53 protein-coding genes and 1 pseudogene (1 of these 54 running past the window's edge) are annotated in these 57671 nt (G+C 46.8%); 27 read left to right on the forward strand and 27 right to left on the reverse strand.

Annotation, left to right across the window (positions count from 1 at the left end; genetic code table 11):
- Nucleotides 1–575: 575 nt before the first annotated feature.
- The 5 genes and pseudogenes from IQ257_RS31375 to IQ257_RS05740 all read right to left on the reverse strand — a co-directional run.
- Nucleotides 576–1196: pseudogene (locus tag IQ257_RS31375) on the reverse strand (phycobilisome rod-core linker polypeptide); the annotation flags it as partial.
- A gap of 23 nt (nt 1197–1219) precedes the next feature.
- Nucleotides 1220–1858, reverse strand: coding sequence for a HEAT repeat domain-containing protein (locus IQ257_RS05725; protein WP_193874042.1), 639 nt, complete (start codon nt 1856–1858; stop codon nt 1220–1222).
- Nucleotides 1859–1874: 16 nt separating this feature from the next.
- Nucleotides 1875–2648, reverse strand: coding sequence for a HEAT repeat domain-containing protein (locus tag IQ257_RS05730; RefSeq protein ID WP_193874043.1), 774 nt, complete (start codon nt 2646–2648; stop codon nt 1875–1877).
- Nucleotides 2649–2747: 99 nt separating this feature from the next.
- A complete protein-coding gene (locus IQ257_RS05735) occupies nt 2748–3236 on the reverse strand; it encodes a phycocyanin subunit alpha (RefSeq protein WP_193874044.1) in 489 nt (162 codons plus the stop codon).
- 103 nt (nt 3237–3339) lie between these two features.
- Complete coding sequence (locus IQ257_RS05740; protein ID WP_193874045.1) at nt 3340–3858, reverse strand: phycocyanin subunit beta; 519 nt, start codon at nt 3856–3858, stop codon at nt 3340–3342.
- A gap of 1135 nt (nt 3859–4993) precedes the next feature.
- Between IQ257_RS05740 and IQ257_RS05745 the strand changes: the two genes are divergently transcribed.
- The 5 genes from IQ257_RS05745 to IQ257_RS05765 all read left to right on the forward strand — a co-directional run bounded on the left by IQ257_RS05745 (nt 4994) and on the right by IQ257_RS05765 (nt 8410).
- On the forward strand, nt 4994–5512 hold the full coding sequence (locus IQ257_RS05745; RefSeq protein WP_193874046.1) for a phycocyanin subunit beta: 519 nt from the start codon (nt 4994–4996) through the stop codon (nt 5510–5512).
- Nucleotides 5513–5595: 83 nt separating this feature from the next.
- A complete protein-coding gene (gene cpcA, locus IQ257_RS05750; RefSeq protein WP_193874047.1) occupies nt 5596–6084 on the forward strand; it encodes a phycocyanin subunit alpha in 489 nt (162 codons plus the stop codon).
- A gap of 105 nt (nt 6085–6189) precedes the next feature.
- On the forward strand, nt 6190–7008 hold the full coding sequence (locus tag IQ257_RS05755; RefSeq protein ID WP_193874048.1) for a phycobilisome linker polypeptide: 819 nt from the start codon (nt 6190–6192) through the stop codon (nt 7006–7008).
- 39 nt (nt 7009–7047) lie between these two features.
- Nucleotides 7048–7920, forward strand: coding sequence for a phycobilisome rod-core linker polypeptide (locus IQ257_RS05760; protein WP_193874049.1), 873 nt, complete (start codon nt 7048–7050; stop codon nt 7918–7920).
- A 250-nt stretch (nt 7921–8170) separates the two neighbouring features.
- Nucleotides 8171–8410: a phycobilisome linker polypeptide gene (locus IQ257_RS05765; protein ID WP_193874050.1), complete on the forward strand. Its 240-nt coding sequence runs from the start codon at nt 8171–8173 to the stop codon at nt 8408–8410.
- Between the two features lie 132 nt (nt 8411–8542).
- Here IQ257_RS05765 and IQ257_RS05770 read toward each other — a convergent pair whose 3' ends face one another.
- Nucleotides 8543–9304, reverse strand: a complete 762-nt coding sequence (locus IQ257_RS05770) for a hypothetical protein (protein WP_193932963.1) — start codon at nt 9302–9304, stop codon at nt 8543–8545.
- Between the two features lie 81 nt (nt 9305–9385).
- On the reverse strand, nt 9386–10282 hold the full coding sequence (locus IQ257_RS05775) for an alpha/beta fold hydrolase (protein WP_193874052.1): 897 nt from the start codon (nt 10280–10282) through the stop codon (nt 9386–9388).
- Nucleotides 10283–10456: 174 nt separating this feature from the next.
- Between IQ257_RS05775 and speB the strand changes: the two genes are divergently transcribed.
- From speB to IQ257_RS05805, 6 genes are all read left to right on the forward strand, one after another.
- Complete coding sequence (gene speB, locus IQ257_RS05780; protein WP_193874053.1) at nt 10457–11365, forward strand: agmatinase; 909 nt, start codon at nt 10457–10459, stop codon at nt 11363–11365.
- 78 nt (nt 11366–11443) lie between these two features.
- A complete protein-coding gene (locus IQ257_RS05785; protein WP_193874054.1) occupies nt 11444–11998 on the forward strand; it encodes a thioredoxin family protein in 555 nt (184 codons plus the stop codon).
- A gap of 68 nt (nt 11999–12066) precedes the next feature.
- Nucleotides 12067–12795, forward strand: coding sequence for a UMP kinase (gene pyrH / locus IQ257_RS05790; protein ID WP_228060456.1), 729 nt, complete (start codon nt 12067–12069; stop codon nt 12793–12795).
- The gene (gene frr / locus IQ257_RS05795; protein ID WP_193874055.1) at nt 12782–13330 is read left to right on the forward strand and encodes a ribosome recycling factor; all 549 of its coding nucleotides are present in this window, start codon (nt 12782–12784) and stop codon (nt 13328–13330) included. The genes pyrH and frr overlap by 14 nt, the downstream gene beginning before the upstream one ends.
- 24 nt (nt 13331–13354) lie before the next feature.
- A complete protein-coding gene (locus IQ257_RS05800) occupies nt 13355–14488 on the forward strand; it encodes a geranylgeranyl reductase family protein (RefSeq protein ID WP_193874056.1) in 1134 nt (377 codons plus the stop codon).
- Nucleotides 14489–14592: 104 nt separating this feature from the next.
- Nucleotides 14593–15210 (forward strand): hypothetical protein, encoded by a 618-nt coding sequence (locus IQ257_RS05805; RefSeq protein WP_228060452.1) that lies wholly within the window; start codon nt 14593–14595, stop codon nt 15208–15210.
- 52 nt (nt 15211–15262) lie between these two features.
- Here the strand turns inward: IQ257_RS05805 and IQ257_RS05810 are convergent, their stop codons facing one another.
- Nucleotides 15263–16519 (reverse strand): general stress protein, encoded by a 1257-nt coding sequence (locus IQ257_RS05810; RefSeq protein WP_228060453.1) that lies wholly within the window; start codon nt 16517–16519, stop codon nt 15263–15265.
- 396 nt (nt 16520–16915) lie between these two features.
- Between IQ257_RS05810 and IQ257_RS05815 the strand changes: the two genes are divergently transcribed.
- Nucleotides 16916–18553 carry a sensor histidine kinase gene (locus IQ257_RS05815; RefSeq protein WP_193874058.1) on the forward strand — a complete coding sequence of 546 codons (1638 nt, stop codon included), beginning with the start codon at nt 16916–16918 and terminating at the stop codon, nt 18551–18553.
- Between the two features lie 160 nt (nt 18554–18713).
- On the opposite strand, the gene IQ257_RS05820 is transcribed toward IQ257_RS05815, so the two are convergent.
- The 7 genes from IQ257_RS05820 to truB all read right to left on the reverse strand — a co-directional run bounded on the left by IQ257_RS05820 (nt 18714) and on the right by truB (nt 27032).
- The gene (locus IQ257_RS05820) at nt 18714–20135 is read right to left on the reverse strand and encodes a DICT sensory domain-containing protein (protein ID WP_193874059.1); all 1422 of its coding nucleotides are present in this window, start codon (nt 20133–20135) and stop codon (nt 18714–18716) included.
- A 130-nt stretch (nt 20136–20265) separates the two neighbouring features.
- Nucleotides 20266–20526, reverse strand: coding sequence for a hypothetical protein (locus IQ257_RS05825; protein ID WP_193874060.1), 261 nt, complete (start codon nt 20524–20526; stop codon nt 20266–20268).
- 154 nt (nt 20527–20680) lie between these two features.
- Nucleotides 20681–21787, reverse strand: a complete 1107-nt coding sequence (locus IQ257_RS05830) for a hybrid sensor histidine kinase/response regulator (protein WP_193874061.1) — start codon at nt 21785–21787, stop codon at nt 20681–20683.
- 26 nt (nt 21788–21813) lie between these two features.
- Entirely contained in the window at nt 21814–23559 is a 1746-nt protein-coding gene (locus IQ257_RS05835; protein ID WP_193874062.1) for a GGDEF domain-containing response regulator, read from the reverse strand.
- Nucleotides 23534–25402 (reverse strand): ATP-binding protein, encoded by a 1869-nt coding sequence (locus IQ257_RS05840; protein ID WP_193874063.1) that lies wholly within the window; start codon nt 25400–25402, stop codon nt 23534–23536. Before IQ257_RS05840 ends, IQ257_RS05835 begins: the two co-directional genes overlap by 26 nt.
- A 95-nt stretch (nt 25403–25497) precedes the next feature.
- Nucleotides 25498–25866: a response regulator transcription factor gene (locus IQ257_RS05845; RefSeq protein ID WP_193874064.1), complete on the reverse strand. Its 369-nt coding sequence runs from the start codon at nt 25864–25866 to the stop codon at nt 25498–25500.
- Nucleotides 25867–26138: 272 nt separating this feature from the next.
- Complete coding sequence (truB, locus tag IQ257_RS05850) at nt 26139–27032, reverse strand: tRNA pseudouridine(55) synthase TruB (protein WP_193874065.1); 894 nt, start codon at nt 27030–27032, stop codon at nt 26139–26141.
- A 547-nt stretch (nt 27033–27579) separates the two neighbouring features.
- On the opposite strand from truB, the gene IQ257_RS05855 reads away from it, so the two are divergent.
- The 6 genes from IQ257_RS05855 (at nt 27580) to IQ257_RS05875 (ending at nt 31397) form a co-directional block, all read left to right on the forward strand.
- A complete protein-coding gene (locus IQ257_RS05855) occupies nt 27580–28320 on the forward strand; it encodes a serine/threonine protein kinase (protein WP_228060460.1) in 741 nt (246 codons plus the stop codon).
- A 21-nt stretch (nt 28321–28341) separates the two neighbouring features.
- Nucleotides 28342–28548, forward strand: a complete 207-nt coding sequence (locus IQ257_RS29815) for a hypothetical protein (RefSeq protein ID WP_228060454.1) — start codon at nt 28342–28344, stop codon at nt 28546–28548.
- A gap of 28 nt (nt 28549–28576) precedes the next feature.
- Nucleotides 28577–29692: a serine/threonine protein kinase gene (locus tag IQ257_RS05860; protein ID WP_193874066.1), complete on the forward strand. Its 1116-nt coding sequence runs from the start codon at nt 28577–28579 to the stop codon at nt 29690–29692.
- A 39-nt stretch (nt 29693–29731) separates the two neighbouring features.
- Nucleotides 29732–29977 carry a hypothetical protein gene (locus tag IQ257_RS05865; RefSeq protein WP_193874067.1) on the forward strand — a complete coding sequence of 82 codons (246 nt, stop codon included), beginning with the start codon at nt 29732–29734 and terminating at the stop codon, nt 29975–29977.
- 82 nt (nt 29978–30059) lie between these two features.
- Nucleotides 30060–30833, forward strand: coding sequence for a pentapeptide repeat-containing protein (locus IQ257_RS05870; protein WP_193874068.1), 774 nt, complete (start codon nt 30060–30062; stop codon nt 30831–30833).
- Nucleotides 30834–30926: 93 nt separating this feature from the next.
- Nucleotides 30927–31397 carry a SufE family protein gene (locus tag IQ257_RS05875; protein ID WP_193874069.1) on the forward strand — a complete coding sequence of 157 codons (471 nt, stop codon included), beginning with the start codon at nt 30927–30929 and terminating at the stop codon, nt 31395–31397.
- A gap of 122 nt (nt 31398–31519) precedes the next feature.
- On the opposite strand, the gene IQ257_RS05880 is transcribed toward IQ257_RS05875, so the two are convergent.
- A complete protein-coding gene (locus IQ257_RS05880; protein ID WP_193874070.1) occupies nt 31520–33064 on the reverse strand; it encodes an NAD(P)H-hydrate dehydratase in 1545 nt (514 codons plus the stop codon).
- A 267-nt stretch (nt 33065–33331) separates the two neighbouring features.
- Between IQ257_RS05880 and IQ257_RS05885 the strand changes: the two genes are divergently transcribed.
- Together IQ257_RS05885 and IQ257_RS05890 are read left to right on the forward strand one after the other, a co-directional pair.
- Nucleotides 33332–34372, forward strand: a complete 1041-nt coding sequence (locus IQ257_RS05885) for a permease (RefSeq protein ID WP_193874071.1) — start codon at nt 33332–33334, stop codon at nt 34370–34372.
- Nucleotides 34373–34421: 49 nt separating this feature from the next.
- A complete protein-coding gene (locus IQ257_RS05890; protein ID WP_193874072.1) occupies nt 34422–35216 on the forward strand; it encodes a TIGR03943 family putative permease subunit in 795 nt (264 codons plus the stop codon).
- A gap of 64 nt (nt 35217–35280) precedes the next feature.
- Here IQ257_RS05890 and IQ257_RS05895 read toward each other — a convergent pair whose 3' ends face one another.
- The 3 genes from IQ257_RS05895 to IQ257_RS05905 form a co-directional block, all read right to left on the reverse strand.
- Nucleotides 35281–35655, reverse strand: a complete 375-nt coding sequence (locus IQ257_RS05895; RefSeq protein WP_193874073.1) for a response regulator — start codon at nt 35653–35655, stop codon at nt 35281–35283.
- A 94-nt stretch (nt 35656–35749) separates the two neighbouring features.
- On the reverse strand, nt 35750–37654 hold the full coding sequence (locus IQ257_RS05900; RefSeq protein WP_193874074.1) for a response regulator: 1905 nt from the start codon (nt 37652–37654) through the stop codon (nt 35750–35752).
- 104 nt (nt 37655–37758) lie between these two features.
- Nucleotides 37759–39078 (reverse strand): dihydroorotase, encoded by a 1320-nt coding sequence (locus IQ257_RS05905; RefSeq protein WP_193932964.1) that lies wholly within the window; start codon nt 39076–39078, stop codon nt 37759–37761.
- 161 nt (nt 39079–39239) lie between these two features.
- Here IQ257_RS05905 and lepB point away from each other — a divergent pair, with 161 nt between their 5' ends.
- Nucleotides 39240–39842: a signal peptidase I gene (lepB, locus tag IQ257_RS05910; RefSeq protein WP_193876794.1), complete on the forward strand. Its 603-nt coding sequence runs from the start codon at nt 39240–39242 to the stop codon at nt 39840–39842.
- 62 nt (nt 39843–39904) lie between these two features.
- On the opposite strand, the gene IQ257_RS05915 is transcribed toward lepB, so the two are convergent.
- Nucleotides 39905–41188: a dihydroorotase gene (locus tag IQ257_RS05915; protein WP_193876797.1), complete on the reverse strand. Its 1284-nt coding sequence runs from the start codon at nt 41186–41188 to the stop codon at nt 39905–39907.
- 323 nt (nt 41189–41511) lie between these two features.
- Here IQ257_RS05915 and IQ257_RS05920 point away from each other — a divergent pair, with 323 nt between their 5' ends.
- The 3 genes from IQ257_RS05920 (at nt 41512) to IQ257_RS05930 (ending at nt 47103) form a co-directional block, all read left to right on the forward strand.
- The gene (locus tag IQ257_RS05920) at nt 41512–43365 is read left to right on the forward strand and encodes a pentapeptide repeat-containing protein (RefSeq protein WP_193876799.1); all 1854 of its coding nucleotides are present in this window, start codon (nt 41512–41514) and stop codon (nt 43363–43365) included.
- Nucleotides 43366–44097: 732 nt separating this feature from the next.
- Nucleotides 44098–45249, forward strand: coding sequence for a FecR family protein (locus IQ257_RS05925; protein WP_193932965.1), 1152 nt, complete (start codon nt 44098–44100; stop codon nt 45247–45249).
- Between the two features lie 6 nt (nt 45250–45255).
- Nucleotides 45256–47103 carry a CHASE2 domain-containing protein gene (locus tag IQ257_RS05930; protein WP_193876803.1) on the forward strand — a complete coding sequence of 616 codons (1848 nt, stop codon included), beginning with the start codon at nt 45256–45258 and terminating at the stop codon, nt 47101–47103.
- Nucleotides 47104–47209: 106 nt separating this feature from the next.
- Here IQ257_RS05930 and IQ257_RS05935 read toward each other — a convergent pair whose 3' ends face one another.
- Nucleotides 47210–48025, reverse strand: coding sequence for a hypothetical protein (locus tag IQ257_RS05935; protein ID WP_193876805.1), 816 nt, complete (start codon nt 48023–48025; stop codon nt 47210–47212).
- Nucleotides 48026–48430: 405 nt separating this feature from the next.
- Here IQ257_RS05935 and IQ257_RS05940 point away from each other — a divergent pair, with 405 nt between their 5' ends.
- The 3 genes from IQ257_RS05940 to IQ257_RS05950 all read left to right on the forward strand — a co-directional run bounded on the left by IQ257_RS05940 (nt 48431) and on the right by IQ257_RS05950 (nt 51156).
- Nucleotides 48431–48985: a hypothetical protein gene (locus IQ257_RS05940; RefSeq protein ID WP_193876807.1), complete on the forward strand. Its 555-nt coding sequence runs from the start codon at nt 48431–48433 to the stop codon at nt 48983–48985.
- A gap of 19 nt (nt 48986–49004) precedes the next feature.
- Nucleotides 49005–49460, forward strand: coding sequence for a D-aminoacyl-tRNA deacylase (dtd, locus tag IQ257_RS05945; RefSeq protein WP_193876809.1), 456 nt, complete (start codon nt 49005–49007; stop codon nt 49458–49460).
- Nucleotides 49461–49650: 190 nt separating this feature from the next.
- Nucleotides 49651–51156: an NB-ARC domain-containing protein gene (locus IQ257_RS05950; protein WP_193876811.1), complete on the forward strand. Its 1506-nt coding sequence runs from the start codon at nt 49651–49653 to the stop codon at nt 51154–51156.
- A 127-nt stretch (nt 51157–51283) separates the two neighbouring features.
- Here the strand turns inward: IQ257_RS05950 and IQ257_RS05955 are convergent, their stop codons facing one another.
- The 6 genes from IQ257_RS05955 to IQ257_RS05980 all read right to left on the reverse strand — a co-directional run.
- Nucleotides 51284–54091, reverse strand: coding sequence for a VIT domain-containing protein (locus IQ257_RS05955; RefSeq protein ID WP_193876813.1), 2808 nt, complete (start codon nt 54089–54091; stop codon nt 51284–51286).
- A gap of 44 nt (nt 54092–54135) precedes the next feature.
- Nucleotides 54136–54336 carry a hypothetical protein gene (locus IQ257_RS05960; protein ID WP_193876835.1) on the reverse strand — a complete coding sequence of 67 codons (201 nt, stop codon included), beginning with the start codon at nt 54334–54336 and terminating at the stop codon, nt 54136–54138.
- Between the two features lie 845 nt (nt 54337–55181).
- The gene (locus IQ257_RS05965) at nt 55182–55574 is read right to left on the reverse strand and encodes a hypothetical protein (protein ID WP_193876815.1); all 393 of its coding nucleotides are present in this window, start codon (nt 55572–55574) and stop codon (nt 55182–55184) included.
- Nucleotides 55575–55823: 249 nt separating this feature from the next.
- Nucleotides 55824–56195, reverse strand: a complete 372-nt coding sequence (locus tag IQ257_RS05970; protein ID WP_193876817.1) for a hypothetical protein — start codon at nt 56193–56195, stop codon at nt 55824–55826.
- Nucleotides 56196–56270: 75 nt separating this feature from the next.
- Nucleotides 56271–56537 (reverse strand): hypothetical protein, encoded by a 267-nt coding sequence (locus IQ257_RS05975; protein WP_193876819.1) that lies wholly within the window; start codon nt 56535–56537, stop codon nt 56271–56273.
- Between the two features lie 268 nt (nt 56538–56805).
- Nucleotides 56806–57671, reverse strand: partial view of an ATP-binding protein gene (locus IQ257_RS05980; RefSeq protein WP_193876821.1) — the 3' portion only. It continues 226 nt past the right edge of the window; 866 of the gene's 1092 nt are visible here — the last part of the coding sequence; its start codon lies off the right edge, out of view; it ends in the stop codon at nt 56806–56808.

Below are 57671 nucleotides of genomic sequence, written 5' to 3' on the forward strand. Positions count from 1 at the left end.
GCTAGGGGGCTAGGGGGCTAGGGAGCTAGGGAGCTAAGGAAAAGAGTAACACCTCAAAAATCTCCTTGTCTCCTTGTCTCCTTGTCTTCTTGTCTCCTTGTCTCCTTATCTCTTCCCCTTGAAACTGATGTCTAACCAGAAAATGTGCGGCTGCGCCACTTATTGAGCCGAGCTTCTCCAATTGCCGCTAAACTTCGCGCTTGGGCGATTTGCTGTTGCAGTGCTGCAATTGTCTCAGTTTGTTTCTGAGCCAACTGCTGCCACTCTATATAACTAACTGACTGTCCTGGAGTCGCAGGGTTCTGGGCGGGAGTTCCCAAAGCCATACTACTCTCAGGAGTTGTGGGAGGACTATAAGACTGCCACTTATTCGTCCAAGCCTCTCCTAAAGCAGCAGTAGGTCGCAACTGAGCTAACTGTTGCTGTAACTTTTTAATTAATTCTGCCTGTTCTTGACACTGACGCTCCAATGTTGGATCGATTCGAGTATAGCTTGGGGCTGTACTCTTGGTGCGCTGCACTGCCGCCGCTACCAACTTTTGAATCCGATCAGGATCTTCCCGTCTGAGAGTAACCGAAGTGCTTACTGGAATAGACGATGGCAGGTTCTGGGCGATTTCTCGGGTGAGTTTAGCGAGGTTGCTGCTGGTTTGGGCGCGATCGCTATTGGCATAGCCCCGGTACAGTTGGAATATTCGGTTGTAACCAACGGTTTTTTGACCTAATTGAGAGGTAAATCCGCGATAGTAGGGAACTATGTTATAGCCAAAATTATCCTCATACTCATTTGAGTCAATATAGGAGTTAATTTCCGCCGCATATCCTTTTTTGGCGTATAAATCGACGTGATCAGCAATCTCCGACTCATCGTAAGGAGCACGTCCTAATAAATGCTTGTAATTGAGTTCGATAAACCGAATCTGCTGACTTGAGTAGAAAAACTTTTGACGGTAGAGTTCTGACAGCGCAATCGCCCGCACAAAATCCTGAACGGTAAGATCGCCTTGACGCAGCAGCGATTCGGCACTGGTTAAGCGATCGCTTTTCATGATGTAATCATTTCCTAGCACCTGACGGTAAGCCGCTCGGATTACCATTTGCAGGTCTTCTTCCGTCCAGTTAGACCTCAGTTCTATCCTAGGGGCAGTTTCAAAGGGTTCAATTCCCAACCGTTCTGCGACTGTCAAATTCGTCATATTTGAAATTCTCAAAAAATTTATCAAACTCTCAATTGCGCGATCGCACGTTCCAGCCGAACCCTGACAACCTGATCAGACTCTTTCTTTAGTGCCTGTTCTAAGGTAGGGATAACTTCAGGGCTAGCCATGTCTTCCAGGGAGACTACTGCTGCATACCGAAGCCCCCAATCTTCAGGATTCAGTAATGCCCATGTTAGTTTATCCACTGCCTGACGGATAATTTCTGGGTCATTCGCCAAACGTCCAATGTGTCCCAGCCCCCTTGCTGCCACTCGCCGAACATTCCCCTGGCAATGGTTGGCAACTGATACCCCAACCACCTCCGCCAATAGTTCAACAGCTCTGGCGTCACCGATTCGAGCTAAGGCTTGAATGATATAGGCTTGCACTCCCTGATCCGAAACCGTCTCGAATGCCGTAATTAAGGGTTCCACCGTAGCTGGCGCAAGTTGTACCAACCCATTGACTGCTGCTACGGCGACAGAGGGATGGTGATGGCTTAATGCTTCAATTAAAACTGCGATCGCTTCCTCGCTAATCTCTGTTGTATCCGCCACCAACGCCTCAATCGCTGCTACTGCCTCAGCCATGGTAGCCGCACGACGGAATTGATCTATTAATAGATAGCTTGTGCGATCGCTAATAGGAATCGTGTTCATGCTCAAGCTGTGATTTTTATAGCTGAATTAACAAATTATCAATTTCTCCAAGCAGAAACTGAGATTTGTGCTGTTTTGTTTGCTCAGTTTCCCCATCACTATCCAATACGGCTTCTAAAATTCGCTTTAAGTTCAGGAGTTTTAAACTATTCGGAACAGTCGCCTGAATAATTGCTTGTGCGGCTTGCAAGTGACCAATTGCCCCCAGGTCAAACATCGCTGCCCAGCGCAAATACATATTGCGGTGATCCAGATTTCTCACAATTCGCTCAATATACTGTGGCTCTTTAGTCAACAAGTATAAATACTGAGCCGCCGCACATTGTACCCGCTCCGATTGATGCTGGAGAAATGGCTCAATTTTGGGACGGGCTTCCCAAACCTCTAGCGTTCCCAAGGCTTCAATCAGAGCTTCATAGGGTTGCTCTTGACCAGAGTGCAGCAGATTGAGCAATGGTGTTACCGCACGGCGATCGCCAATCGCTGACAAGGCTTGAATGACTGCTTCGCACAAGTTTGAGTCGGGACACTCTAGCGCCTCGATTAAAGCGGGTACAGCTTGGGGATTTTTCAACTGTCCCAAAGCCCGTGCAGCTTGTCGCCGCAGGGGATAGCCACCAGCTTCTGTGCGATAACTCTCGTCTTTGAGTGCTTCACACAGCACTGCCCAAGAATCCTGGATTTGGTGTTTTCCTAGCCACCATGCCGCATAATAGCGTAGCTGATTATCGTCTCCCCGCAAGGCAGCGATCGCAGCATCAGCAGAACAGATCGGTTGGGGAGGAATCATAATTCATAATTCATTACTAATTCGGGTCTGACAGATAGACAACAACTCATCCACCAGGAAAGTACTGCCTACCTACCAGACCCGACAGGGGTAGTGATACTAACTCAATGCATTAATGGAATAGTTGAGGTAGATATTAGCTTCACCTGCTACATCACCGGAAAGACCATGGTTGTCGCGGACGAACTCTAATGCTGCTACATACCAGCTTGGAGACAAACCGAGAGCCGCGTTAAATTCTTTAACGCCTGCAACCACGTATTCATCCAGAGGACCTGTGCCACCCACTACGCAGCAGTAGCTGATGACGCGCAGGTAGTTGCTGATATCCCGCACGCATTTAGACTTGCCTTCTTGGGTAGAGGCATATTGAGGTCCTTGCATTTGGGTGGTGTAGGGGAATTTCTGATAGACGTGATTGGCAGCCGCCTCAGCCCAACCTGGACCATTGTCAGCAAAAGCTTTAGCCGCTTTTAGACCCGCATTGGCACGGTTGAAGCGACCAAAGATGGCTTGCATTTCGGTATTAGTCAGATAGGAACCGCGCATATCGGCGGCGGAAATAGCCTCAGTAATCGGGGTTTTCATCGTTGTCTTGGATCTCCTAAAGGGTTGGCTTTGTATAAGTTGTCTGATTGTTGATCAAAAGCTAGCAAAAGCTAGTGAACTAATGCTGTCTTCCAAAAAGAGCCTAGACAACAGCAGCAGCAGCAGCGTCAAAGTAACCTGCCAATTCGGACATCAGAGCGCTGCAATCGCCTTGGGTGATACCTTTTGAGTCGTTAGCAATTGAGACTGCCGCATCCTTCATTTGTTGGATACCGGAAGCTACTGCATCCCCAGGAGTACCCAGCGCTTGATAGGTTTCCCGCAGACCATTAAGGCAACGGTCGTTCATCACACTGGTATCGCCAGCTAGCATAGAGTAGGTGACATAGCGCAAGATGAAGCCCATGTCACGAATGCAAGCTGCATGATTGCGGTAGTGGTCGCATTGACCGCCAGGAGCAAACACTTGGGGGCGTTCAGCTACTAATGCCCGGTAAGCATTGGCAACGATACTGGAAGCGTTGCTAGTCAGGCGGTTAACTGTATCTAGACGCTTGTTGCTCTCCGATACCATTGATGAGAGAGCATTGATTTGGTCACCACTAAGGTAGGAACCACTTTTGTCAGCTTGTTCGACGACGCGGGAAAAAGCATCAAGCATTTTGTTAATTTCTCCTTAACTTAATCGAATCCTTTATTAACAAGTCCAGGTGAGTACATGAACCTGGGTAGGACACCAGTCAAATTCAACCAACCAGAACCTGATAGCAGTAGTCTGCGAAATCCTGTATCTGTTGCTTTTGCTTTACAGATAGTCGCCAGTACTTCGTTACAAAAGACTAGTGCAGTAATTTGCCGTTTATGAGAAATAAGCAAAAGGAAGATTTCTGTTTGGCTTTTCTTGCCTTAAATGCCTTACAGGTTCTTTATACAATAGGCTGTAGTTTTTTTATGATTACAAATTATTAATATGTATTACTTAGTACAGGCTTTTCCTGAAACCTGCTCTATATAAAGCCTTCTTAAGGTTCAGATCCTGAAAATTCTTCCAATTTCAATAGGTTAGTTAACTTTTTTGATGAAGTTTTGTAAATAAAAATCTAGGGTTTTTTAGGAGAAACTCCATATCCCACAAGGTATTCAGACTTTAATTCAAGATTAGTCATTCTGGAAAATACTTTACGTTTCTTAATTTTATCAGTAGTTGACTAAGTAATATTACTTAGCCAGGTAACTACCTTTACCTGTAGAGGCAAGTCTCGAAATCTTAAGAAATAATAAAAAAGCTTAGGGTTAACCCTAAGAGAATATACTTAGTTGAAAGAATTTTCCCGAAAAAGGTGCTGTGAAAAATAGTCCCTGACCTGATACCTCCAGTTAGAGTAATAATCTGCAAAAGCCATACCCTGCAAAGGGTTTGTCCTTTTTAGTTCTCTTCCTAAAGCTCTCAATCCTGAAATTCTTAACAATATGTAACAAACATTGACTCAACATCGGTGTATAAAAGTTACCTGAAGGGTAAAGATGACAGGCAAACGTTAATCAAAACACCGATTGACCACCCGTTCTCGGTCTCTCATAATAGACATGAAGTTTTCTCAGATTTCTAAAAAACCGTTGTGTTTCCCACTAGTGGTGGAGCAGGCGGCATCTGAGACAACCAAAGACCGGAGGTGTGTTAAGTAACTGTCTTCGACCTTTCCAAGTTCCCTAACAGGGCTTGGACTGGTAAAATTAACAATCCAGTCTTCAACTTAAGACTAAACTCAACCAAACGATAAGGAGAAATTGAGTTCATGTTTGATGCATTCACCAAGGTGGTTTCTCAGGCTGACGCACGGGGCGAAATGTTGTCTGAGTCTCAGCTCGATGCTCTGAGCCAAATGGTTGCTGAAAGCAACAAGCGGATGGATTCTGTCAACCGCATCACCAGCAACTCTTCCACCATCGTTGCTAACGCTGCTCGCTCTCTGTTTGCTGAGCAGCCCCAACTAATTCAACCCGGTGGTAATGCCTACACCAGCCGTCGCATGGCTGCTTGCTTGCGCGACATGGAAATCATCCTGCGCTACGTTACCTATGCGATCTTCGCTGGCGATCCTAGCGTCCTGAACGATCGCTGCCTGAATGGTCTGCGCGAAACCTACGTAGCACTGGGCGTTCCCGGAGGTTCTGTGGCTGCGGGTGTTCAAAAAATGAAGGAAGCTGCGATCGCGCTTGCTAACGACCGTAACAACATCACCCCTGGTGATTGCAGTTCTCTGATGTCTGAAATCGGTAGCTACTTCGACCTGGCTGCCTCTGCAGTTGGCTAAACAGCTCAACGATTGCCCGTTGAAGTTTGAACTTCATCCATACCTTTGAAAAAAATCCAAAACATTAAGGAGATATCTCAACGATGAAGACCCCGCTAACCGAAGCAGTCGCGGCTGCAGATTCCCAAGGACGTTTCCTGAGCAGCACTGAAATCCAAACTGCCTTTGGTCGTTTTCGTCAAGCTAATGCTAGCTTGCAAGCTGCTAAAGGTTTGACCTCCAAGGCTCAAAACCTGATCGATGGTGCGGCTCAAGCCGTCTACAACAAGTTCCCCTACACCACTCAAATGCAGGGACCGAACTACGCTTCTACCCAAGAAGGTAAAGCCAAGTGTTCTCGTGACATTGGTTACTACCTGCGCATGGTGACTTACTGCTTGGTTGCTGGTGGCACAGGTCCGATGGATGAGTACCTGGTTGCAGGTATTGATGAAATCAACAGCACCTTCGAGCTGTCTCCAAGCTGGTACGTTGAAGCTCTCAAGTACATCAAAGCTAACCATGGTTTGAGTGGCGATCCCGCCGTTGAAGCCAATTCATACATTGATTACGCGATCAACGCTCTGAGCTAGATTAGCGTCTTGCCCGGGAAGGCAAGCAGTTGTTAGCGAAAAGGGTTAGCAATTGTTTGTTTTTCCGGGCATCGTTTTATCTGGAACGACTAAGGAGGCTTCATAATGACAAGTTTATCGGCAGCAAGACGGTTGGGAATTTCCGCCGTAGCCGAATCACCGAGAGTAGAACTGCGTCCCCATTGGACAGAAGATGATTTAAAGGTCGTGATCCGCGCCGCCTACCGTCAGGTACTCGGCAATGATTCCTTCATGGAATGCGATCGCTTAATTAGTGCCGAATCACTGCTGCGTCAGGGAGAAATCACAGTTCGGGAGTTTGTGAGAGCGCTCGGTCAGTCAGAACTGTACCGACGCAAGTTTTTCTTCTCTAATCCACAAAATCGATTTATCGAGTTAAATTACAAGCACTTTTTGGGAAGAGCTCCCTACGACCAGTCAGAGATTGCTTATCACACTGACCTTTATAATCAACAAGGTTACGAAGCTGAAATCAACTCCTATATCGATTCGGTAGAGTATCAGGAAAACTTTGGCGACTCAGTTGTTCCTTACCATATCGGGTTTGAAACCCAACGGAGTCAAAAAGCCGTTGGATATCCCCGTCTTTTCCAATTGTACGGCGGGGTAGGCAGCAGCGATCGCACTCAACCGACTGGTAATCGGGCGCGACTGATTCGGGAAGTTGCCCGCAACAGTGCTTCACCCATCTATGCCGACCAGAAAGGACAAGTTATTCCTGGGATTGCAGGGGGTAGCAGGCAACAAATCTATCGTCTGCGGGTAATCCAAGCAGCACCAGGCGGACGAGCCAGAGTGCGGCAGAGCAATATGGAGTATCTCGTGCCTTACGAGCAGTTGTCTCGTAAATTGCAGCTCATCAATCGGATGGGTGGTAAGGTAACGAGCATTACACCCGCTTAAAGATTTTGAATTTTGGTGTTTTGATCGGGAGAATTTTAAGTGGCTATTACGGCAGCAGCGTCCCGACTGGGGACATCAGCTTTTAGCAATGAGCAACCGGTTGAACTACGCCCAAATTGGACGGAAAGTGATGTGCAAGCGGTCATTCGCGCCGTCTACCGTCAGGTTTTGGGCAATGATTACCTAATGAAGTCCGAACGTCTAAAAAGTGCAGAATCTCTTCTGCGCAACGGTTACATTAGCGTGCGAGAATTCGTGCGTTGTGTGGCCAAGTCGGAGCTTTACAAAATCAAGTTCTTCTACAACAATTTCCAGACCCGCGTTATCGAACTTAACTACAAGCATCTGTTGGGTCGCGCACCTTACGATGAGTCGGATGTAGTTTACCACCTCGACCTTTACGAGACTAAAGGGTTCGATGCTGACATCGACACTTATATCGATAGCGCCGAGTATCAGGAAAACTTCGGGGACTCTATCGTTCCCTACTATCGCGGCTTTAATACTCAACCGGGGCAAAAAACCGTAGGGTTTACCCGGATGTTCAGACTGTATCGCGGTTATGCCAATAGCGATCGCGCTCAGTTAGAAGGCAATGACTCTCGTCTTGCCACTGAACTCGCTCAAAATTTTTCCTCTGCCGTGGTTGGACCATCTGGAGCGAACGAAGGTTGGGCTTACCGTCCTTCTAAGCAAGGTCAAACTCCCACTAAAGCACTGGGTGGACCTGTACCCTATGGAACTCAAGGCAAAGTTTACCGTGTCGAAGTGTCTGGGATAAATACTCCCCGATATCCTAAAGTTCGGCGCAGCAGTAAAGCCTTCTTAGTTCCCTACGAAGAGCTATCCAACAAACTGCAACAAATTAATAAGTTGGGTGGTAAAGTCGCTAGCATCACTCCAGCTAACTAGCCTTTAGTTAGGCTATTCTGCTGGGACTGGAGACTGGGGACTAGAAAGTAGAAATTGGGAATATTTATTCTCTGTATCACCAACTTTCTGAGCCTCCAGACTCTAGTCCCTTCGGTATTTGTAGAAATCTGTAGAAACCCTCTAATTAGGTGAACTATTAACCTAAATCAATAACCATAGTAAAGTGGATATAACTCCACACTCAAAACCATAAAATAGAGCATCAAAAACGTAAGGAGAATTAATTACAATGCTAGGTCAAGCTGCAATTGGTAGTGCTGCAAATACCCAATCAGGAAGCCGCTTCTTTGTGTATGAAGTCACAGGTTTGCGTCAAAATGAAGAAAACGACAAAAATGATTATCCTTTCCGCAGTAGTGGCAATGTCTTTATCAAAGTTCCCTACACTCGCATGAATGAAGAAATGCGACGGATCACACGCATGGGTGGCAAGATTGTCAACATTCATCCCGTGAATTCTGACAACTAACTTCAATTTTTCACAATTTCTAAATCTCTTTAAGGAAGGTGTTAGATTCTAGGTATTAGATGTTAGCCAAATGGTCTAATTTTTAATACCTAAAACCTAGCACCTATTTTCGTAATCTTTCTATCAACGCTTTTAACGCATAAATTCCGAAGGTGAGAGCGGAGAATTAGTCTGCTCTGTTTTAAAGGTTTCTACAGGGATGTTTTTAGGTGCTGGTGGTTGGGGTGGAATTTCGTAACGTTTGCCCCAACCCCAATTAATATCCTCTGGCTTAACCGTCGGGGGAGGTTTCCTGCCAGTTGGCAGAGGAACTCTTAAAGTTTGGCTCGTTTTTACATAAGGATCACCTTCGTTATTAAACCGGACGAGGCTGCCTTGCAGTTCCGGTGTCTTAACTTCTTGCTGTTCAGCAGTTGGCAGTTGACCGTTAGGATCGAAGGTGGCGACAAAGGAGACTTCATTTCCGGGTTGCAGTGAGGCTTCGAGAGACGAGCGCTCTAGCTGCCATGCTTCCCGGAAACGACCGTCTGGCGCAATCTGCCACAGATTGAGAGTGGCTTGCCATTGCCCATCTTCTACTCTCACCACTTGCCGATCCAGAATCGAATAGATAGTCTTCGATTCAGAACTCATCCATTGCTGGTCTTCGGGACGCAAATAGCGAATCGCCGCCACCGTAATTTGACTTTGGTTGGGGAGATTAGTCGTCCCAGTCAAGCTATACAAACCAGGACGACCCGCTGGTTGCACGTTGAGGTTTAGCTTCGCGTCTGGGGGTTCTCTAGATGAGCAACTAGCCGACAAAACAACGAGTGAAAGAATAACAGTCCACTTGCTCAGAGAATAGAGGCATTGGACTTTTCGGGTGACCAACTGGCAAAAAGAATTGAACATAGCAATCAAAGGCATTAACCGCTATCTTAACAACTTTCTCCAGATAGTCACCCTCACCAGGAAAGAGCAGAAAATTAGAAATTAATGGGACAAAATCCAATCCTGCAAAAGTGGATTAACGATCTCTGGTGCTTCATCCTGAGGACAATGACCCAAGCCTTCTAACGGCATAAATTTTTCTACCTTTGGAAAATTTTCCCACTCTCGTGCCAAGGCAATTGGTTCCCAAGGGTCTTCCGTTCCCCATAAAATTATGGCTGGACAAGATAGGAGGGGTAACAAATCTTCCGGTAGAGGACCTTGAGAATAGCGGGTAAAGGCTACAAAGACATCAACCGCCCCTAAATCAGCCGCCGGTGCCATGAGTAAATCCACTAACTCATCCGTGACAGCTTCCTGATTCCGGTAGGCTTGCAACAAGATTTTGCGTACAACTTGGGGTTTTGCCAGTTGACTGAAAAATAACTCACCAATCCACTTCACCCCTAGTAATCCCTGCACCACAGGTACTCCTATTCGCCGATGCCAGGGCAATGTTACCCGTTTGCGATCGTGCAGCAGCCGCAGGGAACAGTTGAGCAGGGCAACACCCAAGCTAATATCGGGATAATCCACAGCAGCTTGCAGAACAACAATACAGCCAATAGAATTACCGATTAAAAATGCTGGACTACCAACAACGTCCCGGCAGAAATCAGCAACTTGCTGCCCCCAAGTTTCAAAGGTATAGTCTACGCCTATTCCTGGAGTTGGTTTGGCGGAAGCCCCAAAGCCGATTAAGTCCAGGGCATAACACCGACAGGTTTCTCCCAAGACGGGTAAATTCTTACGCCAGTGTCCCGAAGATGCCCCAAAGCCATGCACCAGGACTACAGCCGGTCCCTGGTTGCCTTTGACTTGGTAGGCAATGGGGAAGTCGCGCCACCTCCAGGTTTTGGTTTCAAAAGTAGAGCTATTGGCAGGGGTAGAGGAAATCATACAGGAAAAATCTATAAATTTTATTGAATTCTTCTTTACATTCTGTAATAAAATCAAAGAATCTACCGCAAACCAACCCTAGACTCAGAGCCGTAGTTACTCAAACGTTTCCTTTGCAGCTAGCGTTGGGATTGTGTCACGATTAATTCTGAGAAATTTTTTGGTACTTCCCCGATGCTGGTGCAAACCCCTACTGCTGTTGTCCCGTTCCTGGGCAGTGAAATTAAGGCGTCCTACGAAACTTCACGAGTTGTTGTCCTCCCGATTCCCTACGAGGCAACGACAACGTATCGCAAAGGCTGCGAGAATGGACCGGACGCCCTCTTAGATGCATCTCCTCAATTGGAATACTACGATGATGAGCTAGAGCGGGAATCTTGTTGGGATGCTCAGATTTACACTCATTCTCCCATCGCTGATACGAGAGGAGGTCAATCAGTTTCCTCAGAAACCATGCTGCGTCTCACCCGCGAGACAGTATCCCGGTTGATTGAGGATGATAAGTTTGTGATTGCTCTGGGAGGCGAACACAGTATTACAACTGGGATTGTCGATGCCTACCGCCTTGCTTCCTCAGAACCCTTTACCGTAGTGCAAATCGACGCCCACGGCGACTTGCGGCATGAGTATGAAGGCTCGATTTACAATCATGCCTGCGTAATGCGCCGGATTGTGGAGATGGGCTTGCCAACCCTACCTGTGGCTATCCGCAGTCTTTGCCAGGAAGAGGCTAATCTGATTAAGGAAAAATCGATTCCGGTGATGTGGGCGCGGGATATCGCCCAAGACTCGAATTGGATCGATCGCGCGATCGCCAATATCTCTACCCAGTGTATATTTATTACCATTGATTTAGATGGAATAGACCCCGCCATGATGCCAGGGGTTGGTACACCTGAACCCGGAGGGTTGAATTGGTACGCACTCACTGCCTTTTTGCGGCGATTGTTTGAAACCTATGAAGTCATTGGTTGCGACGTGATGGAACTAGCTCCTGTCGTTGATTCAGTTGTCTCTCAATTTACAGCCGCTAAACTTGTCTATAAGTTAATGGGTTATCAAGTTTTAGCGAAAGGTTGGTAAGGCAGTTTTAAGCAAGTAGTTGGGTTTTAACGTGGGTTGGGGTGGGAAAGAGAGAATTGTCTAAGAACAACAACTGATATGAGTCTAATGGAAAAGCTCGGTACTCCCATTGGTAGCTATGCTCCAGATTTTGAACTGTTAGGGATTGATGATACAGTTCATCACCTCTCCCGTTATCTGGAAAAGTGGAAGGGAGTGGCAGTGGTATTTATGAGCAACCAATGTCCTTATGTCTCTTCCTACCTAGATAGGCTCAAACAAATTCAAGCGGAGTTTCAAGATCGGGGATTTACGCTGATTGGCATTAATTCTAATGATCCGAATCAGTACCCAGAGGATACCTTTAGCAAAATGAAACACTTTGCTAGGTCTAACAAACTGAATTTTCCTTATCTTTGGGATTCAACTCAAGACGTAGCTCAAAGCTTTGGTGCTGAGAAAACTCCAGAGGCTTTTGCTATTGATGAAGGGGGGGTATTGCGCTATTGCGGTCGAATTGACGATAATGCAAGAGATGCGGCTGCGGTGCAAGTGCCTTACTTACAGAATGCGATCGCGGCTTTACTGGTTGGGGAAACCGTTTCTCCCAAATCGACCTCCCCTATCGGCAGCCTCGTGGCATGGCGCAGCTAGAGACATTAGAACCAAGGGCTGTTATTGTATGGGGGGAGACAAATAGTCAAGAACATAAGAGTCGTAGCATGGGGATGAAATACCGACGGGTTTTACTAAAAGTCAGCGGTGAAGCCTTGATGGGCAAACTGAGCTACGGCATCGACCCAGCAGTGGTTCAAGACATCGCAGCAGAAATTGCCGAGGTAGTGAGAGATGGCATCCAGTTAGCCATGGTTGTGGGTGGCGGTAACATTTTTCGTGGCATCAAAGGAGCAGCAGCGGGCATGGATCGGGCAACCGCTGACTACATCGGTATGATTGCCACAGTGATGAATGCCATGACCTTGCAAGATGCCTTAGAGCAAATGGGAATACCGACCCGAGTACAAACGGCAATTTCTATGCAAGAAGTGGCAGAACCCTATATCCGCCGACGTGCCATCCGCCACTTAGAAAAAGGACGTGTCGTCATTTTTGGTGCCGGCTCGGGAAATCCATTTTTCACCACGGATACCACTGCCGCCCTGCGAGCCGCAGAAATCGACGCCGAAGTAATCTTTAAGGCTACAAAAGTAGACGGGATTTACGATTCAGACCCCCAGATCAATCCCCAAGCTCACCGATATCAAACCCTAACCTATGGGTACGTCCTAGCTCAGGATTTGCGGGTAATGGATAGTACAGCGATCGCCTTGTGTAAAGAAAATAATATCCCGATTATGGTATTTGATCTGACAGTGCGGGATAATATCCAACGTGCTGTTAAGGGGGAATCTGTAGGAACATTTGTGGGAGGTTTTTGTGAAGTTAGCTGACGTTGAAAGTCATATGCAGAAAGCTGTTGAGTCAACGCAACGGTCTTTCAATACGATTCGCACGGGTCGCGCTAATACCAGTCTCCTAGACCGGATCATGGTGGAATATTATGGCACTCCAACCCCCCTAAAATCTCTGGCAAACATCAACACGCCAGATGCAAGCACAATTACCATTCAACCTTACGACAAGGGTAGCCTAACCCAGATTGAGAAAGCGATATCGCTGTCAGATGTTGGCTTAACTCCCAGCAACGACGGTCAGATCGTTCGGTTGAACATTCCACCCCTAACGAGTGAACGCCGCCAGGAATTCGTAAAAATGGCAGGCAAGTATGCCGAAGAAGGGAAAGTCTCTATTCGCAACATCCGCCGCGATGCCGTTGACTCTGTCCGTAAACAGGAAAAAAACAGCGAAATTTCGGAAGATGAATCGCGAGACCTTCAGGATCAGATTCAAAAGTTAACTGATAAGTACGCCAGCAAAGTTGACGAGTTGTTAGCTGAGAAAGAACAAGATATCACCACAGTTTAATGTTTTTGGGAACGTTTAAGCATAATGTTTGACTGCATAATTGTCGGTGCAGGTCCTGCTGGTGGAACTGCCGCTTATCACCTCGCAAAACGAGGACGTTCGGTTCTGGTTCTAGATAAAGAAACTTTCCCTCGCTACAAACCCTGCGGAGGTGGAGTTTCACCAGCCGTTCAACAGTGGTTTGATTTTGACTTTGCACCTGCCATATCCCTGAAAACTAGCAGAGTGCGCTACACCTGGAATATGAGCGATCCGGTGGATGTGAATCTGAAGAATATCGAACCTGTTTGGATGGTGCAGCGCGATGTTTTCGACCAGTTTTTGATTCAGCAGGCACAGCAACAGGGAGTTCAATTCCAAGACGGAACAGCAGTAACGAGTATTGCGTTTAAAAGCGATCGCTGGCAAGTCAGCACTGCCAATGGCACAATGGAGGGCCGCTACCTGATTGCGGCTGACGGAGCTAAGGGACCTATGGCAAAATGGCTGGGTTTTAAAGAACGCCAACAGCGTTCGGCAGCAGCTTTAGAGGCTGGAAACTCAGTATCAGCCACAGCCGAACCAACGATTCACTTTGATTTCGGTCAACTGAAAAACGGCTACATCTGGAATTTTCCCAAAGCAGGGGGGATTTCGATTGGTATCGGCAATCTTCGCGGTGGTGGCAATCAAGATTTGACCAAGATAGTTGGCAATTATGGCAAGCAGTTGGGTCTGGATCTGAAAACCTCTCAACAATATGAGCATACTCTGTGCCTGTGGGATGGCAACCAAAAGCTGCACGCCCAGAATGCTCTTTTAGCTGGGGAAGCGGCTAGTGTGGTCGATCCGTTTACGGCAGAGGGAATTCGTCCCTCAATGTACAGCGGTTTAAAGGCGGCTGAGGCGATTGATGGGGCTTTAGCAGGCGATGCTAATGCTTTGGAAAACTACACCCAGGTAATCCATGAAGAATGGGGGAGTGATATGGTATGGGCGCAGCGCTTGGCAGGCACGTTCTACCGCTTCCCGAAGGTTGGCTATAAAGTCGGTGTGAAGCGACCCCAGGCGACAATGATTATGCTCAAAATTCTCTGCGGAGAACTGCGTTACTCGGAGGTGGTAAACAGTGCCCTTAAGCGCTTGGGTGGCAGCTTTATTCCCGGAATGGGGGGTTGATCGTATTGTTATAAAGTCAATGAAAAATCCCACGGAAACGGTTCTGTGGGATTTCGTGGATGTTTGGCTCGATTGTCGCCAAAAGTGAAAATTACTGGACAGCTATGACAAGCAGCAATCAACTTCAAACCACTCCCTCAATAGATCCAGCACTCGAAGAGGCGATCGCATTTTTAACCACTTCATCTGCAACACCACCTGCGTCTGAATCTGTGGTTGAAGCACTACTACAAGCAGAGAAGACGGCTAAAAAGGTTAAACTGCGCCATAGCTATTCCCAGTTGTTAGGCAGTTGGCGATTGGGATTTATAACGGGGACAAAGCGATCGCGAAAAAGAGCAGGGGTTATCCTAGGAGCAGGACGGTTTTTGCCGAAGTGGGTCAAAATTCACTTATCGTACTCTCCATCAGAACCCGGTACTGAGCAAGGAACTGTGCAAAATTCCGTTGAACTTGGACTGCTACAGATAGTTCTCACAGGTCCCACACAGTTTTTTTCAAAGACCAATATACTAGCATTCGACTTTACCCGGATAAGAGTGTCATTATTGGGACTAAACTTATACGAAGGGTACATTCGAGGGGGTCGAAACCGGGAAGCCCGCTTTTATGAGCAAAGTGTGAAAGAGCAGGCATTTTTCACCTACTTCCTGGTGCAAGAGGGTTCTATTGCTGCTAGGGGTCGGGGAGGTGGATTAGCGTTGTGGGCAAAGGTGAGCTAATGTGATCGCCCAATATCATAGAACCAATGCGATCGCCATCGTCAGGGTTGGCTTACGGAAAAACTCGACTCGGAGAGGTTACAGGAGCACTGGGATGATTGTAAGTACCCCATTCTCGAATACCGCGATCGCTCAATACTGATTCAGCATGGCGAATTTGAGGTTCAGTCCCCTCAATCAGAACCAGATACTCTCCATTCGAGACGCGATCAATGTAAATTTTGGCTCGATCTTCAGGAATACCCATCCCAATTAACACACCTAAAAAACCACCAGCCGCAGCACCAATCGCACCTCCGGCTAAAGTAGAAGCGATCGCTGTCGCTTCGGCTCCCACAAACACAATGGGACCAATACCAGGAACTGCCAAACTTCCCAAACCAACCAGCAAGCCTGTCAATCCGCCCAAAGCACCACCGGCAAGCGCACCCGTTGCAGCACCCTCACCCGCTTTAGTATCAGTAGGTTCGCTCATATCAGCCCCAGCAACCTGTTCTCGACCCTGATTATCTCGCGCAATCACAGAAACCTTGCTCATATCAAACCTAGCCGCTCTCAATGTATTAAGGGCAGCGTCAAGTTCTGCATAGCTCGGAAAAACCCCAACCGCTCGTATGCGGTGAGTCACGGGTGTAGCCGCAGTAGTTGGAGTTACAGTCGCAGGAGGTAAGGGTTCACCCAAAGGTCCGGTAGTCGTCGTTCCCAGTGGCGCTGGATATCCAAAATTCCCAGCGGCAATGGGACTGGTATACATAGGATCGGCAGTATTAACCGGGGGAATTTCATAAATTCTCCATTCTTGTACTCCTCGCAGGGTAAGCACAGAAGCCGCACGCTTCATATCTTCATCCGTGCCGTCTACAATCACCAAATATTCCCCTCTCTCAAGCCGATCATGGTAGATATACGCTTCTGATTCGGGAATACCCAAACCCATTAATGCACCCAACAAGCCACCAGCCGCCGTGCCAATTGCACCGCCAGCCAAAGTCGTACCAATAACAGAAGCTATTGCCCCCCCAACCAGAATAGGTCCTACTCCCGGAACCGTAATTGCACTTAAGGCTCCGATTAAACCGATAATCCCTCCTGCAACGCCACCCGTGACGGCACCCGCAGCCGCACCCTCAGCCGCCTCATTACCCGTATCATCTTGCACATTTACACCGGCGATGCGATCGCTATCTCGTGCAATGATCGAGATTTTGCTCATGGGAAAACCAGCATCCCTAAGTTCTTGCAGTGCGCGTTTTGCTTCTTGACGAGTTGAAAAAATACCAATTGCCCGCTTGTGTTGACCTAATACCATTATTTCTTCCTCCATCTAGGAATTACCAGACCAACACTACTCTTAAATCAAATTAAAGTTTCAGCTTTGTGCTGGCGCTGCTACCTTCCTATTGCTACATTTTTGGAGAAGCAATTCATCAGTCGATAGAGATAATCAACAAAGCTTTTCCCCTATCTACAGAAAGATTTTAGAAAATTGATGGAATGAAATCCTAACCAACGACAGCTAAATTTTAAAAAAATGGTTTCAAAAATAGTTTAAATGCCAGCCCTCAAAACGGATCTGCCTTTAGAATCAAGCTATTCACGGAAATTTCGACTAATAAGTTCGGTTTTACGACCCCAGATCGATGAACGATCCCAGTATCCTCGTAATTAGACGAGTGGAACTTGCTGTGCATGGGGATAGAAAGCGGTGCAAAAGTGGTTGTTACCAAGCTTAAGTGAAGTTCTAGCCCAGAGTATACAAACTGGGCAACATGATAAAACTGTGCCTCCGGTCGAACCAACGACTGTAACCGAAAAGGGACAGCGAGGTGCTACAAGTTCCTGGACTAAGGAACTAATACGATCGCAACGGGAGTGGAAAAGCGCGATCGCGTCCTTAGAACAGTTGCTATTGCAATTAATTTCTCAAGCAGGTAGCGGTTGTGATTCCCTATCGCTTCAAGGATTAGTACTATCGGGTCCTGTACCCATTTTATGTCACGCCGATCTACTTTCCCGTTTCCAAACCGGGATTTTTACGACCGAGGCATTGAAAGGTTGGAGTTGGATGCCTTTTCAATTGCCTGCTGCCAAACAAAAACAACCTCCACAGGTTAACGCTAGTACCTGTGAACTACCCTTGTTTCCTGCTGACCCCTTAGCATCAGAGCAGTTTTGTTTGGTATTTACCCCTAACTTTAGTTTAGTGATGGTCTGCGGTCAAGACCAGACGGGGATTCCTGCTTTTCGTTTCTCCTTCGATCCAGAAGATATTCAACAGGCTTGGGCATCCCTTTACCCCCGGCTATTATTGACGAGTCCCCATCAGCTCAGTCGATTAGAAACTTTGGTCAAACAGTTTGATACCCAACCACCAGATTACCGCTTTGTAATGCAATTTGGGCGTCTGTTGCTCCAAAATTTACCCGATATGCCCCAAGCTGAGAAAATCGAAACCATACCCATCACACCTAGTTGTCCGGTGACTCAAGCTTTTAAATCTCAACCGGCGAGTGAGACATTACGCGATCGCGAGTGGCAACCGTTGACGAAAAACGAGCCGCGCAATGGGAGCAAGCTATCTCAGTCTCCTGAGGCTACCCCTGATATTGAACTTTTGCAAGCTCTAACCCATGAAATTCGGACGCCACTGACGACGATTCGCACCCTAACTAAACTGTTGCTCAAGCGCCGCGATTTGGTTCCGGAAGTAATCCGACGTCTAGAAATTATTGACCATGAATGTACTGAACAAATCAATCGCATGGAATTGATTTTCAGGGCAGTAGAATTAGAAACAGCAGCAGCCAAAAAAGCGCCAGTTAACCTGACGTCTATGTCCCTGGCTCAAATCTTCCAGCACAGTATCCCCCGTTGGCAAAAGCAAGCACAGCGGCGCAATTTAACCTTAGATGTTGTCCTGCCTCAAAATCTGCCCACGGTGGTGAGCAATCCTAACTTACTCGATCAGGTACTGACCGGTTTAGTGGAGAATTTTACCCGCACGCTGCCGGCAGGCAGTCACATTCAGGTGCAGGTTACTCCGGCTGGCGATCAGTTGAAGTTGCAATTTCAGTCTCAGTCTGATGATGAAAATTCTGATAGTCAAAATAATTCAGAAAATTCAACCTGTTCAACACTAAAGTCAATTGGTCAGCTTTTGATTTTCCAGCCAGAAACAGGTTGTCTTAGCTTAAATCTGAATGTGACCAAACATCTGTTTCAAGCATTGGGTGGAAAACTAATTGTGCGCCAGCGTCCTCAAGAAGGGGAAGTGATGACGATTTTTTTACCCCTAGAGGTGGGTAACACAACCCTTGATACTCAACGGGAAATCGTGGCTTGAGAAATAAATGAGGTTTAATACAAGGTTTTGCTCTTACTCCTAGCCCATTGGTGACAAGTTATTGGTTTAAGCCTCTTCTAAAATAGCTGTCTTACTTTACTTTTATGTCCCTTTTGTGTCCACGAATCAAATCCACCTGCTATAGTCTAAAGGAGCGAGGCTAAGACTCTTTACTGCCAGGAGCAATAGGTAACAACAGTTTAAACGTAGAACCTTTGCCCACTTTACTCGAAACCGAAATCGAACCACCGCAACGAAGCAACAACTGCTGCACAATCGTTAGTCCCAAACCTGCTCCCATCTCTGCACCTGGAATAGGTCGTCCGCGATAAAAACTGTCAAAAATCTTAGGAATTTCACTCTCAGCGATGCCCATGCCCGTGTCAGTAAAAGTAAGCTGAATGCATTCACCCTGAAGACTTGCCAATACTCTCACCTGACCGCCTGTCGATGTAAACTTTAAACTGTTGTGAAGCAAATTGATAGTAATTTGCCGCAGCCACGCTTCTAAGCAGGACACGGGTGGCAAGTCTGAGGGTATCGTATAACCGATCTGGATTCCTTTTTCTTGAGCCAATGGTTGATAGGTGCTGACCACACCAGGGATAATATCTGCCAGTTCCACTGGTGTTATCAGCAAGTTTTGAGGTTGGTCAACTTGAACGAGATCAAGTAATCCTGCAATTAAGGAATTCTGGCGATCGCATTCAGTATTGAGTAGCTGCATATAGCGCTGGCGTTGTGTGGGCTTGATTTGTGGCGAATCCAGCAAACTCAGGGCTGTTTTCATATTCGTCAGGGGTGTTTTGAGTTCCTGAGCGACTTGCTTCAACAGCTCATCTTTATTGCGTAAATCCTCAGGTAGTGAGGTAAGTGTTGTTTTGTCTGTCACTAATTGAGAAACCGTCGATGGATGCAAAATTTCCTCAATGCGCTGTAGTTGCTTCACCAATACCTGAGTCAGGAGATCTCTTTCGTCAGCCACCCAATGCAATGGAAAACGGCTTCCCCAACGCTCTAGCAACTCATCTGGGGTACTATCGGCTACTGCAATTATGCTGGTTATCCCCTCTAAAACTCGCTGAATGACCCGCCGTTCAAAGGTGCAAACCACCTGGAAAGATTGGCTTTGACCTGGGTCTGCTGGTTCAGTTTGGGGTAGCTGAGAGGCTACAATTAGACTGCTAAACTGGTCAGAGAGAACTAACAGAAACAACTCCCGCCTGAGCTGACTCCCTGCTGCTAGCGGGATAGGAAATAGGGGATAACTTTCATCCACCTCACGGGCTTCACCAATGATAGTCGCAACCTCGGCAGATTCATCTCCAATACAGTGACACAGGTACATTGCTTGAAGCAAACCAACCTGTTGCAGATACCCCTGTAGTTCTGACTGCCAATTGGTGATAGGCAGAAATTTGACCCAAAGCGTAGCCGGAATTTTCTCCTCAACCATTACATCAAGGGTTGCTCCTACCAGGGATTTGAGCAAGGCTGGACTAATTTTAAGAGACTGGGGAGTGGTGAGATTGTCTAGGGCTATCTGGTAAAGAGATAAATCTGGAGTTGGTGACGGGTTCATGGCTATTAGCCGTTAGCGATTAGAGTCTAAATCCAAGCTAACTCATGTGACATCCACCCACACTAAATCTGGCGATTATAGTGTGGGCTTCCAACATCGCTGTTAGACATTGCTGCCCTACGCCACTTATCTAGGCAAAATGCCCCCGACACCGCCCAGAAGGATGATCCAAAAGTCGAATCCGAATCAAGGGCGGGTCGGCGGTTCGCTTATGCCGGGGAATTTTGTTCGGCTGAAATGCTAAGTTAAGTTTGTATTCCAACTCTGCAAGCCGCGTTATTTGGGCCGTCACCATCCACCCCAAGGCTTTGAGATGGCGTAAGTCACGAGCCTGACTATATTGACGCAGGAAGTTGAATAATTGACCATACAGGTGGGTAGAGTTTGTCATGTTCATTGGCTATTTGTGTGGTAATTTTAGCCTCTCATGCTCTCTACCCTTTTCTATCAATCCCTTCCCATCCTAGCTTTCAACCACTTCTGTCAGGCAGTCAGGGCTGGTCTTATATTTAATAGATATAATCTTTGATTGACTGGGGGAGTAGTCACATAGGCAGTACCACCCGTACCTTTGTTGGTTGGTTGGGTGTACTTTCAACGGTTAACTCCCCACCCAGCAATTCGGAAAGACGCTTGCAGATAATCAATCCTAATCCCGAACCTTTTTGTTCGTAGAGTTGGCGTTCAAATTGCCGATAGGCTCCTAGTTCAGCAATTTGAGCAGCACTCATCCCACGCCCTTGGTCAGCTATTGATAAGCTGTAAAACAACTCGGCTGATTTGCCGTGACTCATCAGAGTGCCAACCACTTGAATCGGCGTGCCAGGAGCGGAATACTTTAAGGCATTATCAATCAGTTCTTCTACAATTTTTTCCAGTCTGGCTTTAGCGCTCTGAATGCTGGAATCTTGCAGTTTTAGTTGCAAATCAGCTTCTCGCCCTACCCGTCGAGCCTGCTGTACGGCTGTCTGTTCGATCAAGGGTGCAACTGAGCTAGTTCGAGAACTCCGCAGTGCCTCTATGCGATCAGGATCAGTGGCAATTAGTTCGAGTTCGGCATAGAGCAAAAAGTTTTGAATCAGTCGGTGCAAGCCTTCGGCAGACTTGCGGATGCTTTCCGACATTTGCCGGATTTCTTGCCGTTCCAAGGAATCGGCTTCTTCTATTAGTAGCTGTGAAAACCCGAGAATATTGGTGAGGGGCGATCGCAATTCGTGCGGTAAAGACAGGGTGATGCTATGGCGCAACCGATCCAGTTTTTGGGTTTGCTGTTGTTCAATAACAGCTTGTTTTTGCAGTCGCGCTGAAATTGCGCCCAGCAGTTCCACTCGGGAAAATGGTTTAGTTAGGTAATCATCCGCCCCTAATTCCATGCCCTGGCGTAAATCAGTTTTATCCGCTCTAGCCGTCAGAAACATGAACGGAATCATTGCCGTAGCTGGGTTTTGGCGTAACGAACTCAAGACCCCAAAACCGTCAAGTGTTGGCATCATTACATCACAGATTATCAAATCTGGCAAATGCTGTTGAGCCAAATTAACACCTGTGCAACCATTATCGGCACCAAGAACCTCAAAATCTTCTGCATCAAGCAAATCAAGGAGATTTTCTCGTACCGATTCTTCATCTTCGATTACCAAAATCTTTGCCATTTGTCTAGTCCTTCCTTTTTAATCCATTAATCAATGGAATTGGCACCGATAGGTATCGGTAATGATTTACGGTTAATTAGTAATTTCTCAAACTCGTTAGCTGATAAGGGACGGCTGAATAAATAGCCTTGCATTCCATCGCATTGGTGTTGACAAACAAAGGCAAGTTCAGTTTCAGTTTCTACTCCTTCTGCAATTAATTTTAATTTCAAACTTTTTGCCATTTGAATAATGGCTTGAGTAATGGCAGCATTACTAGAGTTGTCCATAATATTACGAACAAAACACTGGTCAATCTTTAAAACATCGAAAGGAAATTGTTGCAAATAGCTCAATGATGAATAACCCGTACCAAAATCATCAATAGCAATTTCTACGCCTAGCGCTTTTAAGGCATTCAATCGACGAATCGCTACCTCAACATTTTTGATCAGCATACTTTCCGTTAGTTCTAACTCTAAATACTGAGGTTGAAGGGCAGTTTGATTCAAAATTTTGACTAACCGTTGACGCAAGTCTACTTGATTGAATTGACGACTCGACAAATTTACTGCTACTCGCAGAGAAGAAAAGCCCGCCCTCTGCCAGTCTTTAGTTTGCTGGCAAGCTGTCTGCAACACCCATTCCCCAATCGGGACAATTAAACCCGTTTCCTCAGCGATGGGAATAAATTTACCGGGGGACACCATACCCCGTTCTGGATGCTGCCAACGCAAAAGGGCTTCAGCACCCATAATTTGTCCGGTTCGGAGATTGACTTGAGGTTGGTAATAAACCTCAAGTTCATTCCGTTCCAAAGCATGGCGTAGGCTAGTTTGTAAGGCGAGGTTATCTGAAGAACCCGTGTTTAAGACTGAGGAATACCACTGATAGAGATCGCCCCCCTGTTGCTTTGCCTGAACCATCGCCTGGTTCGCCCGAGCCAGTAACTGCTCAATATCAGCGCCATCACGGGGAGAAAGTGCCATACCGATACTGGCAGTCACAAACAGTTCTTGCTCCTGCACAACAAACGTTTGAGAGAAACTTCTCAAGATAGCTTGAGCAACTTGAATGGCATCTTTTTTATGATGAATGGTGGCTAAGATAATGGCAAATCGATCTGCATTTAAGCGAGCAACGATATCCTTAGAACCAACACAGGCAGTAAGGCGTTGAGCAACCGCTTGCAATAACAGATCGCCAAAGGCTTGCCCCAGGTTATTATTGACTTGGTTGAATCGATCTAAACCGAGACAGAGAACCGGAATTAAGGATTGAGTTTCAGTGGTTTGTACCTGATTGAACTGTTCTCTCAGGGATAGCTGATTGGGTAATCCAGTCAAGCTATCATGGTGCATCAGGTAATTTAGTTGTTCTTTGGCTACTTGGAGTTCACTGTCGTAGAACTTTTGCACGGCGGCTTGCTTTTTGAAGCGCGTTGCTATTGCTCCTAAGAGTTCGGCTCGGGTAAAGGGTTTCGTTAGATAATCATCGGCTCCCAATTCCATACCCTGACGAAAATCGGCTTTAGCGGCTTTTGCTGTTAAGAAAATAAAGGGAATCGCTGTCAAAGCCGAATCTTGGCGGAGCGCTGTTAAAACCCCGTAACCATCGAGGGCTGGCATCATCACATCGCATAAAATCAAATCCGGTTTCTGTTCTCTTGCTAAATCGATACCAATGTTACCGTTTTCTGCACCAATTCCTTCTATTCCTTCAGCATCTAAGAGTTCCAGAATGTTTTCCCGAACGAATGTTTCATCTTCAATCACTAGAATTTTTTTCGTCATGTTCATCAGTGGATAGCGAATTGTATAGTGGCAATGTAACCGTAAACGTAGTGCCTACCCCGATTTCACTGTCTACACCAATCTGTCCGTGGTGGATTTCCACGCATTTTTTAACAATTGCCAATCCTAATCCAGTTCCAGCAATTGTGCCTGCATTAGTGGCGCGGTGGAATGCTTCAAATAACCGTTCTTGATCCTCAGTTGGAATCCCGATACCGCGATCGCAAATTTCAAAGACTGCCCAGTCAGCATCACAGTTCAGGGTAAATCTGATGGTGCTACCTGTAGGAGAATACTTCATCCCATTGCTCAACAAATTTTCCAAAATTTGCCGTAGCAGTTGTTTATCCATGCAGGCAATAGGAGATTCAGCTTTTTCCCCCTCTAGTCCCCAATTACAAGTAAATGCGATCGCGTGTTGATTGGTATCACTCAGTTGCATTTCTGCCGCTAAGGTGCGGCAGAAACTTTCTAAGTCGAATGGCTCTGGCTCTAACTTGAGTTTACCCGCGTCTGCTTTACCTATCATCAACACATCATTCAACAACTTAGTCATATAGTTAACAGAGATTTGAATGCGGTGCAGGTGAGCCAGTTTTTTTTCTTGGGATAATTTATGACCGTAATGTTCCATTAATTCCGCTGAGGATTGAATTGTGGTTAGGGGTGTGCGGAATTCGTGGGATGTAACGGTGATAAAGCGAGATTTCAAGTCACTGAGTTCTTTTTCTTTAGCCAAGGCGTTGAGAATGTCTGTTTGGGCTTGCTCTAGTTGCTCCTCGATCCTTTGGCGCTCGATAATCTCGGCTTTGAGAACTTCATTTGTTTTTCTCAAGGCTGCCGTGCGCTTTTCAACTCGCTCTTCTAACGCATCATTGACTTGTTCGAGGATGAGTCGCCCTTGTACACGCTCCGTAATGTCTTGCACGATAATGGAAACTTCGTCTAACCCGCTTTCGACAATGCGGGCTTCAAAATTACGAGCTTTGCTGTTCAACCACAGTTGATATTCAACAATCTGAATTTCATTGGTTTCCAATGCTTGCTCGACACGCTCCCACATTAGCCCCGCTACCTCCTTCGGCAGCACCTGATGCAAGTGTTTACCGACTATTTCAGTCGCAGATATCGGTAAGGTATCTGCTTTGGCAGCTTTCGAGTCTAGATAAATACCATCTCGCGTCACCCGAAATATGGCATCCGGTACGACTTCCAGAAGAGCGCGGTGTCGGGCTTCACTTGCTTGTAAGCCGGATAGTATCTTTTGCCGCTCTTGGATTGCCGTTTGGTAGTGCTGTTCGAGTTCGGTTTGGTAAAATGCGATCGCCCACTGATCGGCAATTGCTTGCACAAAAGTAATCTCTGCGGGCATCCACTGCCGTTCATTTCCCGTTACTAACAGGCTAATTGCGCCGTAACAAGACTGGTGGTGCAACAATGGTACGACTAAGATGCCACACAAGCCACAGACTGTCATCCAATCTTGAAGTTCAATTGATATTTTTTCGTGCAAATCTGGTATAATTAGGTGCTGCTCTTGATTGTGCCAAAAGCGATAGTGTTCGCAAAACTCCCAAAAGACACTAGCAGGTTGGAAAAGTGTCTCACTATCTAAAGATGCTACCCGTGGCTGGGAATCTGAAGCCGAAAAAATCAGACAGCCACTAACTTGCAAAACTTCGCGTAACTGATTGGCGGATGCCTGTAGCACGTCCTTGAGAACCAATACCCCCCGTGTAACTTGGGCAATCTGATTAATCGTTGCCCCTTGAGCTGTTAACAGATGATAGTCTATCCTTTCCTGTCCAGTCCTTTTGGAGATAGGTAGATGCTGGGGTGACATGATCGTTTTTAAAAATTAGAGCGGGAGTGGGTAAGAAAACTAAATGTACCTCACTAGATTGGGAACCGCTATATTTATGCTCAATGGAAGTTGCCCTAGACTTGTGGCAGTGCTTGTGCGATCGCTTCGAGCAGTTCCCGTATCGTAAACGGCTTAGTCAAATAAGCATTGGCACCCAATTCTATCCCCTGGCTGACATCCGTTTTCATCACTTTGGCAGTGAGAAACATAAACGGAATCGTTGCAGTTACATCATTAGAACGTAATGCCTTCAGAACACCATAGCCATCCAACTCTGGCATCAGCACATCACATAAAATCAAATTGGGATGCTGCTGTTGCGCCAGATACAAACCGATAGAACCATTTTCTGCCTCAAGGGTTTCAAATTCCTCCACTTCGAGCAGTTCTAAAAGATTCTCTCGTACCGATTGCTCATCTTCAATTACTAAAATTTTTGTCATTTTCATTTTCTCCCCCATCTAATGCAATCCAACATCTACAAAACTGCACCGAGCAGAAACGATTAACGTGAGTGGAGGATTAACCTCCACTTTGATAAATTGTTGCATAGAAGTTTTTTGCAGCCCTCGTGGAAATTACGGGGTTGTGAGCGCTAGTTAAGGATGGTTATCTGTAAATTCACTTTATTGAGATAGTAAAAAAACTAAATGTACCTCAGCCGTTGCGATGACGTTAGCACCCAGATACACGCAGGTTAACAAATCTGGGAACTCTAGCTCGCTTCCAACACAACCAGAGGAATGACTCGCATATCTGTTCCAGAATCAACGAACCGACCGATGCCTAAAAAACTACCCTCTTCGGAGTACACTTGCAGGGGATTAGCAGATAAATCTGCCTGGGGGTACAGAATTTTTTGTCCTTGGCACCAGCGACGGGCATCGTTGGCGGGTAAGGTAATGGTGGTGAGATGGCGTAATGCTCCTTCTGGGGGGGTGGGGGTAAATGTTCCTATTTTTATTTGGTTTTCCAATTCCTCTAAAGTTAGGCTATCTTCTAACTGGAAGCCACTGCTTTGGGTACGAGTCAGAGATGCTAAAGTGCCGCCAATAGTAAGAGATTCCCCTAAATCACGAGCGATCGCACGAATATAGGTTCCACTACCACAAGCGATCGCGACATCCAGTTCTGGAAACTCTCCCGGACGCCAATCCAATACGTCTATCTGATAAACGTCTACCGTTCGCTTGGGAACTTCAACCGTTTCACCCGCCCTAGCTAAATCATACAAGCGTTTGCCCTTCACCTGAATGGCGCTGTACATCGGTGGGACTTGCTCTATTTTGCCTTTAAACTGTGCCAGTAGGGGCAGAACCGTCTCCAGAGTCAAGTTAGGAGCGGAGTATGTAGCAACGATTTCTCCTTCTAAATCATCCGTTGTTGTCTTTACCCCCAGTCGAATGGTTGCCTGATATGCCTTACCCGATTGCATATACTGCAACAGGCGCGTTGCTTTACCGAGAGCAATGGGTAAAACCCCTGTGGCAGCCGGATCGAGGGTTCCCCCATGTCCTACCCGCTTCAGACGCAGCAGACGGCGAACTTTGGCAACGCAGTCGTGAGAGGTGAATCCAGCAGGTTTGTTTAAGTTCAAAAATCCTTGCACGCTTTTACCTGCATGGGTTAAATCAAGTGAAAAAGCAGGGGGGAAGTTTTTATCCGAGATGATTCAGCAAAAAATTCTCCCCTACTTTCAAAATTACCTACCTAAACGGTAGCCAAAACGTTGTACTTGTATTACACTTTATTCTTTCGGCTTAATTCACGGGTTCAAACAGCTCCAGAGATTCTCTGGAGCTTTTCTTGTCGTGCTATGATAGCAAACTTTTTATATCAGTTGACTAATCTTTGCAATTTCTGCTTAACTCGCAAGCGATATATAGCGGTTCTCTATCGGGTGAGGTACACCCTGATGAAGGTAGGGAGTAGGGAATGGGACTGTACTTCATGTAAGTGAGAATCGCTATAGGATGGGTAAGATGCCTATCCCATCAAAGTTTTCACAACAACAATAATTCTTCACGGCAGGGGGGGAGTATCACTCCCGTCTTTTGTGATTGTGCCAAAATTGACCTAAGTTTTGAGATTAGCAAACCATGGTTTGGGCTACAGGGGATGCGCTCTATAACGGTAAGTACATTCTGGAGAGATAACTGGGACAAGGGCGTTTAGGGATTACCTATCTGGTAAGGGATAGAGACGATTGTCGCTGGGTAATCAAAACCTTGAATGATGCACTCCTCAATTCCCTCACCCCACAAGAACAAAATCGACTAGAAACTAAGTTTTGTCAGGAAGCGGTAAAACTCAGAGGGTGTAATCATCCTCATATTGTTAAAGTCCGAGAACTTTTTAAACAGGGGAAACGGTGGTGCATTGTTATGGATTATGTGGATGGGGTAAGTTTAGCCTACCGCGCCCAGAAAATGCTTCCAGAAGCCGAAGCCCTCAATTATATTCAGCAAATTGGTGAGGCGCTGATTGAGGTGCATCGGGATGGTTTGATTCATCGGGATGTGAAACCGGGCAATATTATTGTCCATGTTCGTGATGGAAAAGCGGAAGCTGTTTTAATTGATTTTGATTTAGCGCTGGAGTTTGACTGCGAGGTAACTTCAGTACGGACAAAAGAAGCCTCAGACGGGTTTGCGCCAATGGAACTGTATTCTCGCTTGGCTGAGAAACCGGGAGAATATACAGATGTTTATTCCTTAGCGGCGACATTGTATGAACTGTTAACCGGACACAAACCTGTGAGTGCGATTAAGCGTAAGTTAGATCGAGAGCGATTAGTCCCACCGAAAGAGTATAACGATCAGATTAGCGATCGCACAAATCGGCTGATTCTCCAGGGTATGGGGTTAGAACCGAAGCAGCGCCCCCAGTCGATGTGAGAATGGTTAGATTCTCTGGGGTTGATCAGTGAAGCTTCTCCCCCTGCACCCACACCACCGCCTGCGAAGAGAGGATTAACCTTAGAGCAAAAACTTGCGATCGCGGGGTTGATTGTAACAATGCTAGGTGTAATTGTGGCATTCTTTGGACCCTTGTCAGACTGGATGGATCGATTAAAGCCTCAGTCACCCACGTCTCCTACTCCATCATCGACGATTTCGCCATAGACAATTCTAGAATTACCTCAAAATAGCCATGGTTTGGGCAACAGGGAAACAATTACAAGGCGGTAAATATGTGATTCAAGGAGTTCTGGGACAAGGCGGTTTCGGAATCACTTATAAGGCGTGGCACGTATCCCTTAATCATTATGTTGTGATTAAAACGCCTAATGAGTATCTGCAATATGAGCCAGATTATAACAAGTATTTAGTTCGATTTATTGAAGAAGCCCAGATATTAGCCCGATTATCCAGAGATCCGCATCCCTCTATTGTCGGAGTGCATGACTTGTTTCAAGAAGGGATAATTTCCTGCTTGGTGATGAATTTTGTCGAGGGGGAAAATTTGTTTGAGTTAGTTAGGCGTAGGAGAGCGATACCTGAAGCTGAAGCGGTGAGATATATTCGCCAAATTGGGGAAGCTTTAACTCTAGTGCATCAGGTAGGGTTGACTCATCAAGATGCTCATCCGGGAAATATTCTATTGCGACAAAATGGCAGAGCGGTTTTAATTGATTTTGGTATTGCTAAGGAACTGGTGCCCTCGACATACACTTCGACAGGAGCAGTTGGTAATGAGGGATTTGCGCCTTATGAGCAGGTACACCGGGGAAGTCGGGAGCCAAATGTCGATGTTTATTGTTTAGCGGCAACGCTGTATTATGCACTACCTCCAATTGTTCTAAAAATAAAAATTGTTCCCTGGGTTAACCTACTGGTAATAGCAGGATACTACCTCGTGATAGGCTTTTTATTGGTTGAGGGTGGAGTTTGGGGTGTGGTTGTGGCTGGGGCTGGGGCTGGGTTTTTTGCTGTGAGTTTTGCTGTGACTTTGTTTGAGCCTACTGTGGCTGGGGATGTTGTGCTTATATCTATGATTTTGGCTGGGGCGTTTGCTGTGACTTGGGCGTTGGATCTGGCTGGGTTTTTGCCTGTGCTTTCGGTGTTGGGGGAGGATGCGGTTCTGAGTGTGCGTAGTTATGGGTCTTTTGTTGTGGGTCTGGCTGTGCGTTTTGCTGGGTTTTTTGCTGTGTCTTTGGCTGGAATCGAGTTAGAAGAATCCTTCAGCAAGTTTCACACCTTTCTAATTTTGCTGGGAACATCTTGGTTAGGACTTGGATTAGGATGGCTTCTAGGTTCAATATTCTAGTGAGAAACTCAGCTATTAAGATTAGCAGTTGAAACCACAGTGACACCCACTCAGAGACAGCAGGAAAGCAATGCCGTTAGGAAAGAGCGATCAATCAATGGGGAATTTAGGGGGCAAGATCAACTCAGACGCAAACCAGGAAACTTGTGTATACCCAGTAGCGCTGCACCAGAAAAAAGGGTTTATCTGACTGGGGATAAGGATTTTGGTTATTTCTGCTCAAACAATGTCAGTCTCACCCATGATATTGCTACAATTAACCAAAGTTGCTGGTTAGACAAGTAAGGGAGTGACCAGAGATATATTAAGCATAGGATAGCTCATCTGACCTATCGGTAAAGTTAGGGGCTTCAACGGAGGTTTTTTGATGAAACGCGCAATCCTCGCCACTGCTGCTCTCATTACTGCAACCAATGTGAGTGCAATAGCCACGGCTGAAAATCTGCAACACATTCAACAGTTACTTTCCACCAAAGACTGCTCGCAATGCGATCTGCAAAATGCAGGTCTAGTTATGGCGGAGTTGGTGGGTGCTAACTTGAGTGGGGCAGATTTGAGTCGTGCTAACCTCAGTCGTGCTAATTTAATGGGAGCTGACCTCACACAGGCAAATCTCAGTGGTGCTTCCCTGAATGGTGCCAATCTTGCAGGGGCAAACCTCAGTGGTGCTATTCTTGAGGGGACTGACCTGAGAGATGCTTATCTAGCCAATGCTCAGTTATTTGGAACCAATCTAAGTAACGCTTATATTCAAGGAACGATTGGCATTCCCCAATATGCGGGAACGGCTGAAGATTTTTATGCTTGGGGCGTTATCGAAGCTGAACGAGGAAACTACAACGCTGCCATTGAGAAGTATAACCAAGCCCTCAGTATCAAATCAGACTTTGCGCCAGCGTTTTTAGCTCGTGGAGTCGCTCGTTTCCGGTTGGGGGATGAAGCAGCAGCAACTAGCGATGCTCAGATCGCCAGTCAACTGTTTACCGAACAAAACGATCCATTTGGATACCAAGCATCGCAGAATTTGATTCAATTGGTAGAACTTGCGCTCAATCCCCCGGAAGTTCGCGAGCGCCCCTCGCTAGGAAATGCCTTAGTTGGTATTGGTTCACTGCTATTGCGATTTCTTTCACCATTGTGACGTTAGGGGTAGAGACACAATTAGTCGCCTCTCTACTGCAATGGCACAAGCCTTGTTAGGATCGAAATGATTAGTCATTCTTAAAGACTGGGTATGTCGTCAACCTCAACCTCCTTACCAGATTCCCTCGCCAAAATTGTAGAGCGGTTTAAGCGGAGGACAAATCCCAAACAGCGTTATGAACAGTTACTCTGGTACGCCAAGAAGCTTAAAGAGATGCCAGAGGAGGATAAAGTGCCAGAAAATAAAGTTCCTGGCTGCGTTTCCCAGGTTTACCTGACTGCCAACCTGAACGAGGGCAAGCTTTGCTATCAGGGAGATTCGGATGCTCAGTTGGTGAAAGGGTTAGTGGCACTGTTAATTGAAGGACTTAACGGACTGACTCCCGAAGAAATCATGCAAGTCTCTCCTGATTTTATCCAAGAGATGGGCTTAAACGTCAGCTTAACGCCATCCCGTGCTAATGGCTTCTACAATATCTTTCAAACGATGAAGAAAAAGGCGCTAGGATTCCAACTCGGAACCTCTTTCCAGGCGGTGGTTGACACCCCTGTACTCCCTTAAGGCAGTACACCGTTTTTGTAAAAATACATCGGCAGGGGAGCAGGGGAGCAGAGGTGCGGGGGAGAATTTAGATATAGACTCTCCTGCCTTTCCTGACATTTGCTGATTTGGGGATGCTCCCGTTAACGCAACACCGGAATTAAATATTGGGATAGGGTAAATGCATCCACCCCCAACTCAGTCCGCTCCCTTGCTGCCAAAATTCCGGCTTGAGCGTGCCACCATGCCCCTGCTGCAACTATGGCTTCTAGGGGTAACTTAGTGGTTGCAGGTTGCGCCACTAAACCTCCTATCAGACCGGTTAGAATATCTCCACTACCACCACGAGCTAGAGCAGGCGTACTTTCAGGAACCAGCCATACCGAACCCCCCGAATGAGCGATCGCACTTCTCGCTCCCTTTAACAACACCACGGATTTACTGAGCTGGGATGCCTTGCGTACTGCACTGACGCGATCAGGAAGTAAACCTGCTGAGTCTGGAAACAAGCGCTTGAACTCACCGATATGGGGCGTTAATACAGTAGAAGCCTGACGCCTCAACAAGGTTGGGATAGTTCTCAGTTCGGCAAGGATATTTAAGCCATCTGCATCTAAAACCAAGGGACATTCTGCATCCATTACCCCTTGTACCACGGACTTAGCACCGAGAGTCAAACCTGGACCACAAGCGATCGCACTAAACTTACTTAAATCAACAGTATCCGGTAAATGAGCGATCGCTCCCTCTGGCGTCTCTGGACAACCGATCACCAACGCCTCTGGTAAATGAGTCACCAATAAAGGTTTGAGGGATTCTGGCACGGCAATCGAGAGCATTCCCACTCCACTGGCACGCGCTCCCAATGCTGTCAAAATTGCCCCACCCGAATACTGACGAGAACCACAAATGATTAATAAATGTCCTTCTTTATATTTATACGTGGTCGGTGGACGAGACAGGGGCAGACAATTTAAAGCAGTAGCTTTAGTCATCCGCATCATACCCGCAGGCTGACCCAAAATCGACCACACATCCATGAGGGGAATGCCAAAATCAATTAACTCAGCATCACCAACATACTCCAACGCTTGGTCTTGTAAAAATGCCAGCTTCCACAACCCTAAGCAAAACGTGCGAGTAGCCCGAATCGCCGTTCCTAGTACCTCACCCGTATCCGTATGAATTCCAGAGGGTAAGTCAATACTAACTATAGGTTGCGACCATTGATTCAACCGATTAACAGCATCAGCAAGAGTACCTGCAAGCGATCGCGTTTGCCCAAACCCAAACAAGCCATCAATAATCAAGTCGCACGACTGCAACGGCTCAATCTGCTCATAACAAGGAATCCCCAAACTCTTTGCATACTGGTAATGTTGGGATGTCAGTTCCTTGAGTTTAGCGATCGGACGGTAAATCAATACATCGTAACCCTGAAAATGCAACTCCCGCGCCACCACCAAGGCGTCCCCGCCATTATGTCCCGGTCCCACTAAAATACCCACTCGCCTGCATTCAGCCAGGGGATAAAGCGCCTGAATACGAGCTGCAATCAGTCCTGCCACCTTTTCCATCAAGGCGGCTACTGGCATACCGGCATCAAAAATGCGCCCTTCAATGTCGCGCATCTGCTCGGCTGTCACCACGACTTGTTCAATCTGTTCTCGGCGTTGTCTAGGCTGCACCCCACTTGCTCCCGTTTAAGCTACCAACTTTAAACCATCCTTACGACTCATTCATATTCTGAACTTATAACTCAGGCAGGATGAGGATTTCAAGCCTTCTTTCCTGATACCGGGTTCCCAAATCCTGAATGATAAATTACACTGATCAATCGCCAGTTAAACGTTATGCCACCCTGATCCCCAAGCCAAGGGACTACCCTCTTGAACTGATACAATGGCGCTGACTGGCTCGTTAAGCCAAAGACACTATCCTTGATCGCTAAATACATGGATAAGCTGAACAACGCCTTCACCCTTTTTTTTAGTTTACTGGTCGAGGCAATGCCGTTTTTGCTGATTGGGGTTTTGTTCTCCGGCTTGCTGCTGCTATTTGTTGATGAGCGCAAGCTGATTGATTCCCTGCCTCGCAACCCCTTGTTAGGTGCAATCGTTGGTAGCTGTGTGGGCTTTTTATTCCCTGTGTGTGAATGTGGCAACGTACCCGTGTCGCGGCGTTTGCTACTTCAAGGAGCACCCGTATCCGTGGCAATGGGGTTTTTGTTGGCAGCACCCACCATTAATCCCATCGTAATTTGGTCTACTTGGGTAGCATTTCGAGATCAACCAGAAATTGTAGTGTTGCGAGTCGTGTTTTCCCTAGGCATTGCGATTGTTATGGGCTGTGTGTTTAGCGTGCAGAAAGACTTGCGTCCCCTGCTACAACCCGCCATTACACGTTCAATGCTACGCTCAGTCCATTCAGTCGGGAAAGGTGTCAAAGATACGACTATCCAGGATGAACGGAAACCCGTACTCCTCCAATCCGGATCGTTTTTACTGAGTCAGCAAGGAGCACCTTTGCGAATGGATGCGAGTGTGATGCAGGCATCTCTAGCCGCCGCCAAACCTAGCAAACCTCTCTCAATTCGACTGCGGCTATTCTTAGAGAATACAGTACAGGAGTTGCGGGAGTTGGGAAGTGTCTTGATTTTGGGAAGCGCGATTGCCGCAATCATTCAAGTTGCCGTACCCCGCGAAGTCATTCTCAGCCTAGGTCAAGGTCCAGTAACATCCATTTTGGCAATGATGCTTTTGGCAGGGGTGGTGTCTATTTGTTCAACCGTCGATTCGTTCTTTGCCCTTGCCTTTGCCTCAACCTTTACGGGGGGTTCGCTACTCGCTTTTTTGGTCTTTGGTCCGATGATTGATATCAAAGCAATTGGTTTAATGTTATCGGTTTTTAAGGCGAGAGCACTCGTTTACTTGTTCGCAATAATCGCGCAGTTAATATTTCTACTGACCTTATTTGTTAATTTGCATATTAGTTAGTGTCTTTTTTTTGTAAACAACAACAACGAACGAGTAACGTTCAAGGCGTATGAGTTCAGCCGAAAAATTAGGGAGTTCCCCCAGAAAACCTCCTAGCATTGAGAGAATTTTGCTACCGCTGCTAGACACACTTGCTCTCGGTTTGTGGGGAATCTTGTTGCTTAAATACTGGTTGACTGGGGAGTTAAATTTGCTGATTCACCCCAATTACTTCGGGCTAGTTATTGGCAGCAGTTTTATTTTATTAATACTTGCAGCGTTGCGGATTGTCCAGCTAATTATTCAGGTGCGTCAGCGCCGAATCGTATCAGAAAGTCCGCATATTAGCTTCTTGCCTCCAAGTTGGAGCCGTGCGTTACTGATCGGCACAGCTATTTTGGGGTTACTGATAGAACCGAAAGTATTTACGAGTCAGATTGCTATCCAGCGCGGTGTTACAGAATCGCTAACTACAACGCGAATCCAACCCCAATCCTTCCGCAGTGCTGACAATCCTGAAGAGCGATCGCTGATTGAATGGATACGGACGCTTAGTGTTTACCCAGAACCTGATGAATACACCAATCAAAAGGTAAATGTTAATGGTTTTGTGGTTTATCCACCAGACCTGCAATCCGAATATCTGTTAATTACCCGCTTCGTCATTACCTGCTGTGCTGCTGATGCTTATCCTGTTAGTTTACCTGTAAAACTGCAAGAAAAACGCGAGGCTTATCAACCTGACACTTGGATAGAAGTGAAAGGTCAAATGATGACTGAAACCTTAAAAGGGAAGCGTCAGTTGGTGATTGAAGCCAATGATGTTAAAGAAATTCTCGAACCCGAAAATCCTTACTCTTATTAGCTATCTGTTGATTCAACCAGTTACCCGTCATGAATGATTGGTCACTGTTAAATGTCCACCAAGTTTACCAATTTAAAAGCTCTCTGACTTGCTGAATCAACCTCAAGGGGTCAAAGGGTTTGGCAATCACTCCGGTAATACCTAACTCATTGAATTGAGCTAAATCATCGGTTAACACCTTAGCCGTTAGCAAAACCACAGGAATATGCTGAGTCACCGGATTTTGCTGTAACGTCTGAAATAGGGTGATTCCATCCATGTCAGGCATCATGATATCCAGTAAAATTGCATCGGGTTGGTAGGTTTCAGCTTTGAGCAGCCCTTCTTTCCCCGTTTCAGCAGTTACAACATTCCATCCCCCCAGCGTTTCTAGACAAGCTTGGATAACGCTACAGAGATTTGTTTCATCATCAATGACGAGAAGATGCTTGGCTGACATGATTCTACCTGGCAACAAATGGTATTTATTGAGAATAGCAAAAGCACTTGCTGAACAGGCAGTTGCATATCTGAAATAACCCCCATAAAAACGGTCAATCCTTCTCCCCTGCTGTATCAATCGGCAAGTTAGATGGGTGAGAGCTAACCATTTTGTGCCGCAGTTTTGTCCGCTCCAACCGATTCAGAACACGAGCAATCAGTTCGGATTCCACAATCGGTTTTTTCACATAGTCATCAGCACCCCTTGCAAATACCTCTTGCACGATTTGGGTATCGGCATGGGCTGACAAAAATAGAATGGGGAGGTTCTGCCAGTGGGAGTCATTGCGAACAACCTGACATAGCTCAAGCCCGTTATACGCTGGCATTTCTATATCTAAAATCAGCAAATCGGGAACCACTCCTTCTAGTACCTCCCAAAATCGCTGGGGATTGTCTAGGGTTGTTACCTCCAGTCCCCAAGGTTGTAGTAAGTGGTGCAAGGTAGCCAGCACCTGAGAATCGTCATCGACTACCATCACGTTGGCTTCGGTGAGTTGGGTTTGGTTAAGGGCTTCCGTGGCAGCTTTGAGGATATCTCCCGGTGGAATGGGTTTGTGTAAAAAGGTATGAGCGCCTAGACGAACGGCTTCTAATCGACTGCTCAACTGATTTTGTCCAGTAACGACTAGAACGGGAATTTCGGGTTTGCGATCGCACAATTCTGCTAAAAGCACTAGACCATTCTCGGTCGTATCGGGAAAGGTCAAGTCTAACAGGATAACATCAGGACACTGACGAGCGATCGCTTGTCTTGCGGCTTTCAGATCACTTGCCACATTGACTCGCAAACCCCAGGCTTTAGCCTCCACTTCAATCCGTTCAGTCAACACCTTATCATCATCAATAATGAGCAGTCGCGCCGAGGAAACCCCAGAAACTGGAGCAGCCGTTGTCGAAAAAGGCTGCCGCTCCAATATTTCTTCAAGCCACCCTACTAATTGCTTCAGTCGTCTGGCTCCTTCTTGAGCTGAAAACCTCTGGGATTGTAGCAACTGTTCGATCTCCCGTGCCACCGTCGAGCCTTCTGGAAAGCCAAAGGAACCCAATGAGCCGATTAAGCGGTGAGCTTCCCCTCGCGCTTTTTGCTGCAATTCTTGATCCAGAGCATCGCTAGCAAGGGCAACACTGACGTTCTCAAATAATGCCAGCTTTTCCGGCAGACTATCTTTGAACTTGTTCCATATCTGAGCGATTGTTGCCATGACTTTGACTTGGGCTGGACTTGCCTCACCACTGTGTTCTTGGGTTCCCCCGTTTTCCTGCTTCTGTTGTTCCTCCTCCGGAGGAGCCTTGAGCCGATAGCCCAATCCGTATACTGTCTCGATTAAACCGATACTCATCCCACCCGCTTTCAGCTTTTGCCGCAGTCCTTTAATTTGGGTGGTAACGGCTTCTTCTCCGGGGAATTCGTTTATAGACCAGATGTGATCGAGAATGGCACTCCGGCTGAAGATACGCCGGGGATGGCGCAGAAAAAGCTCTAGTAAGCTGTACTCTTTAGGAGTTAGATGCAACGGTTTTTCCCCATAGCTCACTTCGCAGCTATCTGGGTCAAACCGCAGTTTTTCCCAAGTCAGTATAGTGGATAGGGTTGAACTGCCTCGTCGTAGTAACGCCCGAATCCGAGCCATTAATTCTGACAAGTCGTAGGGCTTGACCAGATAATCATCAGCTCCTGCTTCCAACCCTGTGATCCGGTCGGTACTGCTGTCTTTGCCACTCAACAGCAAAATTGGTATTTGCAGCCCTTGCGATCGCAGTTGGCGACAAAGGCTAATACCATCTAGCTTGGGAAGCATGATGTCTAGCAGGATTAGGTCATAGTGAAAGGTCTGGGCTAGCTCCAACCCTGTTTGACCATCCTCTGCCGTGTTGACGGTGTAGTGATAGGTCGTGAGAGCGTCTGCTAGAACCGAAGCGGATGCTTTGTCGTCATCGACGAGAAGAATTTTCATAACCAGGGAAGGGGAAACGGGATTTTTCCTTTTCGATCTTTACGCTTTTTTCCTCAATCCTCTAAGGAAGAGTACACAATACTTCAGAAAATTTGCTCTCCCCCCTAACCCCCAAACCTCAACGCTTCCCCCCGCACATCAGTATGCAGTTGCCCCCGTTCAAAAACCACTTGACCCCCGACAATCGTATACAGGGGCCATCCCGTCAAATTCCACCCTTCAAAGGGACTCCAACCACATTTTGTTAAAAGTTCCTCCCGTCGAACAGGGTGGTAATTATCCAAATCTACCAGTACCAAATCCGCATCATAACCAGGAGCGATCGCACCCTTTTTAGGAATTTGATATGCCTTCGCCACAGCCGTAGACATCCAGTTTGAGACTTGGGCAACGCTACAGCGCCCCTGCACGGCTTGAGTCAGCATTAACGGTAGAGATGTTTCCACTCCCGGCATTCCCGAAGGACTGTTGGGATAGGGTTGGGCTTTTTCCTCTAGAGTATGGGGGGCGTGATCCGTGGCGATAAAATCAATAACACCATCTAAAAGGGCTTGCCAGAGAACTTCATTATCATGGGGCGATCGCAAAGGGGGATTCATCTGTGCCAGAGTCCCAATTTTCTCATAGGCACTGGTATTAAGCAGCAGATGCTGGGGGGTTACTTCTGCCGTCACCCAACTCGGCTTATCTTGCCGAAGTAACTCCGCTTCTTCTGCGGTAGACAGATGAAGGATATGTAGGCGTCGCTGATATTTTTTAGACAGCTTCAGGGCTAATTGAGTCGCATTGAGTGCTGCTTGATTATCCTGAATTTGGGAGTGAATCGCCGGATCACTGATGCCCGCGAATTCTTGGCGTCGTGCCATAATCCGGGTTTGGTCTTCGGCGTGAACGGCAATTAAACGGCTTCCTTCGGCGAAAATAGGATCGAGCCGTTCCTCAATATCGACCAGCAGCGGTCCGTGCATCGAACCCATAAAAATTTTAATGCCGCAGGTGGGTTGAGCATCTCGCAAGTCGGGCAAATTTTCAGCCGTTGCCCCGATAAAAAAGCCATAATTCACTAAGCACTTATCGGCTGCTCGTCGGAGCTTGTCATCCAGTGCGGCTTGAGTGGTTGTGAGAGGGCGAGTATTCGGCATCTCTAGAAAAGACGTAACCCCACCCTTTGCACAAGCACAACTGGCAGTAAACAGGTCTTCCTTATATTCCAGTCCCGGTTCCCGAAAATGAACCTGCGGATCGATAACCCCAGGCAACAAAGTTAACCCTGTTGCGTCTATCTCCTTATCCGTCTCAGCGGATAGTTCCGGGGCAACCTGGACAATCTCTCGACCGCGACACAGGACATCTCCGACTGAGAACTCACCCGTTGGTGAGAGAATGCGGGCATGGCGGATCAACAGGTATAAATCAGAGGACATAAGAGAGTGTTACAATTCGACGAAGCTGGTGTACTCCTACTTTAAAGTTAATTTTGTACAGTTATATGTAGGGAACCCCATAGGTTCCACTTGATGGATAGCAAGACAACTTGCTTGTTGTGTTTAGTTCAATTCGTTAATCTTAAGGTGATTGAACGACTATGACTCCTGTGCAGGATCAAGAGCCTGAGAAACAACTTCCTCAAAAGGTAGAAAATCCTTGGGTAGAAGGAATAAAGACGGTTATTTTGAGTGGCTTTCTTGCCTTTGGCATTCGCAGCTTTGTGGCGGAAGCCCGGTATATTCCGTCAGGCTCGATGGAGCCAACGCTCCAGATTAACGACCGCCTGATTATTGATAAGTTGAGTTACAACTTCCGCAAACCCGACCGGGGAGATATAGTCGTATTTTCCCCCACAGACGAACTCAGGAAGCAAAATTTTAAGGATGCCTTTATCAAGCGGGTTATTGGTCTTCCTGGCGATACGGTGGAAGTGAAGGGGGGGCGAGTGTATGTCAACGACCAAGCCCTGCGAGAGAATTACATTGAAGAGGAGCCTAACTATTATTTCGGACCGGTGAAGGTGCCTAGCGATCAGTACCTGGTTTTGGGAGATAACCGCAACAATAGCTACGACTCTCACTACTGGGGCTATGTCCCTCGCGATAAGATTATCGGTCGAGCAATTGTGCGGTTCTGGCCCATGAATCGGGTAGGGGAAATCGATCCAGAACCCGCTTATGCAGATTCGCCGAGGGAGTAAGAGCATTGAACAACGGACAAAGGCAGAGATTCTTTGCCCTTTCTGTCTTACCCTTTTTCCCCTCAACCTTTTGCTGGACACCACGTTTGTACGACACGACCGACAATCTGTTGGTTGAGCCAAGGAGTGTTACTGGATAAGGACTTGAGGGTATTTTTGTCAGCAGTCCAGGTTTGTTCAGGGTTGAACAGAACGAGCTCAGTGGGTCGATTCGGCGCGATCGCAGCGGGTTCTTGTCCTAGACAAATTGTAGGAGTTGTGCTAATACTCTGCCAAAGTTCAAGGGCTGACCACTCTCCTGTTTCAACTAGACTATGCCAGAGTAGGGGGAGGGCAAGTTCTAAGCCAATTGCCCCCGGTGGCGCTTCCGTAAAGGCGACAGTTTTTTCTTCGTAGGTGTAGGGAGAGTGATCAATCGCGATCGCATCAAGAATTCCCGTTTTTGCAGCGTGTAGCAGTGCCCCTTGGTCATCGGGATTGCCGAGGGGTGGTTCTAAGCGTAAATTGGGATCGTAACGGCTCAAGTCGTCGGTATTTAGTAGCAAGTGCATCCAAGAGGTACTGGCAGTGATAGGCAATCCTCGTGCTTTGGCATCTTGGATGAGTTCGACACCGCGACGGGTGGAGATGCGCATCAGATGCACAGGGGTGCCAATCGCCGCAACAACTTCTAAGATAGCAGCGACGGCAGCAGATTCAGCGATCGCTGGATTTCCCGGTAAGCCGAAGCGGATGGAGTTCGCGCCTTCTCGCATCACCCCATTCCCCTTTAACTTCGAGTCGCAAGGCACTAGGGCGATGGGTTTCCCTAACGGTTGCAGGTATTCTAACAACCGCCGTAGCAATAGCAGGTTCGAGAGAGGACGCCCATCTGCAAAACCCACCACTCCTGCGGCAGCTAACTCGGCAACCTCCGTCATTTGCTGCCCTTCGACTCCCATCGTGAATGCACCCCAGTAGTAGAGGTGAGGGAGAGGGGGAGAAATGTCTTGAGAATTGAATGGCTGCTGGCGCACTCGGGCTAACCCAGAGAGATTGTCTAACGGGGGCATTGTATCCGGTAAGATTGCCACGCGGGTAAAGCCACCTGCGGCGGCAGCAGCTAGAAGGGAGAACCATGTTTCCCGTTCTTCAAATCCCGGTTCTCCAGAATGGCTGTAGAGGTCTACCAATCCTGGTGCTAAAATTAGTCCCCGGCAGTCTCGCACTACAGTATCGGCAGACAAATCAGACAGGTGAGTGTCTATTGCCTTGATGAAACCGTCTGCAATCAGCACATCAGCCAATTGGTCAGTTCTAGAAACCGGATCGACAACCCGGACTTGTTGAAGCAGTTCGCTAGTCATGGGGATTGAGATGAACGGATTAGAGGTCAAACGTCAGTGGCAAAAACCATTAACAACTGCCAAATAACGACTTTCCCACTATAGGGTCTCCGATCGCAAGAGTTGCAGTTCTAGAGAAAAATAGAACAGGGAGTGGGGAGTGGGCTTTCGCCGTGAGCTTCAGTCGAACGGGAGTAGGGAGGAAAACTAAATGTACCTAACGAGGTTAGGAAATGCTATATTTACTCCCCTAACAACAGCGTAGGGAATATGTCGTGCTACTGCCAAAACGCGATCGCCGTGCTAAGGTTTTGAATTAACATCCCAACGTGGGCAAACACGTCATGAAGGCTCATGAGGTTCTAACGCGATACGCTGCTGGGAGACGTGATTTCAGTGGTGAAAATTTGAGAGGTCAATCGTTTAAAGGAAAAGACCTCTCTGGGGCAGATTTTAGTGAGGCGGATATCCGAGGGGCAAATTTTACTAAGGCTAAGTTGACGGGTGCGAACTTTAGCGGCGCTAAGGCGGGACTACAAAAGCGTTGGGCAACAGTTTTGGTTATTAGTTCATGGATACTCGCAGGGATATCAGGATTGTTGTCAATAGCCATTAGTATTTTGGTAGGGTTGATTTTTGATAGTGGCACTACCGAGGACATTATTGCGGGCTGGGTAAGTTTGATAATTCTGGCAATCTTTTTTGTTGTCATGCTCCGCAAAGGTTTAGTCGCTGGAGCTGTCGCTGGAGCTGTCGCTGGAGCTGTCGCTGTCACGCTCTTCAGCACTTACATTGGCTGGCGAGCCATCAAGGGAGATGAAAGAGAGGCTTGGATTCGGGGAGTGGCAATTGCCTTTGCTGCTACGGGCGGGACAAGCTTTTACCATGCTGACTTAACCGATGCTAATTTTACATCTGCCAAACTCAAAAGTACCGACTTGAGACAGGCTACTCTTATCCGTACTTGCTTTCATCAAGCTCAAAAACTCGATCGCGTTCGCCCTGGCATCACTTATATTAAAGATGCTCAGGTGCGACAACTATTAATTACTCGCCAGGGACAAGCTCAAACCTTTGACCGCAAAAACCTGCGCGGTGTCAACTTACAAGGGGCAAACTTAGCCAATACCAGTTTTATCGGTGCTGACTTAAGCGAAGCGAACTTACAAGATACTGACTTATCCAGAGCCAAACTTGTCCAAACCCAACTCGACTACACGGATTTAACTGGAACCACATTAACAGGTGCTTGTATTGAAGATTGGGGTATCACTCCAGAAACCCAACTTAATGGAATACAGTGTGATTATGTCTTCATGCGCCTACCTAATAACCTTGACCCCAATCCCCACCGCAAACCGGATGATTGGAATAAAAACTTTGAAGAGGGTGAATTTGCCGACTTCATCGCCCCCATGGTACAAACCCTTGACCTTTATCAAAACCAAGTGGATGACCCGCGTTTAATTGCCATGGCATTCCAACAGCTTACCGAAACCCATCCTGAAACTGAACTGGATATTGTTTCGATTGAGAAGCGGGGGAAGCATCGCGATAAAGTGTTACTTCGCGCCGAAACTTCACCTCAGGCAAACCTATCTGAACTGCATAGCGACTATTTCACTACTTATAATAATTTGCAAGCCTTGTCCCCCGCTGCCCTACAACAACTTCTAGCGGAGAAAGATGGACAAGTTAAGATGCTGACAGGTTTGGTAGCAACAGCTATTCAGCGTCCCAGTCTTTATGCCCATACTTATCACAGTGAAGGAGATACTATGTCTGAAAAGAGCGAAATCAAAGTATCGGCTGGCGGTAGCGTCGGTGCAGTTGGCGGCGGTGATGTCACTAACCCAGTGATGAACCTGGGTGAAATTAGCGGTACTGTTAGCAATTCTATTAATCAATTACCCGACTCTCCCGAACCGGATAAACCTGGAATCAAAGAACTTCTGGCGCAACTGCAAGCGGCAATTAACGACCCAAATTTACCCGACGACGACAAAGCCGAAGCACTAGAACAGGTAAAAGTCCTCGCAGAAGCCGGACAAAACCCCAACAACGAAACTGCCAAAAAACAAGCAAAACGAGCAATGGGATTTTTGAAAGTGATTACTGAAAGCTTACCCAGTGCAGCACAATTGGTGCAAACTTGCAAGGATGTATTGCCTGCGATCAGGCTTTATTTTGGATTTTGACACTCCCCGACGTGAACCCACGGGGATTCTTGGTTCAGCCAGTCGATTTGCTCGTTGATGTCACCACCAACGAGTAGAGATCAGTCTGTTTCATACTGCTATTCAAAAGACTACAACCACTGTGACATCCTCTGTCGCTAATTTTTACAAATATAGGGACAGCTTCCCAATTATAAAAACTAGATTGAATGCCGTAGGACTTCAATTATAAAAAATTGGCAATTAATACAAAAAACTTGTGGCAGGTAAAAATACTCCAGAATAAGTAGGTAAACGGGAAGAACCCAAAGTATCTGCCAAGGGTAAAGATGCCTGAAACCCTTACCAACTATAAATGACTGTTAACAAATGACAAGTCTCATCTGTTAAGTTTAATTGTGCTGATCTACTTAATTTTAATTGAATTTAGTAAAAATTAGATGGTAAGATGGAATGCCGAGTGCCAGACCAGAAAAATGAAAGCATTTTTGCTTAGGGAGATTCGGTTGGTAGAATAAGTTCTAACTAAACAGTGACTCTCTAAAATCGTCTCGGATAACCTTGTCATCAGAAATGCCGATCAAAAACAAAGAGGACAGTTTGACATTTATCGTGTAACTTAGATAAGGCATTGTTTTTAAATTTTATTGATTTTTTTGTGAGGGTTTTGGCAAAAATTTGGAGATATTCAATCCCAATTCAATGGGTAGGCATCGGCAACGTGATAAGAATGATCGATTTATAGAACGCAGCATGGCAAAACAGAATTATTTAAAGAGTTTTTTAAAATTAAGTCAAATCTCTCTACGGCTATTATCTCTAATGATTTTAGCGGCTCCAGGGCTAATGCATCCAGCAGTTGCTAGTTCTAGTTTGCCATCACTAATCCTGAATCGAGAAACCACCGCTGGCAATTCCCTAAAACCTCTCTCTGTTGTTCCTCATCCTGCACCGAACTCGGCACCCCTGGAGTTAATTGCTCCCTCTGAAGTGATTGAAACCTCAGTATTTTCATTGACCTCGGATACACTCAAGCAGGCTCAAGCCTATCAAGGTGGATTAGTAGTCAAGCAAGTTCGGGGTAAGGTGACACTAAGACAGGAAGTTGTGCAAGTGGGGTCTCGCTTGACAGCAGGGGTAGAAATTAACACTGGTAACGATTCTAGCGTAAGTTTAGAAATCGATGACCATGGGGGTTTGGTTGAAGTTTCCGAGAACACGAACCTGCAAATTAAAAATCTCGCAGGTTCAGATAGCAGCGAGGCTACGGTCTTTTTTATTTCTAAAGGACAGGCAAGATTTTCAATTCCCTCTCTGCAAGGGACTGCTAGCGATCGCTCTGAAGAGACAACTTCTTCAAGGGGAGGTAGTGAAAAACGTCTCCTAGCTCAGTCGAGTGGGGTAAAGACGCTGGCGGATAGGGGTGAAGCGTTGTTGCTGGCACAACGCAAGTCGAGTCGAAATTATCCGGTAAGAGTTGAGACGCCGGCAGGGATTGCAGGCGTGCGTGGAACGTCTTTTGGCGTCAGTGTTGGACCGGATGGAAAGACAGGTATTTCTGTCATTAAAGGAAGTGTTGGTGCGATCGCTCAAGATCAGGAAGTAATTTTCACAGATGGTCAATATGTCGTACTCAGTCCCGGAACATCACCAACACAACCGGGAGTGACTCCTGAACTTGCTAAACTCCGCATCCGCAGCGTAGTCAGAACGAGTCCGTATACAGCTCTTGTGACTGGTCAAGTTGACCCGATGGATATAGTCTTTATCAATGGAAAGGCTATTGAGACAGACTCCCAGGGAAAATTTAAAGTGGCTGTCGCTTTACCCCCGAGTCACCGTCTCAGTTTTGTGGTGCGCGGACCAACGGTAAGAATGCGATTTTATGAAGTTGTGGCGTTTTAAACTAGCATGGCTTTTAAAAAGTGGATAGAGCGCTGTCAAAAATATCTGGTCGGCAATCATCCCTGGCTACCGGGAGGAATCGCTGCGGTTTTATCTATGGGGATGTGGCAGCTTGGTGCTTGGCAATCTCTAGAACAATCAGGGTACAGCGCTCTATTTAGATTCCGTCCCCAGCTCGATTGGGATGATCACGTTGCCGTGATTGCTATTGATGAAGCCAGTTTGGACGCCTACGGACAGTTTCCCTGGTCGCGCGATCGTTATGTGCAACTGTTGCAAGCTCTGCAAAAAAATCCACCCGCCGCGATTGGATTCGATATATTGTTTGTCGATCCTAGTTCTGCTGATAGTAGGTTGGCTGAGGCAATCTCTGATAGCGGTAATGTAACATTGGCGATCGCTTGGAATGAAGAGGGGTTGCTTCTCCAACCCTTACCTATCCTTGACGAGGCGGCGGCTCAGATTGGTCACATTTATCACCAGCCGGACAAGGATGGTATCAGCCGTCAAGCAACGGTGTTTGTAGAATCTGTGCCATTTTTGGGTCTAGCAACGCTGAAACTTGCTCGTGAACGCACTGCCGCCGATTGGTTGCCGCAAGCATCTCAGATCCCTGAACCCAGAGCCGATGGAGACGTACAAAATCTCTGGATTAACTGGCCCGGAAACACAGAAGGGGTAGCGACTTATTCCTTTGTCGATGTTGTTGAAGGTCGAGTAGATCCTAACGCTCTAGCGAATAAGTTAGTTCTTGTTGGAACGACAGCAACGGGTTTAGACCCTCTCTCAACTCCCTTAAATCAAACTCCCCCAACAGGAGGAGTCTATATCCATGCAGCTTTAATCGATAACTTAATCAATCAGCGCCAGCTCATACGCTTGCCATTTTCAGGAACTCTGCTTTTATTGCTAGTGATTGGTCCGGCTAGTAGCTGGTTGTTGTTCAGGCTTGATCCACGAGGACGAATCGTGATCGCCCTGCTGTTGCCAGTGGCTTGGTTTGCGATCGCTGTAGCTGCCTTCAGTTTAGTTTACTGGTGGCTGCCAGTTGCGGCACCAATCGGCACTGTATTGCTAGCAGGGGTTGGCGTTCAACTGCGCGAACAGTATGAAAAGCAGCAATTAATGAGCCTGTTTTCTAAGTACGTTGCCCCAGAAACGGCAGAGTTAATTTGGAAACGCAAGGCAGAAATTTTTGAAAATGGGGAACTCGAACCCCAAGAACTAACAGCAACGGTACTCTTCTCAGATATTCGGGGATTCACCACCATCTCAGAGAAACTGCCACCACGAGAGTTACTCGGATGGCTCAACCTCTACTTGGATACGATGAGTCGCTGCATCATGCAGCATGGTGGCGTGATTGATAAATATATTGGTGATGCAATTATGGCAGTGTTTGGGGTACCCTTTGCCCAAACTGATGAGAAGGATAAGCCGCGCCATGCACTCCAAGCAATAGCCGCTAGCATTGCTATGCACGAAAAATTACAGCAGCTAAATCAGCGTTTTAAAGTTGAAAATAAGCCTTTAATTGAAATTGGAGTTGGCATCCATACCGGAGTCGTTGTTGCTGGTAGTTTAGGAGGAGCTCAGCGACTGAATTATTCCGTAGTCGGAGATACCGTTAATGTGGCGGCGCGATTAGAAACCATGAATAAAGAGGTGAATGTACAGCGACCTTATAATATTTTGGTCAGCGGTACTACCTTGGATTACGTGAGTGATAATTATCTGGGTCAAGAAGTGGGAACTATTCAACTGAAGGGTAAAGAAACAACAACGAGAGTGTATTCCATTGTGGGAGAGCATTCCCCTAAGCAGTTACTAAAGTTAGACCAAAAATCTGGTTGATCGGAGATCTTGCACCCTCGTTAGTCAACGCTTTGATCCCTTCCTTAAAATGTTATATTTTCCGCAATTGGTCGATCCCACCTTTCCTGCAATCACCACTACTTTTTTAACTCTGCATCTCCTGAAACACTTTAATAGGTTCCTTCCCTCCAGGAAGATCAGCTCCGACAACATAAAAATTTTGCGGATAGATCCAGTGGGTGCCTAGAGGTCCGTGAATTAAAATTCCGGTCATGACGGCATACTTGAATACCGAGTGATCCAGAGTATTTAAAAGCTTTTCAACATCGTTGGCAATAATTTGAGACGCCAATTTTGTAATTTCTATTAAATTGGGTTTCTCCCCATAGGTAAGAGTTGAAAGAATTCTCTGCCGGATAATCGTTTGTTCAATATCCTGCATATCCATTTCTAGTTTCAGGTGCCCAGATGCCAACTCATTGACAACTGCTTCTAATGCTCCACAAGCATGGGACGCTTTTTGAACACCCTCTCGATAGACTTTGCCAATATCGCCATGTCTAGAAATGGCAATGTGAGGCATAGCATAGAAGGTAAAACGACGGCTACCATCAATGATAGGGGTATGGTCTGTCGCCGAGGCTAACCCGGTTTTCCCCATCATCAAGAACCCAGCTAAACTGCAACAATTAAAGGTTTTCCCCCAATATCGAATCACTTCGGCAAATAAGGATTCGGCGAGTTCATCCCGACAAATCGCAATCATACCCATCGTGTTTTCGTCACAAAAATCGTAAGCACTCAAGCACTGAAACGTCTTTCTCATATAACTGCTCATGGGTAATGCCCCTGGAAAGTGCGTTTGCAGCGTTTGATGAAAGGCTGGGAACACATTCGGGTCATAGGCATTCAGCGTTTGGGGGATAGTTTCGCCAAGCTGATTGATGGGACTCTGACTCATCTCTTAACGGCTCCTCACTAGCTGGTAAAATCTGTCCTTGAGTTACCTTAACGTCATACCCATCCTTGAGGATTTGAGTACTATTCGGTTTTAACACTAGATAGAGTCAAAAAGCTCCTGCTGTTGCCGTTTAACCCAACGTTGGCAAGCTCTTGCTACAAGACGTAATTGGGGTTGCCGTCGCCAACGTTCCGAATCACCCGAACAGGTTAACCCACGGCATGAAGACAAGCATATTTAACTTCAGCGAAAATATGTCATAGATAGGGATTCAGGTTAAAGACTTTTCCGTAGTGCTGCTTCGCTAACGCCTGCTATGCCCAGCTCCTGTTGCCCGTTCTACAGGACAATTTATTTTTTGGAGTTCCCTCTCATTCACTCTCGCTCAAAACTCTTCAACTAACGATGAAAGCTCAAAATTTGGTACGATTGACAACTAAATTAGGATTATTGTCAGCACTCCTAATCACAGCAGCTTGTACCACGGGCGCAACGAGTCAAACCCCAACCGACTCCCAGCCAGAGTTAACGCCACAAACTCCGACCGAAACTCCAGTCGATTGGTTTGCTCAAACCCAACGACAGCCTAATGTTCAGTTTAATGTTCAGCGTCAGGCAGGAACCTGTCCTCAGACCGTTGGGCTGTGGATATTTGCGCAGGGATATGAAGGGGGTGCTGACCATACCGTGGTTGCTGACACCCAAGCGATCGCCTCTGCCCCTGCTAAGTTGATAGCATCAGAACCCAAACGGGTCGAATACGAAGCGCCACTAAACAGCGAGTATGTCTCTTGTGTTGGTCAGGCAAAGTCGGAACAGCTTAGAGCTTACACCTTCCAATTCCGCGATGGTAAGGTGTATTTTCAGATGGATGTTAGCTGGGCTGATGGCTATCAGGAAATTATGTATAAAGGTGTGTCGGCGTTTCGTCCCTATATTCACTGGCGAGCAGAAGAATAGTTACCCCTAACCCCTACTTATGCGTGTTGTTATCCAGCGAGTTAAATCTTCTGAAGTGACGGTTAACGGTGAAGTGGTCGGTAAAATTGGTCGTGGACTCAACCTACTTGTCGGTATTGCCGATACGGATACGGAAGCCGAACTCGACTGGATGGCACGTAAATGCTTGGACTTGCGCTTATTTCCGGCGGATGACAGCAGTAGCGATCGCTGGGAATGTTCCGTGCAGGAGATTGGTGGAGAACTGCTAGTCGTCAGTCAGTTTACTCTCTACGGTGACTGCCGCAAAGGACGCCGCCCCTCCTTCACTCGTTCAGCAGCACCAGAACCTGCACAACAACTTTACGAACAATTTGTCAACAAGTTGCGCCAAAGTGAGTTAAAAGTAGAAACGGGTCAATTTGGGGCGATGATGCAAGTCTCGATTGACAATGATGGTCCGGTAACGCTCCTGCTGGAACGAGAGAGGGAGTAGGGGAGCTCCGGGAGCGGGGGTGCAGGGGAGCAGGGAAAATATTTAATTCCCAAAGATGACCATCCGTTACGCTCATCATACTGTATGGGCTAGGTGTGAGTGTCGGTTAGGATAGAAGGCAATCTGCTGTTAGTAAGTTTGGTGATAAGAGACGAGTTGCAAGCAGCGATCGCCTCAATCCGTGGAACTGATGACAAATTCGCTGAAAGCATCCACTGAGGGACTAGCCATTGTAGATGGAGTCAGGAAGCGTCGCGGCTGGACGAAAACCAGTACCGCTCGTTGGTGGCAAGATGCTCACACCTCCAGAGCTACCCTACGACGTTTTTGGCGAGGGGAACGCATTCAAAAAGAGGCGTTTATTGCCATCTGTCAGACTGTTGGCATCAGCGATTGGCAAGCGATCGCAGAATCTCCCGGAAGTCTTATCGCCGATTTACCAGAACTCGATTCTCCCCTAATGGATTGGGATGAAGCCCCAGATATCGATCATTTCTACGGACGCACTCAGGAATTGAGTCAGTTAGAGCAATGGATTACGATAGACAACTGTAAGCTGGTGGCAATTGTCGGCATTGGGGGTATTGGTAAAACAGCACTCACACTTGCCCTAACTGATCGCATCCAAGAGGAGTTTGATTGTCTCATTTGGCGATCGCTTGTCTACGAACCCTCCCTTCTGACTCTACTCGACAGTCTCCTGAACGTCTTTGAGCCAACGGCGATTCAAGATGTTCAGCAAGGAAAAATGCAACTGAGGCATCACCTACAACAGCGACGCTGTTTACTTGTCCTCGACGGACTTGATGCTGTTTTGCCAAGGAAAGAAGACATTGAGGAATACGGTAAGTTCTTGCGATCGCTGAGTCTCAACCGTCATCGGGGTTGTATTCTGGTAACGAGCCGTGAGCAACTGCCAGCATTTGACGTGATTGCAGCTAACTCTCAATGGATTCGCTGTCTAACGTTGCAAGGCTTACAGACATCTGAGGCATTAAAGCTACTGCAAGCAGGGGGATTCACAGGTAAAGAACGGGGACTCTCGGCTCTTAGCCAACTTTATAGCGGCAATCCCCTAGCATTAAAAACGATAATACCGCTGATTCAGTCAATTTTTGGCGGGAATGTGGCAGCATTTCTCAAACAGAATACCTTAGTACTCAGCGATCGCCTACAAGCTCTGCTCGCCCAGCAATTCGACCGACTGTCGGAAGCCGAACGCTCAATCGTTTACTGGTTAGCAATCTGGCAAGAACCGATCACATTATGCCGATTGCAAATTCATTTGCTCCATTCACCCAATCCGTCTGCTGTTTTAGCAGGAATTGCGGCTTTAGAAAAGCGATCGCTACTTGAAAAACGATTCAGCGCCGATGAACCCTCCTTTACCCTACAACCGCTAGTGATGAAAATGGTAACTGATCGATTAGTCGAGCAAGCGGTAGAAGAAATCGAGCGGGTTGTCAAAAGCAGCAATATCCACGATTTCCAAGTATTGAGAACCCATCGGCTACTGCGTCCCGGTACGGATGACATTGCAGGCGATCGCATTCTCTCTCAACTCCGGGAAAAATTGTGGCAGGTATACGGCAGTCCTCAACCTCAAATTCTCCATCAAATTCTGCCACTCCTCAAAGAGCAACCTCCCTTGGTGGTTGGCTATATCGGTTGCAATTTGAAGGCACTGCTCTATTGATACTCCCATGTGGGGAACAGAGCCAGAATCAGAGTCGAGGCTCAAAGCCCCTCTCCCAAACGTGGGAGAGGGGTTTGGGGTGAGGGATAAAGACTTTTGTCGTCGGTCAACTCAGCGAGCGAGAAGGTCAAGGCTTAATTCGCACCCGTAGGTGAACTATACCACTCTCAGATTGAGGAGGGAGCCATAGAAGAAGGGCTCGCCGAATCATTGCCGTCACCTCCCGATCTTTTACAGATGAGGCTTGCTCATCAAGGGCTACCTGTGAGACGCGACCTTTGCTGAGGAAAAATTCAAAGACGAGTTCGCCACTGACACCTGAGGGTAGTTTAATCGACTGCAAATGTTTAGTCAAAAACACACGAGCGATCATCACTTGATCCAGTCCAGTTAGGCTGATAATTTTTAGACGATGAGCAGACTTTTTGCTGTTTCCCATGAACCCACCAAAAACTCCAGATTGCTCAGAACGGGAAGGAGCAGCAGGCGGTGGTGATGTTGGTGTTTTTCTTTTAGGAGCTTTTGCTGGTGGTGGTGAGTATAGAACCGTTGTATCCGCGTCCGCCATCATGTCGGGACTGATCAGGGTGAGATCAAACTCGTCAGGTTCACTATAATCCTCAAACGCATAATCAACTTCTGGCAGAGCACTCCGAGCCACATCTCCAAAAATCCCCTCATAACTGACCCCTTCCGGCATTTCCACTGGCACTTGCACCGAGACAGAAGGCTCCCACGGATTAACCCGCACCTCATCGCTAACGGCAACAAAGGCAGTATATTGAGACAATAATTGATAAGTTAAAGCCGTATCAGTCACGGCATCAACGCCGACTTTTGTCTCTCCCTTGAGCATTTGGTTCGTTAAGTCCTTAATCCGGGCACGACCCCACAGTTGAGCGATCGCAGGATTTCCAGTATCCTCAAAATTGAGGTCAAAAGTTTGCTGATAGCACTCTCCTCCGGCAACGGTTCCTGTAACTTCCAGCATTCCAGGTAAAGCATCGCTTTTGCGTCCAAATAGTACTAATGGCTGTTCGGCAAACAAATCTGGTGGAGTAGCGGGATAAATTATCGGAGGCTCACCATCACCGGCCCAGTACAATTGAATATTAGTCAGCACTGGATTATTTATTTGCCGAAAGAACTGCTCAACCACTTGCTCAGTCGGTTCATCATAGCGGATAATCTGAGAAATTCCCCGTCCGATTTCAGCAATTCGATTCAGCAGGAAACGATTTACCGAACTACCTGCACCAAAACTGTGAAGGCGATTTCCTAATTTTAAATGGCTTTGAACTTCTGCCAAAATTTGATTTTCATTGCCAATATAGCCATCAGTTAGCAACACGATACTCCGCAACCGTCCCGGATCGACCTCTGGGAAGTTAAGCACCACCTGAATACCCCGCAGCATTTGAGTGCCGCCACTGGCGTTTAATTGATTGATATAATTCATGGCACGGTTGCGGTTTTGCACCGTATTCGACAAGGGAAGGGGTGAAAGTTGGCGGGTGGTATCGGAAAAATCGATAATACTGAAAGTATCATCGGGATTAAGTTCGTTGATAAAGCGGCGCATCAATTCCTGACACTTCCGTAAAGGTTCGCCGCTTTGAGAACCAGATGTATCAATCACGAATACCATATCTTTGGGGACAAATTGATCGGGGTTATACTCAATTGCAGGAATCAAATAAACTGCAAAATGTCCCCCACGCTCATCAAATTCAGAAAGTACTGTGGTTTGAGTGCGATCGCCTGCTACCTGATAGCGTAAAATAAAGTCTTTATTGGGAATTGTGTCTCTGCGAGATAGCGTCACTCGCATCCGGTGTCCTTCGCGCTCAATTTGAATTTGGTGGGATGGAGAATGCATGTCTTTAATCTCAACCCCTGCATCAATCTCTACCGTCACAGTAATATCGTGTCCAGAACGAGCTCCGGGTGGTAGAATCGGCGCATTTAATCGCGAGGCATCTGGCACCAAATCGGTATCTTGATTTAGTGTCATCGGTGCAGGTGCTGAACCACCGCCTATGATATTTTCATCAATGGTTGTTCCTGGAATATAGCGGGGCCCAACTACCATCGGGAAAACAAAATCGTAGTTGCCTCCATTAAATTTTAGGCTATCGGTGTAGCGAATAATCACATCAATTTGCTCACCGGGTTTGATATTAGCAAGGGATTGGGTAAAAATATTATCCCGTTCCTGTTCTAATAATCCTGCCGTGCGTCCTCGTTTTTTTGCTTGCTCGTAAATAGCTACAGCTTCTTGGCGTTTTTTGATGTTACCTTTAATGATGCGATCGCCAATCCGAATCTCCATGTCATCAACGGCGGCTTCATCGGGTAAGGGGAAGATGTAAGTTGCTTCTAGGGTAGTGCTGAAGGGATTTTCAAAGGTTTGTGTTACCTCCAACCGCGAGACATTCCCCGTTACCTTGGCTTGCACTTCCGTATGCTTTAGGGGAAAGACTAGCAGGTTTACTTCTGAAGATTTAACGTATAAACCACCTAATTTGGGGGGGTAGGATGGCATGGTAGGTCGAGTATTTTTGGTGTTCCGAGTCACTCGAACTAGGGAATCTGGATCTTTCCGAAGTATGTAGTAATTGACACTGACATCGGGACTTAACATAATCTTGTCTTCATCTTGGAGATGATGCACTTTGCACTTTTTACCGTTAATTAACAAACCATTGGCACTCAGCTTACCATTGGCATCACCATCAACGATTTGGTAACAGTAACTGCCATTGTCTCGAACTTGTCGGATTAATGTTGCGTGTCGGCGGTTAACAAACTGTGACAAGATACGGATATCGCATTTTGAATCTCGACCCATTGAATAAACAGGTTCTGTTAAGGTACATACCTTGCGCCCCTTGTTGTCTTCAATAATCAACAGATGGCAAGATTGAATTGACATGATGGTTCTCCTTTTGTTTATAACTTTGGAACTGGTACAATTGATTAGTCAGTCTGAGTCATGTTTTGCAATTCTCGTGATTCTTGCTTCACGCAACCTGTCATAACGGCATTCTGTAACGTCCAGAAGGAATTTAAGTCATCGGCGTTTAACTTGCACCGCAACAACTGCCGCAGTTGGTTTTCGGCGGCGACACTCAGATAACCTGTCGTCAGTGCCTGTTGCACAATATCTCTGATTTCCATTCCTGAACTATTTCCCGTTACCCTGGCTTGTACCTCCGCTTGTGGGAGGGGAAAGGCAAGCGGCTGGCGAACAAGTGTCTGAGTCATCGGAATAACCTCCTGTACGCTTTTGTCTTTCTGTTCTCAGCGTAAGGGCGGTTTTTGGGTGGAAGTGTTCAGTCTTTGACTCACCCTTTGACTCAGGAATTGACTCAGTTGTGGAGACGAGCCGTAAAATCGATTTGTCTAGCCCTGAAGAGTACCCGTAGCCGTAAAAACCAATTCTCTGTTCTATCCACTGTTGCAAAGTGGAATAGCACTGACTTAAGACAAATCGCTGCATGATTAGGAGAAAAGGGAGACAGGAGACAGGAGACAGAAGACAGAAGACAGAAGACAGGAGACAAGGGAGTAATTTTTCTCCCCCATCTCCGTTGTCTCTTCTAGTCCTTAAGTCAGTGACATTCGTTTCAAAGTGCGATCGCTTCCCACGTAGGTAATGGCACAAGAGAATACACTCACATCTTGCACCTGGCGGTTGTAGACGCGAAGCGGCTTGCCGTTCCCCGTAGGGGTTGCCGAAGGCTAGGCTAACCGCAGCTACACAAACGAAACCTGCCGGGAGCAGGTTACAAAACCCTTGATTTTCGGTAGTCCGCCTGCGCGGACTTAGAATGCAATAGCCCCTCCAATTCTATTCTGAGGGCTTGGTGCAAGATGTCAGACAAAATAGTTTAAATATGATGTATTTAGGAGCGAAGCATACCCTTTGGGAAGGCTGACGCCTACGGGGAGCAATTTATCGGGATCGCTTACAATTTTCTGTCCGAATGCTTCGCCCTAAGTAAGGGGTTTATGAACAGCTCTCAAGGGTGATGACTCGGAAATTGCGCATCCAGAGGTTCGCAAAAACTGCTCACACCTTGGCGAACAACATACATTACCACTGGTGTTGCCAAGATTGAGGGTAACAGAGGCGTTCCTGCCAGGTACTCAATCGCTCCCCCATAGGAACCCTTTTGCAAATCTGCTCGAAATTCTGGCTGGCAAATTACCGCACGGCATTTTTTTGCCAGTGCGTCTAACCATTGAGCATTATCGGTTTGGGGTTGCTGTCCGGCACGGATAGCTAGAGCGATCGCGGCATCTTCCAAATCTCCCTCACAATCTTCAATGGCATCAAGTGCGTCCATCGCATCGGGAAAACTGGATAATTGAGAGCGAAACTGAGCAATCTCTTGAGAGGTAACAACTGTCATAGAATAGTTTTGGCAACTGCCCAGCATCAACGGCAGCTAAGTAACTACCCTATTGTGCCAAATTGCAACCCCTCATGCCCAAAGAAAGGGAAAAGGTAAACTTAGATCTTGCACCAGGCTTTTTACCCCTCCCCAACCTTCCCCTTATCAAGGGGAGAGAGCTAAAGTTCCCCCCTTAGTAAGGGGGCTAGGGGGGTGGTGCAAGATGTGATGTGAGTCAACTTATTCATACCATTCCCCTTCCCCTTTTTAAACGCCGAGCAATAAATCGCCTACTTCTGAACCACCAAGCTGTCGGGCGATCGCTAATCGTGCTTCTAGTTTGGCAACGCTAAACTGGTTTCGCATATAATCTAGATGAGCCAAAGCGTTCGCCTTTTGCACGGTTAGCCGCATCAATGTGTTGAAGGCGTGCTGATATTCTAAATTCACCTCCAACAGTTCAAAGCGGCGAGCTTTGCGTTGAGCGTCGTTTTTCAAGTCTGACTCGAAGGCAACTTGTTTATCTACACTGGCTTCCAACCTCTCAATCGTTAATTGCACTGCTCTCATCTGAGCGTCTAACTCATTAACAGCTTGAGTGGCTTGAGCGATCGCGGCTGGGTACTGACTCAGATTCATCTTATTTTCTTCCACAGGAATATTGACAAGGACAATTTGTCGTCCGGTTGTCTGATAGCGCGGAAATTTGGTTGACTACGCCACCCATTCCGAACGTTGAGAGTTGAGCGCAACAGGTGGCACATCAACGGGAACTCTTTGAGGTTGTTGATTTGGAGCTTTTTCTAAAACTTTGACTTCAATGTTAACTTCCACTAAGTAAGAACCCGTCTCATCTCCCACCGCTTCAGAAATTAACCTGGCAAAATCTGGACGTTCTGCTGTGATGGGGTTCCGCAGGATACGCTGTTCCCATTCATAGTCGGCATCGGGATTGATACTGAGGATGTAATGCTTCGTCATAAGTAAAAACCTTGAATTTTCAAAGGTTCAGGCGTTAAAGGGCGAACTCTCTTACTTCTACCCTTCTATTATAGTACACTTGTACTGTATATAAGGGAAACGTTAGAAACGAGGGGAAAAATTCAGTTAAAGTCCCCCGTGATATCCAAATTGATATTATTGATTAGAAACTGGATCTTGAGAATGTCCACACTGTTTACAATACGGCAAATATTTTTAGGTCAACCAGCCATATAGTTCCAAAATCTAGCGGCTGGAGACATCTGGCTCATCCCTCTCCCTCCAGTGCGTCTTTTAATCGCTTCAGTAACTCCTCGGCTGGAACCACTTGTAGCAACGCCAGGATAACCATAATTAGAATCAGTGTTCCCGATAGTAAGTTGCTGATATCATCAGATCTATTGCCAATTGCTCCGGCAATTCGTCTCAATCCTAGGGGCAACCAGAGTAACAACTGCATCGGACGCTGCCACCAACGCACAGCCACTCCTGACTGAGACACGCCCTGGGCTTCCTGTTCAAACTTCTGCCTTGCCCACCCATGCGGACGATTTTGTTGCTGCGCCTCCCACAACCAACACCCCGCCAATTGCAACAAAAAAGGATGCCGCTTTCCCCAATCCAACCCTAGTTTCTGCCGTTCTAAACTCAACGCTGCTGTTGCCCCCGCTATTTTAGTTTCCGGCAAGCGTACTAACTCTGTCGCTTCCGCTTCCGTCATTCCCCCCAACGGTAGAACGTGACCTAAATTGAAAAACGAGGATAAAAAGCGATACTGGCGACGGTAAATATCCAGGTTCCGATAAGACGCCACCACTAGCATCAAGGCATTGCGATCCATCAAAGAACGCAAGTTATCGTAAAATTCATCATTAAATTCTTGAGGTTTGTGCAACAATTTCTCAAACTTATCCAGGCACACCACAGGCAAAACATTCTCTGCTTTCCAGGCATTAATTGCCGCCGAAAAACTTTGCCTATCCAGTGACGCACTTTGTAACGGTGCCGTCAAAGCAGGATTTGCTTGCACCACCGGTCGATTTAGCAACTTCTGGGCGACTGCCTGATAAAAATTGACCTCTTGCCGACAATGGGCATCTTGCAGCGACAGGTAAACCACCACATAATTACCAG

Source organism: Coleofasciculus sp. LEGE 07092, from assembly GCF_015207375.1.
Lineage (GTDB): Bacteria > Cyanobacteriota > Cyanobacteriia > Cyanobacteriales > Coleofasciculaceae > LEGE-07092.

Coding starts and splice junctions, on each gene's coding strand:
- IQ257_RS05940 (WP_193876807.1), top strand. CDS start 48,431: ATGAAAGCTCAAAATTTGGTACGATTGACAACTAAATTAGGATTATTG.
- IQ257_RS05925 (WP_193932965.1), top strand. CDS start 44,098: ATGGCAAAACAGAATTATTTAAAGAGTTTTTTAAAATTAAGTCAAATC.
- IQ257_RS05965 (WP_193876815.1), bottom strand. CDS start 55,574: ATGACAGTTGTTACCTCTCAAGAGATTGCTCAGTTTCGCTCTCAATTA.
- IQ257_RS05860 (WP_193874066.1), top strand. CDS start 28,577: ATGGTTTGGGCAACAGGGAAACAATTACAAGGCGGTAAATATGTGATT.
- IQ257_RS05785 (WP_193874054.1), top strand. CDS start 11,444: ATGAGTCTAATGGAAAAGCTCGGTACTCCCATTGGTAGCTATGCTCCA.
- IQ257_RS05885 (WP_193874071.1), top strand. CDS start 33,332: ATGGATAAGCTGAACAACGCCTTCACCCTTTTTTTTAGTTTACTGGTC.
- IQ257_RS05930 (WP_193876803.1), top strand. CDS start 45,256: ATGGCTTTTAAAAAGTGGATAGAGCGCTGTCAAAAATATCTGGTCGGC.
- pyrH (WP_228060456.1), top strand. CDS start 12,067: ATGGGGATGAAATACCGACGGGTTTTACTAAAAGTCAGCGGTGAAGCC.
- IQ257_RS05950 (WP_193876811.1), top strand. CDS start 49,651: ATGACAAATTCGCTGAAAGCATCCACTGAGGGACTAGCCATTGTAGAT.
- IQ257_RS05755 (WP_193874048.1), top strand. CDS start 6,190: ATGACAAGTTTATCGGCAGCAAGACGGTTGGGAATTTCCGCCGTAGCC.
- lepB (WP_193876794.1), top strand. CDS start 39,240: ATGACTCCTGTGCAGGATCAAGAGCCTGAGAAACAACTTCCTCAAAAG.
- IQ257_RS05900 (WP_193874074.1), bottom strand. CDS start 37,654: ATGAAAATTCTTCTCGTCGATGACGACAAAGCATCCGCTTCGGTTCTA.
- IQ257_RS05805 (WP_228060452.1), top strand. CDS start 14,593: ATGACAAGCAGCAATCAACTTCAAACCACTCCCTCAATAGATCCAGCA.
- IQ257_RS05810 (WP_228060453.1), bottom strand. CDS start 16,519: ATGGTATTAGGTCAACACAAGCGGGCAATTGGTATTTTTTCAACTCGT.
- IQ257_RS05845 (WP_193874064.1), bottom strand. CDS start 25,866: ATGACAAAAATTTTAGTAATTGAAGATGAGCAATCGGTACGAGAGAAT.
- IQ257_RS05895 (WP_193874073.1), bottom strand. CDS start 35,655: ATGTCAGCCAAGCATCTTCTCGTCATTGATGATGAAACAAATCTCTGT.
- IQ257_RS05825 (WP_193874060.1), bottom strand. CDS start 20,526: ATGACAAACTCTACCCACCTGTATGGTCAATTATTCAACTTCCTGCGT.
- IQ257_RS05875 (WP_193874069.1), top strand. CDS start 30,927: ATGTCGTCAACCTCAACCTCCTTACCAGATTCCCTCGCCAAAATTGTA.
- IQ257_RS05830 (WP_193874061.1), bottom strand. CDS start 21,787: ATGGCAAAGATTTTGGTAATCGAAGATGAAGAATCGGTACGAGAAAAT.
- IQ257_RS05800 (WP_193874056.1), top strand. CDS start 13,355: ATGTTTGACTGCATAATTGTCGGTGCAGGTCCTGCTGGTGGAACTGCC.
- IQ257_RS05935 (WP_193876805.1), bottom strand. CDS start 48,025: ATGAGTCAGAGTCCCATCAATCAGCTTGGCGAAACTATCCCCCAAACG.
- IQ257_RS05955 (WP_193876813.1), bottom strand. CDS start 54,091: ATGTCAATTCAATCTTGCCATCTGTTGATTATTGAAGACAACAAGGGG.
- IQ257_RS05970 (WP_193876817.1), bottom strand. CDS start 56,195: ATGAATCTGAGTCAGTACCCAGCCGCGATCGCTCAAGCCACTCAAGCT.
- dtd (WP_193876809.1), top strand. CDS start 49,005: ATGCGTGTTGTTATCCAGCGAGTTAAATCTTCTGAAGTGACGGTTAAC.
- IQ257_RS05870 (WP_193874068.1), top strand. CDS start 30,060: ATGAAACGCGCAATCCTCGCCACTGCTGCTCTCATTACTGCAACCAAT.
- cpcA (WP_193874047.1), top strand. CDS start 5,596: ATGAAGACCCCGCTAACCGAAGCAGTCGCGGCTGCAGATTCCCAAGGA.
- IQ257_RS05920 (WP_193876799.1), top strand. CDS start 41,512: ATGAAGGCTCATGAGGTTCTAACGCGATACGCTGCTGGGAGACGTGAT.
- IQ257_RS05730 (WP_193874043.1), bottom strand. CDS start 2,648: ATGATTCCTCCCCAACCGATCTGTTCTGCTGATGCTGCGATCGCTGCC.
- IQ257_RS05745 (WP_193874046.1), top strand. CDS start 4,994: ATGTTTGATGCATTCACCAAGGTGGTTTCTCAGGCTGACGCACGGGGC.
- IQ257_RS05775 (WP_193874052.1), bottom strand. CDS start 10,282: ATGATTTCCTCTACCCCTGCCAATAGCTCTACTTTTGAAACCAAAACC.
- IQ257_RS05770 (WP_193932963.1), bottom strand. CDS start 9,304: ATGTTCAATTCTTTTTGCCAGTTGGTCACCCGAAAAGTCCAATGCCTC.
- IQ257_RS05960 (WP_193876835.1), bottom strand. CDS start 54,336: ATGGAAATCAGAGATATTGTGCAACAGGCACTGACGACAGGTTATCTG.
- IQ257_RS05735 (WP_193874044.1), bottom strand. CDS start 3,236: ATGAAAACCCCGATTACTGAGGCTATTTCCGCCGCCGATATGCGCGGT.
- IQ257_RS05820 (WP_193874059.1), bottom strand. CDS start 20,135: ATGAACCCGTCACCAACTCCAGATTTATCTCTTTACCAGATAGCCCTA.
- IQ257_RS05765 (WP_193874050.1), top strand. CDS start 8,171: ATGCTAGGTCAAGCTGCAATTGGTAGTGCTGCAAATACCCAATCAGGA.
- IQ257_RS05725 (WP_193874042.1), bottom strand. CDS start 1,858: ATGAACACGATTCCTATTAGCGATCGCACAAGCTATCTATTAATAGAT.
- IQ257_RS05975 (WP_193876819.1), bottom strand. CDS start 56,537: ATGACGAAGCATTACATCCTCAGTATCAATCCCGATGCCGACTATGAA.
- IQ257_RS05740 (WP_193874045.1), bottom strand. CDS start 3,858: ATGCTTGATGCTTTTTCCCGCGTCGTCGAACAAGCTGACAAAAGTGGT.
- IQ257_RS05890 (WP_193874072.1), top strand. CDS start 34,422: ATGAGTTCAGCCGAAAAATTAGGGAGTTCCCCCAGAAAACCTCCTAGC.
- IQ257_RS05835 (WP_193874062.1), bottom strand. CDS start 23,559: ATGACGAAAAAAATTCTAGTGATTGAAGATGAAACATTCGTTCGGGAA.
- IQ257_RS05905 (WP_193932964.1), bottom strand. CDS start 39,078: ATGTCCTCTGATTTATACCTGTTGATCCGCCATGCCCGCATTCTCTCA.
- IQ257_RS05840 (WP_193874063.1), bottom strand. CDS start 25,402: ATGTCACCCCAGCATCTACCTATCTCCAAAAGGACTGGACAGGAAAGG.
- speB (WP_193874053.1), top strand. CDS start 10,457: ATGCTGGTGCAAACCCCTACTGCTGTTGTCCCGTTCCTGGGCAGTGAA.
- IQ257_RS05915 (WP_193876797.1), bottom strand. CDS start 41,188: ATGACTAGCGAACTGCTTCAACAAGTCCGGGTTGTCGATCCGGTTTCT.